Source organism: Enterobacter sp. PL_is379 (genome assembly GCF_055817355.1).
Map to the genome: position 1 here is coordinate 112,954 of NZ_JBVPGT010000027.1, position 56,312 is coordinate 169,265.

The window sequence follows — 56,312 nt, forward strand, 5'->3', positions numbered from 1 at the left end:
ATGTCTTCAGCCGCTTCCCGCGTCTGGTGCGCGACCTTGCCAGCAAGCTGAATAAACAGATTGAACTGACCCTGATGGGCAGCTCAACCGAACTGGATAAGAGCCTGATCGAGCGCATCATCGATCCGTTAACGCACCTGGTGCGTAACAGTCTCGACCACGGTATCGAACTGCCGGAAAACCGCATTGCCGCCGGAAAATCCCCGGTCGGCAACCTGATCCTCTCTGCGGAACATCAGGGCGGGAACATCTGCATCGAAGTGACCGATGACGGCGCCGGTCTGAATCGCGAGCGCATCCTGGCAAAAGCAATTTCGCAGGGGATGGCGGTCAATGAAAACATGACCGACGAAGAAGTGGGCATGCTGATCTTCGCACCGGGCTTCTCTACCGCAGAGCAGGTGACCGACGTCTCCGGGCGCGGCGTAGGCATGGACGTGGTGAAACGTAACATCCAGGAAATGGGCGGCCACGTTGAGATCCAGTCTAAACAGGGTTCCGGCACTACCATTCGCATTCTTCTGCCGCTGACGCTGGCGATCCTCGACGGCATGTCAGTCAAAGTGGCGGACGAAGTCTTTATCCTGCCGCTGAACGCCGTGATGGAATCCCTGCAGCCGCGCGAAGAAGATCTGCATCCGCTGGCGGGTGGCGAGCGCGTTCTTGAAGTGCGTGGTGAGTACCTGCCGCTGGTGGAACTGTGGAAAGTGTTCGAGGTAGACGGGGCGAAGACAGAGGCCACGCAGGGTATCGTTGTGATCCTGCAGAGCGCGGGCCGCCGCTACGCGCTGCTGGTTGATCAGCTGATTGGCCAGCACCAGGTGGTGGTGAAGAACCTCGAAAGTAACTACCGCAAAGTGCCGGGTATTTCTGCCGCCACCATTCTGGGTGATGGTAGCGTGGCGCTGATCGTCGATGTGTCGGCGCTTCAGGGATTAAATCGTGAACAACGTGTGGCGTACACAGCCGCCTGATTAAGTAGAAGGTAATAACATGACCGGTATGAGTAATGTAACGAAACTGGCGGGCGAGCCATCAGGGCAGGAATTCCTGGTCTTCACTTTAGGCGATGAGGAGTACGGCATCGATATCCTGAAAGTGCAGGAAATCCGTGGTTACGACCAGGTTACCCGCATCGCTAACACGCCTGCTTTTATTAAAGGTGTCACCAACCTGCGTGGCGTTATTGTGCCAATCGTGGACCTGCGCGTGAAGTTCAGCCAGGGCGACGTTGACTACGACGACAACACCGTGGTGATCGTTCTGAACCTGGGGCAGCGCGTGGTCGGTATCGTGGTCGATGGCGTATCTGATGTGCTCTCCCTGACCTCAGACCAAATTCGCCCAGCGCCGGAGTTTGCGGTCACGCTGTCGACCGAATACCTGACTGGTCTGGGCGCGCTCGGCGAGCGTATGCTGATTCTGGTGAACATCGAGAAGCTGCTGAACAGCGATGAGATGGCGCTGCTGGATATCGCGGCGAGTCACGTAGCGTAGGTAAATGCAAAACGGCAACCCAGGTTGCCGTTTTTTGTGTTTGCTCCCTCTCCCTGTGGGAGAGGGTTGGGGTGAGGGCATCAGGCCTCACCCTTTTTTCATGCCATTACGCTTCCTGCTTTACCAGCTCAGCTTCCGCTTCAGCTTCACGCGCACCTTCATTCTGCGACAGCATCGCGGTCGCAATACCATTCCCCAGAACGTTAATTGCGGAACGGCCCATATCCAGGAAGTGGTCGATCCCCATCAGCAGCAGAATACCCGCCACCGGAATGTTAAAGCTTGGGATCGTCGCGGCCAGCACCACCAGGGATGAACGCGGTACGCCCGCAATCCCTTTGGAGGCCAGCATCAGCGTCAGCATCAGAACCGTCACTTCCGAGAAGCTCAGGTGAATGTTGTACGCCTGAGCGATAAACATCGAAGCGAAAGAGCAGTACACCATCGAACCCACCAGGTTGAAGGAGTAGCCAATCGGCAGAACGAAAGAGGCGATGTTGCGCGAGCAGCCAAAACGCTCCAGCTGCTCCAGCGTTTTAGGGTAGGCGGCTTCAGAGCTGCTGGTGGTAAACGCCACCAGGACCGGATCTTTCAGCATGCTGACCAGGCGGAACACCTCTTTTTTCAGCACCATGTAACCCACGGCCAGCAGCACCATGCAGGTGAGAAGAATGGCAACATAGTAGCCACCAATAAAGGAGGCGTAGTTCAGCAGAATGCCCAGACCCTGCGTGGCAATCACGGAGGAGATCGCCGCAAAAATGGCCAGCGGAGCAACGTACATCACGTAACCCGTGACCTTCAGCATGATATGGGAAACCACATCCAGCGCGGCCACCAGCGGCGCGTTGAATTTCTGCCCCAGCGACGCGCCGCCGATGCCGAAGAACATCGAGAACACCACAATCTGCAGGATCTCATTGTTCGACATCGCCCCTGCGATACTGGTTGGAATGGTGTGCGACAGGAACGCTTTCAGCGTCATGCCGCCAACGGCCAGACCGGTATCCACCGCTTCGGTTGGGATCGTCAGGTTCAGACCGCTTCCCGGATGCTCCAGCGTGACGATAAACAGGCCAACCAGAATAGAGAGTACGGATGAGCTGATAAACCACACCATCGCTTTACCGCCAACGCGGCCAATAGTGGAGGTTTCGCCCAGTTTCATAATGCCGACGGTAAGCGTGCTGAAGACCAATGGTGCAATGACCATTTTGATCAGACGGAGGAAAATATCGGTCAGAAGGGTAATGTTATCCGACCAGGCTGTGATGGCATCCGCAGATGCATATTCATGAATTGCTGCCCCTGAAAGAATACCCGCCAGCATGAATATCACGATGAAGAGTGTGAGTTTGTTTGCACTTGCCACGAAAAAAGACCCTCTATGCGCTTCAGATGTAGCCCGCATCGATACATATAAATTTTTTATTACGATGCAGGAAATTATTCGGCACATAAATTGACGCAAAGTGTAGGGGGATACAACACCTTTTTAAGTTTTATTAATTTTGTTGTTATTGCCCTGACGATATATTGTGATCTGCGTCACACTTTAATGGATATATTCTCTCCGGAAAAAATAAAATCGCGGATTAAATAAATTTAACTCTCTGTTATTAATAAGGAAATTAAGTCAATAAGACATATGGCTTATGCGTTGAGGGGCGGGTGGTCGAAGCGATATCCGTAAACTAAATTCTCAATAACCCCCTCAAAGGAACCTTAAGCGGGGCTAACATCTTGAACGACAAAAATAAAATGTGGCAAGGGAACGGAGACGTCTTCTGGAGGGTGGTAAATGAAAAGAAAACTCCTTTTGATCTGCGCAGGAACCTTACTGACTGCGACTACGGCCCATCAGGCGCTGGCCGTCACCAGCAGTGGCACCATCGGCGCGACGCTGACGCTGACAAACGGCTGTCTGATAAACGGATCGCCCGCGCAAAGCGGCATTAATTTCGGTACGCTCGATTTCGGTACCCATCCGGCAACCTTTTCCACTCTTACGACGCAGCTGAGCGGCGCCAGCGGCGGAAACACCTTCACCATTCAATGTACGACCGCCAGCTATACGGTGGCGATCACCGGTAATACCCATTCTACGGCACCCGGAACCGTTGTCGGTTCGCCGGGGACGCCTGAACGCTATCTGGTTAATACGGCCAACGCGGCCCAGGGCGTGGCTTACAGCCTGTACAGCGACAGCGGGTTTAACACAGTGATTGCCAACAACGCCGCGTTGCCGATCGCCTCAACGGCCGGAGGGGTAGACAGTTACACCCTCTACGGACGTATTACCGGCGGTGGTAACAGCGTGACGGTCGTCCCGGGAACCTACACCGACACGATTAACGTCAGCGTAACCTATTAGTCCCGAATAGCCATGAAGGCAACTCTCACAGGTCTGCGCAAATGCGCAGAGGGACGCGTGCAGCCTTTTTTCGCGCTGCTCGTCGGATTGCTCATGATGCCCGCGGCGAATGCGGTGACATCACAGTCGTTTAAGGTCAGCGCGACGATTGTACCGGGATGCGCGGTAGCCACCGGTAGCGGAGGGCTTCTCGGGACGCTGGATTTTGGCACCCATAACGGCGTCGAGAGCGCGCCGGTCAGCACCAGCTTTGTGCCAAACGGGGCGTTGTCTATCGCCTGTACGCCGGGCGTGGCGCTGAGCATGAGCATTAACGGCGGGCAGAATTACGCCTCCGTCCGCCGGATGAAGCGGTCAGGCGGAACAGAACTGGTGCCGTACCGGCTTTACAGCAGCAGCTCGCTGGCCGCGAACAGCGAAATTGGCGTCAACCAGGCGATAGCGGTGACCTATACCAACAGCAATAACATCGCGCTGCCGCTTTTTGGCGTGGCGCTACTGACCGGTTTTAGCCCGGCGGGAACCTATTCCGATCAGCTCACCGTGACCTTGTCATGGTAATAAAGGGAGAGTGTTGATGAAGCCATTTTTCAGACCCGTTTGTCTGGCGGGCGCGTTGGGCATGGCTGCGGCAATCGGCCAGGTACAGGCGGCGGCCACTATCCTGCTCTGGCCGATCGATCCGTGGCTTGCTGCGGACGCCAATGCCACGGAACTGTGGATCCAGAACCAGGGAAACAGCGCCACGACGATGCAGGTCCGCATCGTGCGCTGGAAGCAGGAGGACGGACACGAGCGTTATACCGCGCAGCAGGACGTGGTCGCCAGCCCGCCGATCGTCACGATTGGCACGGGCAGCAAGCAGCTTATTCGCCTTATCAAACAGACTTCAGTCCCCGCAGGCGTCGAACAGGCCTACCGCATTATTGTCGATGAAATCCCCCAGCCTGATGCCAAAGCCGAACCCTCCATTGGCCTCAAATTGCAGATGCGATACTCCATTCCTCTGTTTGTGTATGGACAGGGGATACCGACGATAAAAGAGGGCGCGCACCACGCGCTGGTGGAGACCCGAAACCTGAGCTGGCGGGTGACGCAGGCGGGTGGACAGCCTGCGCTGGAGGTCCGAAATCGCGGGGATGTCCATGTCAGGCTAAGCCAGGTGGCGCTGGAGCAGGGAGGGCAGAAACGCACGGTTGCGGAGGGATTACTGGGGTACGTCCTTCCGGGCAGCACCCGCAGCTGGCCGGTACCCGCTGGCGTTCGTCAGCCAGAGCGGATGAGCGCGCAGATTAATGCCAGGGACGCACAATGGCAGTCGACGCCCGTCAACTGAAGCCGGCGATGATGATACTGCTCTGCGTCAGTTCCGCAACCTGGGCCGAGCCCGGTGACGACAGTTTACCGCCGCCGCCCCAGGCACAGGCGATACATGATGAAGCGGTTTTCCAGCTTGCCCTCGTGGTCAACCACTACGACACCGGTCTGGTCGTGCCCGTGACGCAGCGTAAAGGCGCTTTCTTTATCTCCAGCGCCGATTTGCTGCGCGCGGGGCTGCCCCCGGCGCATGTTCCCACCGGAGAGGTGAATCTCTCCTCGCTTGCCCTGGTTCGGGTGGAGTACGACAGCGCCGCGCAGCGCCTGCTGCTGACCGTTCCCCGCGACTGGGTGACGGCCCGGGTGACGCCGTTCAGCGCGCAAGCGACGCAGGCCAAACCGCACTACGGGCGCGGGGCGCTGCTGAATTACGATCTCTACACCAACCACACGGAACATATCGGCGGTCAGGCGTCGCTCTGGCATGAGTTCCGCTATTTCAACGAGAACGGCTCCTTTTCCTCCACCGGCTACGCGCGCGAAAATTTCAGCGGTAACGACGGCCAGCAGGAAGGGTATGTCCGCTATGACACGACCCTGCTGTTCACTAACGAAGATGACGCGATGAGCTGGAGCGTCGGGGACGTGATCAGCGATGCCCTGAGCTGGAGCTCCAGCGTGCGGATGGGGGGGATAAGCGTCGGACGGGATTTCTCCCTGCGCCCTGACCTGGTGACATGGCCGCTGCCCGAGTTCGCGGGGGAGGCCGCGGTACCCACCTCGGTCGATCTCTTTATCAATGGCTATCGTTCCGGCTCAACCCAGCTTCAGCCGGGTCCCTTCACCCTGACCAATCTGCCCTATATCAACGGCGCCGGGGATGCGGTGCTGGTCACGACGGATGCGCTGGGGCGCCAGGTGAGCACCACGCTACCGTTTTACGTCACCAGCGACCTGCTTAAACAAGGGCTCAGCGACGGTGCCGTGACCCTGGGCAGCCTGCGGCGTAACTACGGCATCAAGAATTTTGACTACGGTTCCGCGGCGGGCAGCGGCTCGTATCGCTACGGTCTAACAGACTGGCTAACGCTGGAAGGCCACGCGGAAGGGGCGCAGGAGCTGGCGCTGGGCGGGGCGGGGACCGTGATAAAACTCGGCCAGTTTGGCGTGGTGAATACCTCTTACTCGCAAAGCCGTATGCGCGATGATGCGGGCGGGCAAATCAACTGGGGTTACCAGTACAGCACCAGCGCGTTTAGCGTCGCCACCCAGCACACGCGTCGCGGTCGCGGCTTTGGCAATCTGGCCCTTTACGACCAGCCGACGGTGTATGATGAAAACGATAAACCCATCGCCAGCTTCAGCCGTAATACGGACCAGTATTCTCTGACCTTCAATCTGGGACAGTACGGCAACATCGGTGCGGCCTGGATCGGCGTGGAGAGTTTCGACAGCCAAAAAACCGAGCTGCTCAATCTCTCCTGGAGCCGCAATCTGTGGGGGGCGAGCAGTATTTACCTCGCCGGCAGCCGGGATCAGCAGCGGGGAGACTGGACGGTCGCGCTGTCGCTGCAGGTGCCGCTGGGGGCACGCGACAGCGCCGCGTTCACCGTTGAAAATACCCCGGATGCAGGCAGTACCCAGCGCATCAACTATAACCATTCCATGCCTTCTGACGGTGGGTTTAGCTGGAACATGGCCTGGGCCAACCAATCAAGATCCAGTGATTATCAACAGGGGACGCTGGGCTGGCGCAATAACAACATAGAGCTGCAGGGCGGCGGTTATGGCGAAAGGGATACCATGACCTGGTGGGGCGAGGCGATGGGCGCAATTGTCCTGATGGACGGCGAACTGTTTGCAGCGAATAAAATCAACGATGCGTTTGTGGTCATCAGTACCGACGGTCATCCGGATGTGCCCGTCAGCTACGAGAACCAGCCCGTCGGTAAAACCAATAACAACGGCTACCTGCTGGTCAGCGGGGTGTCGGCGTATTACCCCGCAAGCTACCGGATTGATACCCTGAATCTGCCGGCGGATACCCGTCTGAAAGAGACCGAGCGACGGATCGCGATCCGCCGTCACAGCGGCTATCTGGTTGATTTCCCGATGGAGCAGGAGCGGGTGGCAAGCGTTATTCTGCATGATGCGCACGGGCAGGCGCTGCCGGTGGGAAGCCAGGTCCGACGGGTCTCGCGCAGCAATGCGGTGGTGGGGTATGACGGCATCGCCTGGCTGGAAAATCTTAGTGATGTGAACCCGCTGGAGGTGATAGCGCCTGACGGAAAACGCTGCAGGGCGACCCTGACCGTGGAAGCCAATCCGGAACACAAGCTGAAAACCTACGGGCCGCTGATTTGTCGGGAGGCGCCATGACGCGCCTGCTGCTGTTGATTCTGCTGCTGTTCTCCGGCGGCGGCTGGGCGGCGTGTACCGTCAGTACGGTCAATGCCTCATTTGGCAGCGTTACCTCCTTCGCGCTCAGCGGAACAGGCGAGGTGGAAACCACCGGCACGCTGGTGGTGTCCTGTGATGCCATACTGAATCTGCTGACCAACGACTCGGTAACGCTGACCTACACCGCGGCATCGGTTTCGGGCAGCAGCCGGGCCACCATGAAACGGACAGATGATGCGACTATCACGGACGTGATCCCCACCCGGCTGTGCGGACTCTCGGGCTGCGCGAGCAGCAGCGAGGTACAGATAAGTAAATCGTATACCTGGAGTGGAAATACCTTGCTGGGGCTGCTGGGGTCAAAGCAGTACAACATTCCGCTCTATTTTCGCACCGTCGCCGGACAAAACGTCACTGCCGGGCCATATCAGGTGCAGTTAACCTTCAGCGTTAACTACAGCGTGTGCTCCGTGGGCGCGCTCGGCATTTGCACAATCAATCAGGCGGGCACCGCGACGACCACCATTCTACTGAACATGACTGTTACCAACGATTGCAGCGCCATGACCACGCCGGACGTGAACTTCAACAGCGCACCGCTGGTACAAAGTTTCCCTACCGTTTCGCAGGCGATTGCCGTCACCTGTACCAAAGGCAGTACGTATACCATCGGCATTAACAACGGGGCTAACGCGCTGAACAACGTGCGGCGCATGGTGAGCGGCAGCAACGCCATGAGCTATGACATCTATAAAGAAGCCACCAGTAACCGCTGGGGCGGCAGCGGCAGCGAGCGCTGGTCCAGCGCGGTATCGTCACAGGTCAGCACCGACGGCTTGCTGCGCACCTACAATTACACCGCGAAAGTCCTGACCAATCAGACCACGCCACCCGCCGGAACCTACACCGATACGCTGATTGTTGACGTGGCGTTTTAGCCCCGCGCTTTTCCCTTTCTCAAATGTAAAGTTCCTGTGGGTAGTGCCGATAACACCGTTAATAAATCTATGAGAAGGTGTTGTATGTTGAACCGTATCCGCGTTGTCACAATGCTTATGATGGTGCTGGTCATTTTCGCACTTCTTCAGCTTATCTCCGGCGGGCTTTTTTTCTCGTCATTAAAACAGAACCAGGACAGCTTCGCGGCCTCGAACGATCTCCGTCTGCAGCAAAGTGAACTCACGTCAACGTGGGATCTGATGCTGCAAACGCGTATCAACCTGAGCCGCTCGTCCGCGCGCATGATGATGGATCCCAACAATCAGCAGAGCAGCGCGAAAACCGATCTGTTGAAAAATGCCCGTGCCACCCTTGCTGACGCCGCTAAACACTACGACGCCTTCAAAAAGATCACCCCGCAGCCTGCGATGGAGCAGGTGAGCCAGAATATCGATGAAAAATACAGCGCCTACCATGCCGGTCTGACGGAACTGATTCAGTTCCTGGAGAGCGGCAATATGGACGCCTATTTCGCACAGCCTACGCAGGGGATGCAAAACGCCCTCGGCGCGGCGCTGGGGGAGTACGCGAAGGTCAGTGGCGATCTCTATCACACAGCCTTTACCGCAAGCCAGAATGACTATCGTTTTGCGAAATGGCAGATGGCCGTGATGGCGCTGGCGCTGGTCATTGTGCTGGTCGCAGTATGGTACGGCATTCGCCATATCCTGCTGAACCCTCTTGGCCGCGTCATTGCCCACATTCGTGAAATTGCCGGCGGCGATCTGACCAAAACGCTCACCGTTTCCGGGCGTAATGAGATCACCGAGCTGGCAAACAGCGTTGACCACATGCAGCGTTCGTTAATCGACACCGTCGCCAACGTGCGCAACGGGTCAGAAGCTATTTATACCGGCACCAGCGAAATTGCGATGGGGAACAACGATCTCTCATCTCGTACCGAGCAGCAGGCTTCCGCCCTGGAAGAGACGGCCGCCAGCATGGAGCAGCTTACCGCGACCGTGAAGCAGAACGCCGATAACGCCCGTCAGGCGTCTCAGCTGGCAGAAAGCGCCTCCGAGACGGCGCAGCGCGGCGGTCGCGTGGTGGATGGCGTGGTGAAAACTATGCACGAAATCGCCGACAGCTCGAAGAAAATCGCCGACATCATCAGCGTCATTGACGGTATTGCCTTCCAGACCAACATTCTGGCGCTTAACGCCGCCGTGGAAGCGGCGCGTGCGGGCGAACAGGGACGCGGGTTTGCCGTGGTGGCCGGGGAAGTGCGCAATCTGGCCAGCCGCAGCGCCAATGCGGCAAAAGAGATCAAGTCGCTGATCGAAGATTCCGTCTCCCGCGTGGATACCGGCTCCGTGCTGGTGGAAAGCGCCGGGGAGACCATGAATGACATCGTGAATGCCGTCACCCGCGTGACGGACATCATGGGTGAAATCGCCTCTGCGTCTGATGAGCAGAGTCGTGGTATCGACCAGGTTGCCCTGGCGGTATCGGAAATGGATCGCGTGACACAACAAAACGCCGCGCTGGTGCAGGAGTCCGCTGCGGCGGCCGCTGCGCTGGAAGACCAGGCGAGCCGTCTGAAGATGGCCGTCTCGGCGTTTCGTCTCGCTTCACTCGCTGGAAACACGGTCACCCCGCAGGCGACGTATCGCGCGCCAGTCGCTGAATCGGCTGCAAGCCGTACGCGCACCGCGACGACCGGACAAGATGAAAACTGGGAAACATTTTGACTGACAATTAAACCGCGGCTGCTTGCCGCTTGATGGGAGCGTGGATGTTAAATCGTATTCGTATCTCGACCACACTGTTTTTGATTCTGATCCTTTGCGGTGTGTTGCAGGTTGGCAGTAACGGGTTGTCTTTCTGGGCGTTTCGCGATGGCTATCAGAATTTGCAGGAAGTTGAGACGAGTAATCAGCAGCGCTCCGCACTGGCACAAACGCGTGCCGTGCTGTTGCAGGCAAGCACTGCGCTGAACAAGGCGGGAACCTTAACCGCGCTGAGTTATCCGCCGGATGACATTAAAGCGCTGATGGCGACCGCGCGCGACAGCCTGAAACAGGCTGACGCACAGTTTAAAGCTTTTACGGCGCAGGCCGCCGACAGCGAGAAAGAGAAAGCGCTGAAGGCCGCCATGAAGACGAACTTTGAACAGTGGTACAGCGATCTGGACCATCAGGCGACGTGGCTTGAGAACAACCAGCTGTCGGACTTTATGACCGCGCCGGTTCAGGCCTCGCAGGCGGCGTTTGATGGCAGCTTTAACGCGTGGCAGCAGGATATTAACCAGTCTGTTCAGCGTGCCGGTGAACAGAGCCGTCAAAGCTATCATATGTCGGGCGTCATCTTTGCCGTGGTGGTGATTCTGGCAGGGCTGCTGACAGGCGCCGCACTGCTCTGGTCGCGCAGAATGATTGTCCAGCCGCTGGCGATTATCAGCAGCCACTTCGACAGTATTGCGAAAGGCGATCTGGCGCGTCCGGTAGCGGTGTTCGGCAGGAACGAAATTTCGGCGATCTTTGCCAGCCTGAAGGCGATGCAGGGATCGCTGCGGGAAACGGTGAGCGACGTGCGGCAGGGCAGTTATGCCATGCACACCGGGATCTCAGAGATTGCGGCGGGCAATAACGATCTCTCGTCCCGCACCGAGCAGCAGGCGGCTTCGCTGGCGCAGACGGCGGCCAGCATGGAGCAGCTGACCGCGACGGTAAGCCAGAACGCCGATAACGCGCGTCAGGCGTCTGACCTGTCAAAACAGGCGGCGATGACGGCGAAGAAAGGTGGAGACCAGGCGTCCCATGTCGCCAGCACCATGCAGGAGATTGCCACCAGTTCGCAGAAAATTGGTGACATCATCAGCGTGATTGACGGTATCGCGTTCCAGACCAACATTCTGGCGCTGAATGCCGCCGTTGAAGCCGCGCGCGCCGGGGAGCAGGGGCGAGGATTTGCGGTGGTGGCAGGGGAAGTGCGTAACCTGGCGAGCCGCAGCGCCAACGCGGCGAAAGAGATTAAGGTGCTGATCGAAGAGTCGGTCTCGCGCGTTCAGCAGGGCTCAACGCTTGTGGATACGGCGGCGAAAACCATGCACGAGATCGTCACCTCCGTCACGCGGGTGAACGACATTATGGGCGAAATTGCCTCGGCGTCGGACGAACAGCGTCGCGGCATTGAACAGGTTGCACAGGCCGTCAGCCAGATGGATCAGGTGACGCAACAGAACGCCTCGTTAGTTGAGGAAGCGGCAGCGGCAACCGATCAGCTGGCCAGCCAGGCAGATCGTCTGACCGGACTGGTCGCAGTGTTTAATGTGAAAGAGCACGTTGAAGCAGTAACAGAAGTCGGGCGGTCGCAGGCCGTGCCAGTTGTATCCTGAATGTAATTAAGAAGGCGCTATGACATCACCAATGCCCCCTGGGCAAACGTCATTATTGTTGCAGATGACACAGCGCCTCGCGCTGTCCGACGCGCATTTTCGTCGGATATGTCAGTTAATCTACCAGCGTGCGGGGATCGTGCTTGCGGATCATAAGCGCGACATGGTCTACAACCGTCTGGTGCGGCGCTTGCGCACGCTGGGGCTGGATGATTTTGGCCGCTATCTGAGCATGCTTGAGGCGAACCAGAACAGCGCGGAGTGGCAGGCTTTTATTAACTCGTTAACCACCAACCTGACGGCGTTTTTCCGTGAAGCCCACCACTTCCCGGTCCTGGCCGAGCACGCACGCCGTCGCACCGGGGAGTATCGCGTATGGAGTGCGGCCGCCTCGACGGGTGAAGAGCCGTATTCGCTGGCGATCACCCTGGCTGATACCCTGGGCATGACGCCCGGACGCTGGAAAGTCTACGCCAGCGATATCGATACCGAGGTGCTGGAGAAGGCGCGTAACGGCGTTTATCGCCAGGATGAACTGAAAACGCTGTCACCGCAGCAGCTGCAGCGTTATTTCATGCGCGGGACGGGCCCGCATGAAGGCCTGGTACGCGTACGCCAGGAGCTGGCGAACTGCGTTGAATTCGCGCCCGTAAACCTGCTGGATAAGCAGTACAACGTGCCGGGGCCGTTCGACGCTATCTTTTGCCGTAACGTCATGATCTATTTTGATAAAACGACGCAACAGGACATTCTGCGTCGGTTTGTTCCGTTGCTCAAGCCTGACGGTTTACTGTTTGCAGGGCACTCGGAAAACTTCAGCAACCTCGCGCGTGAGTTTAGCCTGCGTGGGCAAACGGTATATGCGCTGAGTAAGGAAAAAGCATGAGTAAAATCAGGGTGTTGTCTGTCGATGATTCAGCGCTGATGCGTCAGATCATGACTGAAATTATCAATAGCCACAGCGACATGGAGATGGTGGCAACCGCGCCCGATCCGCTGGTTGCGCGGGATTTAATTAAAAAATATAACCCCGACGTGCTAACGCTGGATGTCGAGATGCCGCGCATGGATGGCATAGATTTCCTCGAAAAATTAATGCGGCTTCGGCCCATGCCGGTGGTGATGGTCTCTTCCCTGACCGGAAAAGGCTCGGAAATCACCCTGCGTGCCCTAGAACTGGGGGCGGTGGATTTTGTCACCAAACCGCAGCTCGGCATTCGCGAAGGGATGCTGGCCTACAGCGAAATGATCGCCGAGAAGATCCGCACCGCGTCTAGGGCCAAGCTTGCCGCCCACACGCCGATGGCCGCGCCTGCGACCCTGAAGGCCGGTCCCTTACTCAGCTCGGAAAAGCTGCTGGTGATTGGCGCGTCAACCGGAGGAACAGAGGCAATTCGTCATGTACTCCAGCCATTGCCGCTTTCAAGTCCGGGTATTCTGATCACTCAGCATATGCCGCCAGGCTTTACCCGTTCGTTCGCCGAGCGCCTGAACAAGCTGTGTCAGATCAGTGTGAAAGAGGCGGAAGACGGCGAGCGCGTGCTCCCGGGACATGCCTATATCGCCCCGGGCGACAAGCATATGGAGCTGGCGCGCAGCGGCGCTAACTATCAAATCAAAATTCATGACGGACCGCCGGTCAACCGGCACCGTCCGTCGGTGGATGTGCTGTTTCATTCGGTGGCGAAACATGCGGGGCGCAACGCCGTAGGGGTGATCCTGACGGGGATGGGCAACGATGGTGCCGCCGGAATGCTTGCAATGCACCAGGCTGGCGCCTGGACGATTGCGCAGAATGAAGCAAGTTGTGTGGTGTTCGGCATGCCGCGCGAGGCCATCAATATGGGTGGCGTGAGCGAAGTGGTCGATCTTAGCCAGGTAAGCCAGCAGATGCTGGCGAAAATCAGTGCCGGACAGGCAATACGTATTTGACTCAGGAGTATTATTTTATGGCGGATAAAGAGCTTAAGTTTTTGGTTGTGGATGACTTTTCCACCATGCGTCGCATCGTGCGCAACCTGCTGAAAGAGCTGGGCTTCAACAACGTTGAAGAAGCAGAAGACGGCGTTGATGCGCTGAACAAGCTACAGGCTGGCGGGTTTGGTTTTGTTATCTCCGACTGGAACATGCCTAACATGGACGGTCTGGAACTGCTGAAAACCATTCGTGCCGATGCGGGAATGGCGTCTATGCCGGTTCTGATGGTCACTGCAGAAGCGAAAAAAGAGAACATCATTGCCGCTGCACAGGCGGGCGCAAGCGGCTATGTGGTGAAGCCATTCACCGCGGCAACCCTGGAAGAGAAGCTCGGTAAGATCTTCGAGAAACTCGGCATGTGAGGTGATGGAAATGTTGCAACCTGCTATGAAACCCGTTGAAGAACACTCGCCGAGCGATATCATCGTCCGCATCGGGAGCCTGACGCGCATGCTGCGTGACAGCCTGCGCGAGCTGGGTCTGGATCAGGCGATTGCCGAAGCGGCGGAAGCCATTCCTGATGCCCGCGATCGTCTGGACTACGTTGTGCAGATGACCGCTCAGGCCGCGGAACGTGCGCTGAACAGCGTTGAAGCGTCACAGCCGCACCAGGATGCGATGGAAAAGGGGGCGAAAGCGCTGAGCAAACGCTGGGACGAGTGGTTTGAGAACCCTATCGAGCTGGCGGATGCCCGCGAGCTGGTGACGGATACCCGTCAGTACCTGGGTGATGTGCCGGGTCACACCAGCTTCACCAACGCCCAGCTGCTGGACATCATGATGGCGCAGGATTTCCAGGACCTGACCGGTCAGGTGATCAAGCGCATGATGGATGTTATCCAGGAGATTGAACGTCAGCTGCTGATGGTTCTGCTGGAGAACATTCCGGAGCCGGCAGCCCGTCCAAAACGCGAGAATGAAAGCCTGCTCAATGGTCCTCAGCTCGACGCCAGCAAAGCGGGCGTGGTGGCAAGCCAGGATCAGGTCGACGACCTGCTGGACAGCCTCGGCTTCTGATGGTCCGTTCCGCCTCAGGAGGTGAACGCCACCTGAGGCGGTTTGCGACAAAATCACCGAAAAGAGCCCGAATAAACGGGCTTTTCCCGCCATTGGATTTCCGCTGCGCTGGCATGATACCCGTGACGTAATGGGCTGAGCATGCACTGTGGCAGAAGAGAACGACGACAAAACGGAAGCCCCCACACCCCACCGACTAGAAAAGGCGCGTGAGGAAGGGCAGATCCCCCGATCCCGAGAATTGACCTCCCTGCTGATCCTTATCGTAGGGGTGTGCATTATCTGGTGGGGCGGGGAGTCGCTCGCCCGCAAACTGGCGGGAATGTTGTCCACCGGCTTACGCTTTGACCACAGCATGGTCAACGATCCGAATCTGATCCTCAGCCAGATTATTCAGCTTATTAAAGGGGCCATGGTTGCGCTGCTGCCCCTGATTACCGGGGTTGTGCTGGTCGCACTGGTCTCGCCGGTGATGCTCGGCGGTCTGGTTTTTAGCGCCAAATCGCTGCAGCCGAAATTTTCCAAACTGAACCCGCTGCCGGGCATTGCGAAAATGTTCTCTGCCCAGACCGGGGCTGAGCTGCTCAAAGCCGTTCTCAAATCGGTGCTGATGGGCAGTTCCGCAGGGTTTTACCTCTGGTACCACTGGCCGGAAATGATGCGTCTTATCAGCGAATCACCGCTCACCGCGATGAGCAACGCGCTGAATCTGGTCGGGCTCTGCGCGCTGCTAGTGGTGCTCAGCATTATCCCGATGGTGGGTTTTGACGTGATCTTCCAGCTTTATACCCACTTCAAAAAACTGCGCATGTCACGGCAGGATATTCGTGACGAATATAAGCAGATGGAAGGTGACCCGCACGTGAAAGGGCGCATCCGCCAGATGCAGCGTGCCGCCGCCCGTCGCCGCATGATGGAAGATGTGCCGAAGGCCGACGTCATTGTTACTAACCCGACGCACTATTCCGTTGCGCTGCGCTATGACGAAAACAAAATGAGCGCGCCGAAAGTGGTGGCGAAAGGGGCGGGGCTGATTGCTCTGCGTATCCGGGAAATTGGCACCGAACACCGCGTGCCGATCCTGGAAGCTCCTCCGCTGGCGCGTGCCCTGTACCGCCATGCGGATATTGGACAACAGATCCCGGGACAGCTCTACGCCGCCGTGGCGGAAGTGCTGGCCTGGGTATGGCAGTTGAAGCGCTGGCGTCTGGCCGGCGGTCAACGGCCTGTGAAACCTGAGAACCTTCCGGTGCCTGCCGCGCTGGATTTTATGAACGAGAAGGACACTGATGGCTAATCTGGTGGCAATGTTGCGCCTGCCCGGCAACCTGAAATCGACCCAATGGCAGATCCTGGCCGGGCCGATTCTGATCCTGCTAATTCTGTCGATGATGGTACTGCCGCTCCCGGCGTTCATCCTCGACCTGCTTTTCACTTTCAATATTGCGCTGTCCATTATGGTGCTGCTGGTGGCGATGTTCACCCAGCGTACCCTGGAATTCGCCGCGTTCCCGACCATTCTGCTGTTTACCACCCTGCTGCGACTGGCGCTGAACGTAGCGTCCACGCGTATCATCCTGATGGAAGGTCACACCGGGGCGGCAGCGGCGGGTAAAGTGGTGGAAGCGTTCGGCCACTTCCTGGTGGGCGGCAATTTCGCTATCGGTATCGTGGTGTTCGTTATCCTCGTTATCATCAACTTTATGGTCATCACCAAAGGTGCAGGGCGTATTGCGGAAGTGGGCGCGCGCTTTGTGCTCGACGGGATGCCGGGCAAGCAGATGGCGATCGACGCCGACCTGAACGCCGGTCTTATCGCCGAAGATGAAGCCAAAAAACGCCGTTCGGAAGTAACGCAGGAAGCGGACTTCTACGGCTCCATGGACGGTGCGAGTAAGTTTGTGCGCGGTGACGCCATCGCAGGCATTCTGATCATGGTGATTAACGTGGTCGGCGGCCTGCTGGTGGGGGTACTGCAGCACGGAATGGACATGGGCCACGCGGCGGAAAGCTATACGCTGCTGACCATTGGTGACGGTCTGGTTGCGCAGATCCCGGCGCTGGTTATCTCCACGGCGGCGGGTGTTATCGTGACCCGCGTGAGCACCGATCAGGACGTTGGCGAGCAGATGGTGGGCCAGCTGTTCAGCAACCCGCGCGTCATGCTGCTTGCCGCGGCGGTTCTCGGGTTGCTCGGTCTGGTGCCGGGGATGCCAAACCTCGTCTTCCTGCTGTTTACGGCAGGTCTGCTGGGGCTAGCCTGGTGGATGCGTGGCCGTGAAACCAAACCGGCTGCGGAACCTGTTCCGGTAAAAATGCCGGAGAATACCCAGGCCGTCGAAGCGACCTGGAACGACGTTCAGCTGGAAGATTCCCTGGGAATGGAAGTGGGCTATCGCCTGATCCCGATGGTCGATTTCCAGCAGGACGGCGAGCTGCTTGGCCGTATCCGCAGCATCCGTAAAAAATTCGCGCAGGATATGGGCTTCCTGCCGCCGGTTGTTCACATCCGCGACAATATGGACCTGCCGCCCGCGCGCTATCGCATCCTGATGAAAGGCGTTGAAATTGGCAGCGGTGATGCCTATCCGGGCCGCTGGCTGGCGATTAACCCCGGTACCGCCGCAGGCACGCTGCCGGGCGAGCAAACCATCGACCCGGCCTTTGGTCTGGCCGCGATCTGGATTGAAAGTGCCCTGAAAGAGCAGGCGCAGATCCAAGGGTATACGGTTGTTGAAGCCAGTACCGTGGTGGCGACCCACCTTAATCACCTGATTGGGCAATTCTCGGCAGAGCTGTTTGGCCGTCAGGAAGCGCAGCAGCTGCTGGACCGCGTCACGCAGGAGATGCCGAAGCTGACGGAAGATCTGGTCCCGGGCGTGGTGACGCTGACGACGCTGCACAAGGTGCTGCAAAACCTGCTCGAAGAAAAGGTACCGATCCGCGATATGCGCACCATTCTGGAAACGCTGGCAGAGCATGCGCCAATCCAGAGCGATCCGCACGAGCTGACGGCGGTGGTGCGCGTGGCGCTGGGGCGTGCGATCACCCAGCAGTGGTTCCCGGGAACTGGAGAAGTGCAGGTTATTGGCCTCGATACGCCGCTTGAACGCCTGCTGCTTCAGGCCCTGCAGGGCGGGGGCGGGCTGGAGCCGGGCCTGGCGGACCGTCTGCTGGCGCAAACCCAGGAGGCGCTGGCGCGTCAGGAGATGCTGGGCGCGCCGCCGGTGCTGCTGGTGAACCATGCGCTGCGTCCGCTGCTGTCTCGCTTCCTGCGTCGCAGCCTGAATCAGCTGGTCGTACTCTCGAATCTGGAGCTGTCGGACAACCGTCATATCCGCATGACCGCGACGATTGGAGGAAAATAATGCGTAAATGGCTTTGGATTTTGCTCTTCCCGCTGATGGCACAGGCTGGCGGGGAGGGAACCTGGCAGGCAAGCAGCATGGGGGTGACCCTCAGCAACCGGGGCGTCGCCATGTCCTCTAATCCGCTTTCGCCTTCTGAAGGCGTTTCCGGTCAGATGGGCCTTGTGGTCTGGAACTACCGGCTGATTGGCCCTACGCCAGCCGGACTGCGGGTGCGTCTTTGTTCTCAGACGCGCTGCACGGAAATCGACGGCGAAAATGGTACGACGCAGGCGTTCAACGGCGTACCGGCCATTGAGCCTTTGCGTTTCATCTGGGAAGTGCCGGGCGGGGGACGTTTGATCCCGGCGCTGAAGGTGCAGAGTAATTCTGTCATCGTGAACTACCGTTGACGGTTGCGTGAGCAGGACTGCAAAAAATAAAACCCGGCGCTTGCCGGGTTTTTTGTATTACATACGTTCTACGGTTTCGATACCCAGGGTATCCAGACCCAGCTTCAGGGTCTTCGCCGTGAGCTGCGCCAGCTTCAGGCGGCTGTTGCGGACCGATTCGTTTTCCGCAGACAGAATAGGGCAGTGCTCGTAGAAGCCGGAGAACAGACCCGCCAGATCGTACAGGTAAGCACACATCACGTGCGGCGTGCCGTCACGCGCGACAACCGTCAGCGTCTCTTCGAACTGCAGCAGACGTGCCGCCAGCTGCGCTTCACGATCTTCCGTGATGGTCACGGCAGCATTTGCCAGCACGCTTTCGTCGATATTAGCTTTACGGAATACCGACAGCACGCGGGTGTAAGCGTACTGCATGTATGGCGCCGTGTTGCCTTCAAACGCCAGCATGTTATCCCAGTCGAAGATATAGTCGGTGGTACGGTTCTTGGAAAGATCCGCGTATTTCACCGCACCGATACCCACGGCGTTGGCCAGTTTTTCCAGTTCGTCAGCAGGCATGTCCGGATTCTTCTCGGCCACCAGACGGCGGGCGCGTTCCAGCGCTTCGTCCAGCAGGTCAGAAAGCTTCACGGTACCGCCCGCACGGGTTTTGAACGGCTTGCCGTCTTTACCCAGCATCATACCGAACATGTGGTGTTCCAGCGGAACGCAATCCGGCACGTAACCGGCTTTACGCACGATGGTCCACGCCTGCATCAGGTGCTGGTGCTGACGGGAGTCGATGTAGTACAGCACGCGGTCGGCATGCAGCGTTTCGTAACGGTATTTTGCGCAGGCGATGTCGGTTGTGGTGTAGAGATAGCCGCCATCCTTTTTCTGGATGATCACGCCCATCGGTTCACCTTCCTTGTTTTTATACTCATCAAGGAACACAACCGTTGCGCCTTCGCTTTCAACCGCCAGATTTTTCGCTTTCAGGTCCGCCACAATGCCGGGCAGCATTGGGTTATACAGACTTTCACCCATCACGTCGTCACGGGTCAGGGTGACGTTCAGGCGGTTATAGGTAAGCTGGTTCTGAGACATGGTGATGTCAACCAGCTTGCGCCACATCTCGAGGAAGTATTGATCGCCGCCCTGCAGTTTTACCACGTAGCTGCGCGCGCGCTCGGCAAAGGCTTCGTCTTCGTCGTAGTGTTTTTTGGCTTCGCGATAGAACCCTTCCAGGTCCGCCAGCGCCATTTCACCCGCGTTTTCCTGCTGCTGTTTTTCCAGGTAAGCAATCAGCATGCCGAACTGGGTACCCCAGTCGCCCACGTGGTTCGCGCGGATCACCTTGTGACCGAGGAACTCGAGCGTGCGCACTGCGGCATCACCGATGATGGTGGAGCGCAGGTGGCCAACGTGCATCTCTTTCGCCACGTTCGGCGCAGAATAGTCGATCACGACGGTCTGCGCTTCCGGCTGGGACACACCCAGACGATCGGATTTCAGCGCCGCATCAACGTGGCGGGCCAGGAACGCAGGTTCCAGGAAGATATTGATAAAGCCCGGGCCGGCAATTTCGGTTTTGCTGGCAATGCCGGAAAGATCCAGATGCGTCAGTACCTGCTCAGCGAGCTGTCGCGGCGGCATGCCCAGTTTTTTAGCCACTGCCATCACGCCATTAGCCTGATAGTCGCCAAACTGTACTTTTGCTGACTGACGAACCTGCGGTTCGCAATCCGCAGGTGCACCTGCGGCAATCAGTGCCTGACTGACTTTTTCGGAGAGAAGAGCCTGAATATTCACCTGGATACCTTACGTTTTTGATGCGGGCTTACAACCGCCCGCGCCAGTTAAAGAATTTAGGGCGGGAGTATACTGCAAATGCCTTCTGCCGTCAGCATCGCGGGGCCTGAAGATTGCTCAGAATCCAGGCAGTGAAGGTGTGCATAAACATGCAGTCATAAAAAGCCGGATTATGCGGTTGGTCAAAACAGGGCAACAGAGTAAATTAGCGGCTTTGCGACACGAAAAGAGAGTGAATTATGGCGAACTGGCAATCCATTGACGAACTGCATGATATTTCCGCAGATTTACCGCGCTTCACCCAGGCGTTCACAGAACTTGCCACCCGTCTGGGTCTGGATATCGCACCGCTTGAGGCCGATCACATCTCTTTGCGCTGTCATCAGAATGCCACCGCAGAGCGCTGGCGTCGCGGTTTCGAACAGTGCGGCGTGTTGCTCTCTGAGAACATCATCAATGGTCGCCCCATTTGCCTGTTTAAACTGCATGAACCGGTGAACGTGGCGCACTGGCAATTCACCGTGATTGAACTGCCGTGGCCGGGTGAGAAGCGTTATCCGCACGAAGGCTGGGAGCATATCGAAATTGTCCTGCCGGGTGAGCCGGAGACGTTGAACGCGCGCGCGCTGGCCCTGCTTTCTGACGACGGCTTAAGCAAGCCGGGGATTTTTGTGAAGACCAGTTCTCCCAAAGGCGAGCGCGAGCGGTTACCTAACCCGACGCTGGCCGTCACGGACGGACAGGTCACGGTGAAGTTTCATCCGTGGACCATTGAGCAGATCGTTGCCAGCGAAGCGTAAGAGATGTGAGTTCACGCCGCGACTGAAAATGGACGGCGTGGCATGATGATTCGTTTAGTGGGATTTCAGGAGGATTAAATGGCGCTGCTGGAGATTTGTTGTTACAGCGTGGAGTGTGCTGTGACCGCACAAAAACACGGGGCTGACCGTATTGAACTGTGCGCGGCACCCAAAGAGGGCGGGCTGACGCCGTCCTTCGGCGTGTTAAAGTCTGCCCGTCAGGCCGTCACCATTCCCGTTCACCCGATTATTCGCCCACGCGGCGGTGATTTTTGTTACACGGCGGGCGAGTTCAGTGCCATGCTTGAAGACATCGCCCTCGTGCGCGACCTGGGGTTCCCCGGGCTGGTCACCGGTCTGCTGGATGAAGACGGCAATATCGATCTCCCGCGCATGCGTCAGGTGATGAGCGCCGCACAGGGGCTGGCCGTCACTTTTCATCGTGCATTTGATATGTGTAAAGATCCGCTTCAGGCCTTTGAAACGCTTGGAGAACTTGGCGTGGCGCGCATTCTGACATCGGGTCAACAGGCGTCAGCTGAAAAAGGACTGCAATTAATTACGGAACTAAAAGCACATTCCGGTGTTCCAATAATAATGGCGGGTGCGGGAGTCCGCGCCAGCAATCTGGAACGGTTTTTAAACGCTGGGGTAGAAGAGCTGCACAGCTCCGCGGGTAAATGGATACCTTCGCCCATGCGTTATCGCAATACAGGGTTGTCAATGTCGACGGATGCTGAAGCAGATGAGTATTCACGCTACGGCGTAGAGGGAGAGTCGGTTGCGGAAATGAAGTCGCTGATTGAGCGCCATCACGTGTAGCAACGTACCGATTTTTACCGCGCATCATGTCGCCCAATATGATGCTTGCTTGTACCAGGCCCCTGCAATTTCAACAGGGGCCTTTTTTTATCTCCTCACCCTAACCCTCTCCCCATAGGGGAGAGGGGACGGCTCGGTGCGGTTTTTCTCCCTCGCCCCTATGGGGAGAGGGCCGGGGTGAGGGGAAAACTACGGCTTGGTCGCAATCAACACCGCACGCATCGGCGCCGGATAGCCTTCAATGGTTTTGCTGTGGTCGGCCGGGTCGAGGAACTGCTCCAGCGATTCAGTGATCATCCAGTCGGTGCGGCGCTGCTCTTCGAGAGAGGTCACGCTGACATCGGCAATCCGCACATCCACAAACCCGCACTTCTCCAGCCAGTTCTTCAGCGCCAGCGCGGAAGGGATGAAGTAAACGTTGCGCATCTGCGCGTAGCGATCGCCCGGCACCAGAACAGCATGTTCATCCCCTTCGATCACCAGCGTTTCCAGCACCAGCTCGCCGCCGCTGACCAACTGATCCTTCAGTTGCCACAGGTGCTCCAGCGGAGAACGACGGTGATACAGCACGCCCATGGAGAACACGGTATCAAACGCTTTCAGGGCAGGGAGCTGTTCAATGCCCAGCGGCAGCAGGTGCGCGCGCTGGTCGTTACCCAGCAGCTTACGTACCGCTTCAAACTGGCACAGGAACAGCTGCATCGGGTCAATACCGACCGCCAGGTGCGCGCCCGCGCCAATCATGCGCCACATGTGGTAACCGCTGCCGCAGCCCACGTCCAGAATGGTACGTCCGGTCAGGTCGGAAAGGTGCGGCAGAACGCGATCCCATTTCCAGTCCGAGCGCCATTCGGTATTGATGTTCACCCCGTACAGCGAGAACGGGCCTTTGCGCCACGGCATCAGATTGCGCATCAGCGTTTCGATGCGGTTGATCTGCCCGGCCGGAAGCGGCTCTTTGCTTTCGGCGGTTACGCTGTGCAGAAGATCCAGACGATGCGGGGTCAGCTCGGGCAGAAACTCCACCGCGTTTGACCACTGCTTTAACAGGCCGTGCTGCTGATCGCGCTGCCAGGCGGCAATCTGCGCGGGCAAGGTTTCCAGCCAGTGGGAGAGCTGGTTTTTGGCAATCAGCTGATAGAAGTTACTGAATTCGATCATGCCGGTTTCCCCGCTTTCAGCGCCACCAGAGAGCCAAAGTTAAAGCACTGGAACCACAGTTCGCTGTGCTCAAACCCGGCTTTGCTCAGACGCGCTTTGTGGGTTTCTACGGAATCCGTCAGCATCACGTTTTCGAGCATGCTGCGCTTCTGGCTGATCTCCAGCTCGCTGTAGCCGTTCGCCCGTTTGAAATCGTGGTGCATGTTGAACAGCAGCTCGCCAACCTCGGCATCTTCGAAGCTGAATTTCTCCGAGAGCACCAGCGCGCCGCCAGGATTCAGCCCCTGATAAATTTTGTCCAGCAGCAGCTGGCGGTCTTCCGGCACCAGGAACTGAAGGGTGAAATTCAGCACCACCATCGAGGCGTTATTGATTTCAATCTCGCGGATATCACCTTCCACCACGTCCACCGGAACAGGGGCTTTGTACGCGTCAATATGGCGACGGCAGCGCTCAACCATGGCCGGGGAGTTATCGACGGCAATGATTCGGCAGCCTTCCTGGTGAATATTACGACGAACCGACAGCGTTGCCGCGCCGAGCGAGCAGCCCAGGTCATAGACCTGCGTGCCGGGTTGAACGAAGCGCTCAGCCAGCATGCCGATCATAGAGATAATATTGGAATAACCGGGAACAGAGCGCTGGATCATATCCGGGAAGACTTCAGCTACCCGTTCATCGAAGGTCCAGTCGCCCAGGCTGGCGATAGGCGCGGAAAAAAGCGTGTCGCGATCTGACATAACGTAAAAATCCGGGAAAAATAAAGTGGCGTATTGTGCGCTAATGGAGGGAGAAAACCAACTCCCACGGCATATACCACAGGTTAGCCAGCACCATCAGCAAAAGCGAACACCAGGTCGCACTCATGCCGGAACGACGCCAGCGGATTAAGCGGTGGTGAAAGCCGTAATAATGCATCAGGCGGCCAGCAATAAGAAGCAGGCCACAGATATGAACCATCCAGGTTTCTGCGCCATTCATCTCCATAAAAAGCAGCAGGATTAAGGCTGCGGGGATGTATTCGACCGCGTTGCCATGAATGCGGATAGCGCTTTGTAGCTCTGAAAATCCGCCGTCACCGTAGGAGACACGGTACAGCGTTCTGAGGCGCACAACATCAAATGAAAACTTAATCAGCAGTAATGCACCTAACACCGCATACAGCGCGCTGACCATACAAACTCCCTGTTTTTTGGCAGATGGTACTTCACTATGATAGGGGGTGATATCAGAAAAGAGAAGATTGTTGTGGGATGCCAGGGGCGCTGCCCACGGACGGCACCGCAGCCTGCAAGGCCTGCCACAGAGCATCGACCAGTTCGGGGGCCTGGGCAATATCCGGCGTGTGCAAAAAGAGATACGGCGTGGTGGTGTGTTCCCACGAGGCCAGTTTTTCCAGCCAGACGGCGAACATCGCCTGGTTTTGCTGCATGTTATCGCTGCCGATAAACCTGACCATCGGGTTCTGCGCAGTCATGATGGCGTGGACCGGCACTTTCGGTTTTTTACGCTGCGCCTCAATGATGGCCTCATTGTGCGGTATCGCGCTGTGCACCGGACGGCTGTCGAGGATCACCCGGTTGACGGAACGCTCAAGAAGGCCGCGGTTGAGCGCTTTTTCGGCTTCGCCCTTCGCAAAGAAGTCCTGGTGTCGGACCTCCACCCCGTAGGTAAACTCCCGGGGCAGGGCGTCCAGAAACGTCCACAGTGCGGGCAGGTCGCGAGGGCCAAAGACTGCGGGAAGCTGCAGCCAGTACTGGCCGATGCGGTTTGCCAGAGGCGCCATCCGGGCAAAGAATTCGTCGGTCAACTCACCGCAGTTTCGCAGCGCGGCCTGGTGAGAAATGGTCGCCGGAAACTTGAAGCAGAAACGGAAATCGTCGGTTGTTTGCTCCCGCCAGCGTGCGACAATCTCAGCTTTGGGGAGCGCATACAGGGTGGTGTTGCCCTCGACGCAGTTGAAGTGTCGGGCATACTCTTCAAGGCTGGTGATGCCAAGGCGCACCCATTTCGGGTGCGACCACTGGGGCAGGCCCACATACATCATAGTGCGCGAAGGATCTCATCCGTGCTGCGCACGCGGCCGATGCGCGGGAAGATATGGGTCATGCTGCCCTGATGCTGTTCCGCGGAGGCCGCGCTGCAGGCATCTTCGGCGATCACCAGATTAAAGCCCAGTTCCCAGGCGTTGCGGGCGGTTGACTCCACGCCAATATTGGTGGAAATGCCGCACAGGATGAGAGTGTCAATGCCGCGACGGCGGAGCTGCAGCTCGAGATCGGTACCGTAGAAGGCACCCCACTGGCGTTTGGTCACTTCAATATCGCTGTCGCGTTTGCCGAGTGAGACCGGGTACGTCCACCAGTTTTCCGGCAGGGCTCGCGCGGGTGCCCGCGCATCAACGGGCTGTTTTAACGCTTCGGCGTAATCCGCGGACCAGCCGACGCGCACCATGACCACCGGCGCACCGCTGGCACGGCATTTCTCCGCCAGGCGAGCGGCGCGGTCGACCACATCGTCTGCGGTATGCGGGCCACCGGCAAAGGGCAAAATGCCTTCCTGTAAATCAATCACTACAAGCGCGGTTTTTCTGGCATCAAGGGTTAACATCGTTACTCCCGTTAAATTAATCACTTCTGGACACCATACGACGTGATGGCCTGTTATTGGTCGCATAATTTTGTTAATTTTTGTGAGAATGCGCAATAAGAGTGCAGCAAACGACCGCCTGGCCGTGGTTCGCTCTTATCGTCCGGCGGAATTTCCAGTATAATAGCCGCCTTTTTTCATCCAGTTGTGACATACAGAAAGCTGCGACATAGTAGCCTGCATACCAGGCGACATTTAGCCTGCGGCTAATTAAGGGATATCTCATGCGTACAGAATATTGCGGGCAGCTGCGTCAGTCCCACGTCGGACAGCAGGTCACCCTGTGTGGTTGGGTCAATCGTCGTCGTGATCTTGGTAGCCTTATCTTCATCGATATGCGCGACCGCGAAGGTATCGTTCAGGTGTTCTTCGACCCGGATCGCGCAGATGCGTTGAAGCTGGCCTCTGAGCTGCGTAATGAGTTCTGCATTCAGGTTACTGGCACCGTGCGTGCGCGTGACGAGAAAAACGTCAACGCCGACATGGCGACGGGTGCCATTGAAGTGCTGGCGTCCGATCTGACGATCATCAACCGTGCTGAAGCGCTGCCGCTGGACTCCAACCACGTCAACACTGAAGAAGCGCGTCTGAAATACCGCTACCTGGATCTGCGTCGCCCGGAAATGGCTCAGCGCCTGAAAACCCGTGCGAAAATCACCAGCCTGGTGCGTCGCTTTATGGATGATCACGGTTTCCTCGATATCGAAACCCCGATGCTGACCAAAGCCACGCCGGAAGGCGCGCGCGACTACCTGGTCCCATCCCGCGTTCATAAAGGTAAATTCTACGCGCTGCCGCAGTCTCCGCAGCTGTTCAAACAGCTGCTGATGATGTCCGGCTTCGATCGCTACTATCAGATCGTTAAATGCTTCCGCGACGAAGACCTGCGCGCTGACCGCCAGCCAGAATTTACCCAGATCGACGTGGAAACCTCCTTCATGACCGCCGAGCAGGTGCGTGAAGTGATGGAAGCCCTGGTGCGTAGCCTGTGGAACGACGTAAAAGGTGTTGAGCTGGGCGATTTCCCAATTATGACCTTCGCTGAAGCCGAGCGTCGCTACGGATCCGACAAACCTGACCTGCGTAACCCGATGGAGCTGGTGGACGTTGCAGACCTGGTGAAAGGCGTTGAGTTTGCCGTCTTCGCTGGCCCGGCTAACGATCCTAAAGGCCGCGTGGCGGCCCTGCGCGTGCCGGGCGGTGCAGCACTGAGCCGCAAGCAGATCGACGACTACGGCAACTTCATCAAGATCTACGGCGCGAAAGGTCTGGCCTATATTAAGGTGACCGAGCGTGCGAAAGGTCTGGAAGGTATCACCAGCCCGGTAGCGAAGTTCCTGAACGCGGACATCGTGGAAGCGATCCTTGAGCGCACCGGCGCGCAGGACGGCGACATGATCTTCTTCGGCGCAGACAATAAGAAAGTCGTGGCGGATGCGATGGGCGCGCTGCGTCTGAAGCTCGGCAAAGACCTGAGCCTGACCGACGAAAACAAATGGGCGCCGCTGTGGGTTATCGACTTCCCAATGTTTGAAGACGACGGTGAAGGCGGCCTGACGGCGATGCACCACCCGTTCACCTCGCCAAAAGACATGACGGCAGCAGAGCTGAAAGCGGCGCCGGAAGACGCGGTCGCGAACGCTTATGACATGGTTATCAACGGCTACGAAGTGGGCGGTGGTTCCGTGCGTATTCACAGCGGTGAAATGCAGCAGACCGTGTTCGGCATCCTGGGCATCAACGAGCAGGAGCAGCGCGAGAAGTTTGGCTTCCTGCTGGACGCGCTGAAATACGGTACGCCTCCGCACGCGGGTCTGGCCTTCGGTCTTGACCGACTGACCATGCTGCTGACCGGCACCGATAACATTCGTGATGTTATTGCCTTCCCGAAAACCACTGCCGCAGCGTGTCTGATGACCGAAGCGCCAAGCTTTGCTAACCCAGCCTCTCTGGCTGAGCTGGGCATTGAAGTGGTGAAGAAGGAAGAGAAAAACTGATATGGAATATAAGCTTCCCGTTTCGGTTCTGGTGGTCATTTATGCAGAAGACACGAAGCGGGTGCTGATGTTGCAGCGGCGCGATGACCCTGATTTCTGGCAGTCGGTAACCGGCAGTCTGGAAGAGGGAGAAACCGCGCCGCAGGCCGCCGCGCGTGAAGTAAAGGAAGAGGTCGCCATTGACGTTGCCCGCGAGCAACTGACCCTGAAGGACTGTCAGCGCACGGTGGAGTTTGAAATTTTTAGCCATTTACGTCATCGCTACGCGCCGGGTACCAGGCGCAACACGGAGTCGTGGTTCTGTCTCGCGCTCCCCCATGAACGGGAGATCGTGTTTACCGAACACCTGACCTACCGCTGGGTGAATGCGGCGGAGGCCGCCGCACTGACCAAGTCGTGGAGCAACCGGCAGGCGATTGAAGAATTTGTAATTAACGCTGCCTGAAAAGGCGCGCTCTTTGAGGATATTTTTATGGCAGGTCATAGTAAGTGGGCCAACACCAAACACCGCAAAGCGGCACAGGATGCCAAGCGCGGTAAGATCTTTACCAAAATCATTCGCGAGCTGGTGACGGCAGCGCGTCTGGGCGGCGGTGACCCGGCTTCTAACCCGCGTCTGCGCGCGGCGGTTGATAAAGCGCTGTCCAACAACATGACGCGTGACACCCTGAACCGTGCTATCGCACGTGGTGTGGGCGGCGATGAAGACGCGAACATGGAAACCATCATCTATGAAGGTTACGGCCCTGGCGGTACGGCGGTGATGGTTGAGTGCCTGTCCGACAACCGTAACCGTACCGTTGCGGAAGTGCGCCACGCGTTCACCAAAACCGGTGGCAACCTGGGCACTGACGGTTCCGTTGCTTACCTGTTCAGCAAAAAAGGCGTCATCTCCTTCGAGAAAGGCGATGAAGATGCGATCATGGAAGCGGCGCTGGAAGCCGGTGCGGAAGACGTGGTGACCTTCGATGACGGTGCTATCGACGTTTACACCGCATGGGAAGAGATGGGTGCCGTGCGCGACGCGCTGGAAGCGGCTGGCCTGAAAGCGGACAACGCTGAAGTCTCCATGATCCCGTCCACCAAAGCGGACATGGATGCGGAAACCGCGCCTAAACTGCTGCGTCTGATCGACATGCTCGAAGACTGCGACGACGTGCAGGAAGTGTACCACAACGGTGAAATCTCTGATGAGGTTGCAGCGACTCTCTAATGAGAGCGTGTAAATCCGTTACAGGAGACGCGTGATGTCGATTATTCTCGGGATTGACCCAGGCTCACGCGTCACCGGTTATGGCGTTATCCGTCAGGTTGGACGCCAGTTAACCTACCTCGGCAGCGGCTGTATTCGCACCAAAGTGGACGATCTGCCGTCGCGCCTGAAGCTCATTTATGCGGGCGTGTCGGAGATCATCACCCAGTTTCAGCCGGACTATTTCGCTATCGAGCAGGTCTTTATGGCGAAAAACGCCGATTCGGCGCTAAAGCTCGGTCAGGCGCGCGGGGTGGCCATCGTCGCTGCGGTCAACCAGGATTTGCCGGTATTTGAATACGCGGCACGTCAGGTCAAGCAGACGGTGGTGGGCATTGGTAGCGCGGAGAAAAGTCAGGTGCAGCACATGGTGCGTACCCTGCTGAGGCTGCCAGCGAACCCACAGGCCGACGCCGCGGATGCGCTGGCGATTGCGATTACCCACTGTCACGTCAGCCAGAACGCGATGCAGATGAGCGAGTCGCGGCTTAATCTGGCGCGAGGCAGGTTACGATAATGACAAATCAGGCTGGATGTTTATCCAGCCTTTTTTTATTATGTCGGCAGTTAATTTCTTCCAGAACGCAGGAGCGTCACGTGATAGGCAGACTCAGAGGCATCATCATTGAAAAACAACCCCCGTTAGTGCTGCTGGAAGTGGGTGGCGTGGGCTATGAAGTCCATATGCCGATGACCTGCTTCTATGAGCTGCCGGACGCGGGCAAAGAGGCGATTGTCTTTACTCAGTTTGTGGTGCGTGAAGATGCCCAGCTGCTGTACGGCTTCAATAACAAGCAGGAACGGACCCTGTTCCGCGAGCTGATTAAAACTAACGGCGTTGGCCCGAAGCTGGCGCTGGCGATTTTATCCGGCATGTCAGCGCCACAGTTTGTGAATGCCGTTGAGCGCGAAGATCCTGCTGCGCTGATTAAGCTTCCGGGCATCGGCAAGAAAACGGCAGAGCGCCTGATTGTCGAGATGAAAGACCGCTTTAAAGGCCTGCATGGCGATCTGTTCACGCCGGCTGCCGATTTGGTACTGACCTCGCCAGGCGGCCCTGCCACGGATGATGATGCCGAGCAGGAAGCGGTTGCTGCGCTGGTGGCGCTGGGCTATAAACCTCAGGAGGCCAGCCGTATGGTGAGCAAAATTGCCAAACCGGACGCCAGCAGTGAAACCCTGATTCGCGAAGCGCTGCGCGCTGCATTGTGAGGTAAAGGATGATTGAAGCAGACCGCCTGGTATCGGCAGGCACTATTCAGGCAGATGACGTGGTGGATCGCGCGATCCGCCCAAAACTGCTTGATGAGTATATCGGCCAGCCGCAGGTTCGTTCCCAGATGGAGATTTTCATCCAGGCGGCAAAGCTGCGCGGCGATGCGCTCGATCACCTGCTGATTTTTGGCCCTCCAGGTCTGGGGAAAACCACGCTGGCGAATATCGTCGCCAATGAAATGGGCGTCAACCTGCGCACCACCTCCGGCCCGGTGCTGGAGAAGGCGGGCGATCTCGCTGCGATGCTGACCAACCTCGAACCGCATGACGTGCTGTTTATCGATGAGATCCACCGCCTGTCGCCGGTGGTGGAGGAAGTGCTCTATCCGGCGATGGAAGATTACCAGCTGGATATCATGATTGGCGAAGGCCCGGCCGCGCGCTCCATCAAAATCGATCTGCCGCCGTTTACCCTGATTGGTGCAACGACGCGGGCCGGGTCGTTGACCTCTCCGCTGCGCGACCGTTTCGGTATCGTGCAGCGTCTTGAGTTTTACCAGGTGGCGGACCTCCAGCATATCGTTGGCCGTAGCGCCCGCTATATGGGGCTGGAAATGAGCGAAGAGGGCGCGTTTGAAGTGGCGAAGCGTTCCCGCGGTACGCCGCGTATCGCTAACCGCCTGCTGCGCCGCGTACGTGACTTTGCCGAAGTGAAGCACGATGGCTCGATTTCCGCCGAGATCGCCGCGCAGGCGCTGGATATGCTGAACGTCGATGCCGAAGGCTTTGACTATATGGACCGTAAACTGCTGCTGGCGGTGCTGGATAAGTTCTTTGGCGGCCCGGTCGGGCTGGATAACCTGGCGGCGGCAATCGGGGAAGAGCGCGAAACCATCGAGGACGTGCTTGAACCGTATCTGATCCAGCAGGGCTTCCTGCAGCGCACCCCGCGTGGACGTATGGCAACGGTGCGGGCGTGGAATCATTTTGGCATTACGCCACCGGCAATGCCGTAATGCATTGTTCCCTCTCCCTGTGGGAGAGGGCCAGGGTGAGGGCATCAGCGCCCTCGATGTTAATTTGCGGTCTTCTTCATCATACTGAAAATAAACAACACCGCAGCACTTAACACCACAGACGGCCCCGCAGGCGTGTCATAGAACGCCGAGAAGGCGAGTCCACCCGTTACCGCAATCATTCCGACAATCACGGCCACACCGGCCATCTGCTCCGGCGTACGGGCAAAGCGACGTGCCGTAGCCGCAGGGATGATCAGCAGCGAGGTAATAATCAGCGCGCCGACAAACTTCATCGCCACGCCAATGGTTAACGCCGTTACCAGCATCAGCAGCAGCTTAACGCGCTGCAGCTTCACGCCGTCGACAAAGGCCAGGTCCGGGCTGACGGTCATGGCCAGCAGGTTACGCCACTGCCAGAGCAGAATAGCGAGCACCACCACCACGCCAATGGCGATAGCGATGAGATCTTCAGGCGTCACGGCCAGCAGGTCACCGAAGAGGTAGGCCATCAGATCCACGCGGATGTTCGACATCAGGCTGACCACCACCAGGCCCAGTGACAGGGCACTGTGCGCCATAATGCCAAGCAGCGTATCAATTGCGAGGTGAGGGCGCTTCTCCAGCCAGACCAGACCGGCGGCCAGCAACAGCGTGACGACGATCACCGCGTAAAACGGGTTCACATTAAGCAACAGACCAAAGGCAACACCCAGCAGGGACGCGTGCGCAAGGGTATCGCCGAAATAGGACATTCTGCGCCAGACGACAAACGAGCCGAGCGGACCCGCGGCGCAGGCAAGCATAATCCCGGCCAGCCAGCCGGGCAGTAACAGTTCAATCATGAGTGTCCATTTCCCCGACGCAGTACGATTCGTCCCTGTAAATCATGGCGATGATTATGATGATGGCGATAGATGCCCAGCTGTTCAGCGCCGCGAGGGCCGAACATAGAGATAAACTCCGGGTGCATGGAGACCACTTCTGGCGTGCCGGAGCAGCAGATATGGTGGTTGAGACACAGCACTTCGTCGGTTTTTGCCATCACCAGATGGAGATCGTGAGACACCATCAGCACTGCGCAATCAAGCTCTCGACGTAGCTGGTCGATCAAATCATAAAGCGCAACCTGACCATTCACATCCACACCCTGAGTCGGCTCATCCAGCACCAGCAGCTGCGGGCTGCTCAGCAGCGCACGGGCAAGTAAGACTCGCTGAGTTTCACCGCCGGACAGTTTTTGCAGCGGCGCATCGACAAGATGGCCCGCCTGCACGCGTTTCAGTGCCGGGAGAATATCGGCTTTACGCGTGCCGGGGCGCAGACGCAGGAAGCGGCTGACCGTCAGCGGCAGCGTGGCGTCGAGATGAAGTTTTTGCGGCACATAGCCGATACGCAATTTTTCCTCGCGCTTGATCACGCCTTCATCGGGTGCGACCAGACCCAGCACCACGCGCACCAGGGTGGATTTGCCTGCGCCATTGGGGCCGAGCAGCGTCAGAATTTTGCCGGGCTTCAGATCGAGCGACACGTCAGAGAGGACGCGGCGCTGGCCAAATGAGACCGAAATATTTTCAAGGGAAACCAATGTCGTCATGTCATTTTAAGCTTGAAGAAGTCAACGAATGTTATAATATCACATTCCACGCATTCACTACGATGATTAGTCGCATTATGTTACATAAAAATACGCTTCTTTTCGCAGCATTATCCGCTGCCCTTTGGGGTACAACCGCACAAGATGTTAACGCTGCGGTTGTCGCTTCGCTTAAACCACTCGGATTCATCGCGTCGGCCATTGCAGACGGGGTCACGGAAACCCAGGTTCTGCTCCCTGATGGTGCATCCGAGCATGACTATTCCCTGCGCCCGTCAGATGTAAAACGCTTACAAAACGCGGACTTAGTCGTCTGGATTGGCCCGGAAATGGAAGCGTTCATGCAGAAGTCAGCAAAACAGGTTGCCGGCGAAAAGCAGGTCGCGATTGCAGACCTCCCCGGCGTGAAACCGCTGCTCATGAAAGGGGCGGATGACGACGGTGACGAACATGACCATCACGCTGCAGAGGGTGAAAAAGGTGATGGAGATCACCATCACGGCGAGTACAACATGCATCTTTGGTTATCCCCAGAGATAGCGCGGCTTTCAGCGGTTGCAATCCATGACAAATTAGTGGAACTTATGCCGCAAAGTCGAGCCAAACTAGACGCCAACCTGAAGGATTTTGAGGCACAATTAGCCGCAACCGATAAGCAGGTAGGTAATGAGCTCGCACCGTTGAAAGGTAAAGGGTATTTCGTTTTTCATGACGCCTATGGCTATTACGAAAAACACTACGGTTTGACCCCGCTGGGTCATTTTACCGTCAATCCTGAAATTCAGCCTGGTGCGCAGCGTTTACATGAAATCAGAACACAGCTGGTTGAGCAAAAAGCGACATGCGTTTTTGCTGAGCCACAGTTCAGGCCAGCGGTCGTAGAAGCCGTGGCCAGGGGAACATCCGTGCGCATGGGAACCCTTGACCCGCTAGGTACGAATATCCAGTTGAGCAAAGCGAGCTATTCGCAGTTCCTCAGCCAACTGGCGAACCAGTATGCGAGCTGCCTGAAAGGAGATTAACGAGGAAGTGAATACGTGCAACAGATAGCCCGCTCTGTCGCCCTGGCATTTAACAATCTGCCTCGACCCCACCGCGTTATGCTGGGGTCGCTTACAGTACTCACCTTAGCGGTCGCCGTCTGGCGGCCCTATGTTTACCACCCGAGTTCTGCCCCTATCATCAAAACCATTGAGCTTGAAAAGAGCGAAATCCGTTCTTTGCTGCCTGAAGCCAGTGAGCCTATCGACCAGGCGGCTCAGGAAGATGAAGCCATCCCGCAGGATGAGCTGGACGATAAAACCGAGAACGAAGCCGGTATTCACGAATATGTTGTGTCTACCGGGGACACGCTGAGCAGCGTGCTGAACCAGTACGGCATCGACATGGGCAATATCAGCCAGCTGGCGGCTGCGGATAAAGATCTTCGTAACCTGAAAATTGGACAACAGCTCTCCTGGACACTAACGGCGGATGGCGATCTCCAGCGTCTGACCTGGGAAATGTCCCGCCGCGAAACCCGCACCTACGATCGCACTGCAAACGGTTTCAAGATGACCAGCGAAATGCAGAAGGGCGACTGGGTTAACAGCGTTCTGAAAGGCACCGTGGGCGCGAGCTTTGTCTCCAGCGCGCGAGATGCGGGCTTGACCAGCGCTGAAATCAGCTCGGTGATCAAAGCCATGCAGTGGCAGATGGATTTCCGTAAGCTGAAGAAGGGCGATGAGTTCTCCGTTCTGATGTCCCGCGAAATGCTGGACGGCAAACGCGAGCAAAGCCAGCTGCTGGGCGTACGTCTGCGCTCTGAGGGCAAAGATTACTACGCGATTCGTGCCGAAGACGGTAAGTTCTATGACCGCAGCGGTACGGGCCTTGCGAAAGGCTTCCTGCGTTTCCCGACGGCAAAACAGTTCCGCGTCTCCTCGAACTTTAACCCGCGTCGTCTGAACCCGGTAACCGGGCGCGTCGCGCCGCACCGTGGTGTTGACTTTGCTATGCCGCAGGGCACGCCGGTACTGGCGGTAGGGGATGGCGAAGTGGTGGTGGCCAAGCGTAGCGGTGCCGCCGGATATTACGTCGCGGTACGTCATGGCCGTACGTATACGACCCGCTATATGCACCTGCGTAAGCTGCTGGTCAAACCGGGCCAGAAGGTGAAGCGTGGTGACCGTATTGCGATCTCCGGCAATACCGGACGTTCTACCGGCCCGCACCTGCACTATGAAGTGTGGATCAACCAACAAGCAGTGAACCCGCTGACCGCGAAACTGCCGCGCACTGAAGGCCTGACAGGTAAAGATCGTACTGATTATCTGGCGCAGGTGAAAGAGGTGATGCCGCAGCTGAGCTTAAACTAAGTTCTCTGTTTTTGTTAAAAAAGCCGGCGCACACTTACGCCGGCTTTTTCTTTTGTGCGTGGACGACTGCCTCGCTACACTATCTGAATAAAATTTTGCGTCATCAGACCCTGGATCCAGCATGGAAACCCAAAAAAACAATATTGAATACATTCCTGAGTTTGAAAAATCCTTCCGCCATCCGCGCAACTGGGGCGCCTGGCTTGGTGTTTACGCCTTTGCGGGGATGGCGATGCTGCCTGCCTCTGTTCGCGATCCCGTTCTGGGTAAAATTGGTCGTCTGGCGGGGCGTTTAGGCAAGAGCGCCCGCCGTCGTGCGCAGATCAACCTCTATTACTGTTTTCCTGAGAAAAGCGACGCCGAGCGCGAGGCAATCATTGATGAGATGTATACTACCGCGCCGCAGGCCATGGCGATGATGGCGGAGCTGGCGCTGAAAGGGCCGGATAAAATCGTCGATCGCGTTGACTGGAAAGGGCTGGAGATCATCGAGGAGATGCGCCGCAATGACGAGAAAGTCATTTTCCTCGTCCCCCACGGCTGGGGCGTTGATATTCCGGCGATGCTGATGGCCTCTCAGGGCCAGAAGATGGCGGCAATGTTCCACAATCAGGGCAATAAGATTTTCGATTTTGTCTGGAACACGGTGCGTCGTCGTTTTGGCGGACGCCTGCATGCCCGTAACGATGGCATTAAGCCCTTCATTCAGTCGGTACGTCAGGGGTACTGGGGCTACTATCTGCCGGATCAGGATCACGGCCCCGAGCACAGCGAGTTTGTTGATTTCTTTGCGACCTATAAAGCGACGCTCCCCGCGATTGGTCGCCTGATGAAAGTCTGTCGTGCCCGCGTGATCCCGCTATTCCCGGTCTATGACGGCAAAACGCATCGACTGAGCATTGAGGTCCGTCCTCCGATGGACGATCTGCTGACCGCAGACGACCACACCATCGCGCGTCGAATGAACGAAGAGGTAGAGATACTGGTGGGGCCGCATGCCGAACAGTACACGTGGATTCTGAAGCTGCTTAAAACGCGCAAACCGGGCGAAACAGAGCCGTATAAACGCAAAGAGCTGTATCCAACGAAATAAAAAAAGCCCTTTCCATCTGGAGAGGGCTTTTTAACAGAGACGTTATTACTCGACGGTCATAACGCGGGTGGTGTTGGTTGAGCCGATGGTGCTCATTACATCGCCCTGGGTCACAATGACGATATCACCGGACACCAGATAGCCTTTGTCGCGCAGCAGGTTTACGGCATCGTGCGCGGCGGCCACGCCATCATTGGTGCTGTCGAAGTGGACCGGCGTCACACCGCGGTACAGCGCCGTCAGGTTCAGAGTACGTTCGTGACGGGACATGGCGAAGATCGGCAGACCCGAGCTGATACGCGAGGTCATCAGCGCGGTGCGGCCAGATTCGGTCATGGTGATGATCGCGGTAACGCCCTTCAGATGGTTTGCCGCATACATTGCCGACATCGCAATCGCTTCTTCCACATTGTCGAACTGCACGTCCAGACGGTGTTTAGAGACGTTGATGCTTGGGATCTTTTCAGCGCCCAGGCAGACGCGCGCCATGGCGGCCACGGTTTCTGCCGGATACTGGCCCGCTGCGGTTTCTGCGGAGAGCATCACCGCATCGGTTCCGTCCAGCACGGCGTTTGCCACGTCCATGACTTCTGCACGGGTTGGCATCGGGTTAGTGATCATCGATTCCATCATCTGAGTCGCGGTGATCACCGCGCGGTTCAGCTGACGTGCGCGACGAATCAGGGCCTTCTGAATACCGACCAGCTCAGGGTCGCCGATTTCCACACCCAGGTCGCCGCGCGCAACCATCACCACGTCAGACGCGAGGATCACGTCGTCCATGGCGTCCTGATCGCAAACGGCTTCCGCACGCTCAACTTTGGCGACGATTTTGGCATCGCAACCTGCATCGCGTGCCAGGCGACGCGCATAGTTCAGATCTTCGCCGCAGCGCGGGAAGGAGACAGCCAGGTAATCAACGCCGATCAGCGCAGCCGTCACGATGTCCGCTTTGTCTTTATCGGTGAGCGCCTCTGCAGAGAGGCCGCCGCCCAGTTTGTTGATGCCTTTATTGTTGGAGAGCGGGCCGCCGACGGTAACTTCGGTGAACACTTTCATGCCCTGAACTTCCAGCACTTTCAGCTGTACGCGGCCATCATCAAGCAGCAGGATATCGCCAGGTACGACGTCAGCCGGGAGGCCTTTGTAGTCGATACCGACTTTTTCTTTATCGCCTTCGCCTTTGCCCAGGTTGGCATCCAGCAGAAATTTGTCGCCGATATTGAGGAAAACTTTCCCCTCTTTAAAGGTGGAGACACGAATTTTTGGACCCTGCAAATCGCCGAGGATAGCAACGTGGCGGCCCAGTTTAGCTGCGATTTCACGCACTTTATCGGCACGTAATTTATGGTCTTCTGGCGTACCGTGAGAGAAGTTCATACGCACCACGTTGGCACCGGCGGCGATAATTTTTTCGAGATTATTATCGCGATCGGTGGCCGGGCCTAAGGTGGTTACGATCTTGGTTCTGCGAAGCCTTCTGGACATGTAATACTCCGTTGACTGAAACAACTTTGGTGTTGCGTGAACATTGAATCGGCCTTCATCTGCTGCAAGGCAGCGGCGAGGGGACCGAATGCCGTAAATCGTTACATCGTCATTATTCGTGACGTATTCGTTATCAACTATCAGGGAACATCGCTCTTTATAAGCAATTCTTTATCAAAACGCGATTCCTTCAGCGCTTCCTTGACCCGCTTCAAGTTATCCCGGAATTTTGCCCCCCGACGTAAGGTAAAACCGGTCGCGAGCACGTCAATCACGGTAAGCTGGGCCAGGCGGGAGACCATCGGCATATAAATGTCGGTGTCTTCCGGCACGTCGAGGGTGATCGCCAGCGTTGCCTCACGCGCCAGCGGCGTGCCTGCCGTTGTGAGGGCAATCACCATGGCATCGTTTTCACGGGCCAGCTGCGCCAGCTCAACCTGACTCTTGGTGCGGCCGGTATGCGAAATCAGTACCACGACGTCATCTTCACTGCAATTCATACAGCTCATGCGTTGCAGGACAATGTCATCGGAATAAATCACCGGGACGTTAAAGCGGAAAAATTTGTTCATGGCGTCATGCGCGACGGCTGCCGACGACCCGAGCCCAAAGAACGCAATTCGCTTGGCCTGGGTGAGTAAATCCACCGCGCGATTCACGGAGCTCATGTCCAGTGACTGACGGACGTGGTCGAGCGAAGCCATGGCCGACTCAAAAATTTTCGCGGTATAGGCATCAACGCTGTCGTCTTCATCCACATTACGATTAACATAAGGGGTGCCGTTAGCCAGACTTTGCGCCAGATGCAGTTTAAAATCAGGAAAGCCGCGCGTTTCCAGGCTGCGGCAAAAGCGATTGACCGTGGGTTCGCTAACACCCGCTTCCTGTGCCAGAGCGGCGATGCTTGAATGAATCGCCTGAGCGGGAGAGGCGAGAATGACCTCGGCCACTTTTCGCTCGGATTTGCTAAGGTGTTCCAGTTGAAACTGGATTTTTTCCAGCATGTTCATGTTAACAGGATGCTCATGGGTGTAAACGATTTCATAAATTGATGAAATCGTGATTCGATTTAGCCGATATTACCCTTGTGGCTTCCATTAAGGGTAACAATCGACAAGATAATGTTGTTGTTTTTTTTCATTACTTGATCGGTGTCGGGTTTTGCTGTGACCCTGTTGCGCAAAGAAACGACGGTTGTTGCGTCATTAAGCCGTCGAAATCATCCGAAGGGTGAAAAATCGTGGTATCGCACGCGACGATAAGCGCTAATGGTTTCGGGAATGACGTAAAAGCAGTACAGTGCATTGTAATAAAATTACAACGATACCTGGCAGAAGTACCAGGTGATCTAACTGAGGAGAATGACATGGCGGTAACGCAAACAGCCCAGGCATGTGACCTGGTCATTTTCGGCGCGAAAGGCGATCTTGCACGCCGAAAATTGCTGCCTTCCCTGTATCAACTGGAGAAAGCGGGCCAAATTCATCCGGATACCCGTATCCTGGGTGTAGGGCGCGCCGACTGGGACAAGGACGCTTATACCAAAGTCGTCCGCGAGGCGCTCGAAACTTTCATGAAGGAAAAAATTGATGAAAGTTTGTGGGATACCCTGAGTGGACGTCTCGATTTCTGTAACCTGGACGTTAATGACGTCAGCGCGTTTACCCGCTTAGGCGCGATGCTGGATCAGAAAAACCGTGTCACGATTAACTATTTCGCCATGCCGCCTAGCACCTTCGGCGCCATCTGCAAAGGCCTGGGCGAAGCCAAACTGAACGCCAAACCGGCGCGCGTCGTGATGGAGAAGCCGCTGGGGACGTCGCTGGCAACCTCGCGTGAAATCAACGACCAGGTGGGCGAGTTCTTTGAAGAGTGCCAGGTCTACCGTATCGACCACTATCTCGGCAAAGAGACGGTACTGAACCTGCTTGCACTGCGTTTTGCTAACTCCCTGTTTGTAAATAACTGGGACAACCGCACTATCGACCACGTGGAAATCACCGTGGCGGAAGAGGTGGGGATTGAAGGTCGCTGGGGGTACTTTGACCAGGCCGGTCAGATGCGCGACATGATCCAGAACCACCTGCTGCAGATCCTGTGCATGATTGCCATGTCTCCACCGTCTGACCTGACGGCGGACAGCATCCGTGACGCGAAAGTGAAAGTGCTGAAGTCACTGCGCCGCATCGACCGCTCCAACGTGCGTGAGAAGACCGTTCGCGGTCAGTACACCGCCGGGTTTGCGCAAGGCAAAAAAGTGCCGGGCTACCTGGAAGAAGAGGGTGCGAACAAGTCCAGCAACACCGAGACGTTTGTGGCGATCCGCGTGGATATCGACGACTGGCGCTGGGCGGGGGTTCCGTTCTACCTGCGCACCGGTAAACGTCTGCCGGCTAAATGTTCCGAAGTGGTTGTCTACTTTAAGAACCCGGAACTGAACCTGTTCAAAGAGTCCTGGCAGGAGCTGCCGCAGAACAAACTGACCATTCGTCTGCAGCCGGACGAGGGCGTGGATATCCAGATCCTGAACAAAGTGCCGGGCCTGGATCATAAACACAACCTGCAGACCACCAAGCTGGATCTGAGCTACTCCGAAACCTTTAACCAGACGCACCTGGCCGATGCTTACGAGCGTCTGCTGCTGGAAACCATGCGCGGTATCCAGGCGCTGTTCGTGCGCCGCGATGAAGTGGAAGAGGCGTGGAAATGGGTCGACTCCATCACCGAAGCCTGGGCTGCCGATCAGGATGCGCCAAAACCGTATCAGGCGGGCACCTGGGGACCGGTCGCGTCGGTGGCGATGATCACCCGCGATGGCCGCTCCTGGAACGAGTTTGAGTAAGATAATCCGCTAGCCCGAAAGTGTTATTTTACCGGTAACATGATCTAACTCAGCTAGTGGCACAATTTTCAACTTTTAAGCTCCGCGTGGATTCACCCGCGGAGCTTTTTTTATTACACTGCCGGAAGTGATTTTGCCCCTGAGCTCCGGACAGCAAGCGTTTCAGCGTTGTTAACAACTGCCAGCGACTTTGTAAACTCCCGAGCCCGGACAGATAAATTAGAGGAGCTTTTATGAATCCGACATTGTTACGCGTAACACAACGCATTATTGAGCGCTCGAAAGAGACCCGCTCGGCCTACCTCTCCCGGATTGAACAGGCAAAGAGCAACACCGTCCACCGATCTCAACTGGCCTGCGGTAACCTGGCGCACGGTTTCGCCGCCTGCCAGCCTGATGATAAAGCGTCGCTGAAAAGCATGTTGCGTAACAATATCGCCATCATTACCTCCTATAACGATATGCTCTCCGCGCACCAGCCCTATGAGGTTTACCCGGATATCATCCGTAAAGCGCTGCACAGCGTGAATGCGGTCGGCCAGGTGGCGGGTGGGGTACCCGCCATGTGCGACGGCGTGACGCAGGGCCAGGACGGTATGGAGCTCTCCCTGCTGAGCCGCGAAGTGATTGCTATGTCCGCGGCGGTGGGCCTGTCGCACAACATGTTTGATGGCGCGCTGTATCTCGGCGTGTGCGACAAGATTGTTCCGGGCCTGGTAATGGCGGCGCTGTCGTTTGGGCATCTGCCTGCGATCTTCGTGCCGTCGGGCCCAATGGCGAGCGGTCTGCCGAACAAAGAAAAAGTGCGTATCCGCCAGCTGTACGCGGAAGGGAAAGCAGACCGTCAGGCGCTGCTGGAGGCGGAAGCCGCGTCCTACCATGCGCCGGGCACCTGTACGTTTTACGGTACCGCGAACACGAACCAGATGGTGGTGGAGTTTATGGGGATGCAGCTTCCGGGCTCATCCTTTATCCAGCCGGACGCGCCGCTGCGCAAGGCGCTGACCGAGGCTGCGGCCCGTCAGGTCACGCGTCTTACCGGCAACGGCAACGAATGGATGCCGATGGGCAAAATGGTCGACGAAAAGGTCATCGTCAACGGGATTGTCGCGCTGCTGGCAACCGGGGGGTCAACCAACCACACCATGCACCTGGTGGCCATGGCGCGTGCGGCGGGCATTCTCATTAACTGGGATGACTTCTCCGAGATCTCTTCCGTGGTGCCGCTGATGGCACGCCTGTACCCGAACGGTCCGGCGGATATTAACCACTTCCAGGCCGCGGGCGGCGTACCGCTGCTGATGCGCGAGCTGCTGAAAGGCGGACTGCTGCATGAAGACGTAAATACCGTGGCAGGCTTTGGCCTTCAGCGCTATACCCAGGAGCCGTGGTTGAACAACGGCGAGCTGGACTGGCGCGAAGGGGTGAGCGCGTCTCTTGATGCGCAGGTGATCGCCACCATCGACAAACCGTTCTCTCCTCACGGCGGCACCAAAGTGCTGAGCGGCAACCTCGGTCGTGCGGTAATGAAGACCTCTGCCGTACCGGAAGAGAACCAGATTATCGAAGCGCCGGCGGTGGTGTTTGAAAGCCAGCACGACGTATTACCCGCCTTTGACGCCGGTCTGCTCGACAAAGACTGCGTGGTGGTGGTGCGTCATCAGGGGCCTAAAGCTAACGGGATGCCAGAATTACATAAACTTATGCCACCACTTGGTGTATTATTGGACCGCCGTTTCAAAATTGCGTTAGTAACCGATGGACGCCTCTCCGGGGCATCCGGCAAAGTGCCTTCAGCCATCCACGTGACGCCTGAAGCCTACGACGGCGGGTTGCTGGCGAAAGTGCGTGACGGTGACATGATCCGCGTTAACGGTCAGACAGGCGAGTTAACCCTGCTGGTGGATGACGCCGAGCTGGCGGCACGTCAACCCCATATTCCTGACCTGAGCGCATCGCGCGTGGGGACCGGACGCGAAATGTTCAGCGCGCTGCGTGAGAAGCTCTCCGGTGCGGAGCAGGGCGCAACCTGTATTACGTTTTAAGACGACTTGATTTTAACGATCTGGCGAGAGAAAACTCTGATGAAAAACTGGAAAACAAGTGCAGAAGCAATCCTGACCACTGGCCCTGTCGTGCCGGTTATCGTGGTAAACAAGCTGGAGCACGCTGTACCGATGGCGAAAGCGCTGGTTGCGGGTGGCGTTCGCGTTCTGGAAGTGACCCTGCGTACCGCCTGCGCGATGGATGCCATTCGCGCGATTGCTAAAGAAGTGCCGGACGCCATCATCGGTGCGGGTACCGTGACGAACGTAAAACAGCTGGCTGAAGTGACCGAAGCGGGCGCGCAGTTTGCCATCAGCCCGGGCCTGACCGAGTCGCTGCTGAAAGCCGCGACCGAAGGCACTATTCCGCTGATCCCGGGCATCAGCACCGTCTCTGAACTGATGCTGGGCATGGACTACGGTCTGAAAGAGTTCAAATTCTTCCCGGCTGAAGCGAACGGCGGCACTAAAGCGCTGCAGGCGATTGCGGGTCCCTTCTCTCAGGTACGCTTCTGCCCGACGGGGGGTATCTCTCCTGCCAACTACCGTGACTACCTGGCGCTGAAAAGCGTGCTGTGCATCGGTGGCTCATGGCTGGTTCCGGCGGATGCGCTGGAAGCGGGCGACTGGGATCGCATCACAAAACTGGCTCGCGAAGCGGTGGAAGGCGCGAAGCAGTAAGCCATTCGCCGCATGAAAAACGGGCCTTTCGGCCCGTTTTTTTATCCCGTTACCTTAACGCTTGCTGCGGCTGCTTTCGCTCTCGCCACGGCGTCGTCAACGTTATCCCCGGTGGCTAATGCCACGCCAAGACGACGGGTACCGTCGATCTCCGGCTTGCCGAACAAACGTACCTGCAACCCGGCACCCACTGCCGCGTCGACGTTTTCAAACGTAACGTTCTGGCTGGTTAACTGCGGCAGGATGACCGCCGAGGCGGCCGGGCCGTACTGACGGATACCGCCGACGGGCAGGCCGAGGAAGGCGCGCACGTGCAGGGCGAACTCGGAAAGATCCTGCGAAATGAGCGTGACCATGCCGGTGTCATGCGGGCGAGGGGAGACTTCGCTGAAAATCACCTCGTCGCCGCACACAAACAGCTCCACGCCAAACAGGCCATAGCCGCCCAGCGCGAGGACGGTTTTACGGGCGATCGCCTGCGCACGCTCCAGCGCCAGGGCGCTCATCTGCTGCGGCTGCCAGGATTCGCGGTAATCGCCATCTTCCTGACGGTGGCCAATCGGATCGCAGAAATGGACGCCGTCAACGGCGCTGACGGTCAGCAGGGTGATCTCGAAATCAAACTTCACGACGCCTTCAACGATGACGCGACCGGCGCCGGCGCGGCCACCCTGTTGGGCGTAATCCCACGCCTTATCGAGCGTGCTGCTGTCGCGAATGAAGCTCTGCCCTTTACCGGAGGAGCTCATCACCGGCTTAACGATACACGGGTAGCCAATCTCCTCTACGGCCTGCAGGAACGCGGCCTTATCGCCCGCAAAACGGTAGCTCGAGGTGGGCAATCCCAGCTCTTCTGCCGCCAGGCGACGAATGCCTTCGCGGTTCATGGTCAGCTTTGCGGCTTTCGCACAGGGCACCACGCGCTGGCCTTCCTGCTCCAGGGCGATCAGCGTATCGGTGGCAATCGCTTCAATTTCCGGTACAACGAAATCGGGCTTCTCGCGCGTAATCAGTTCGCGAAGGGCATCGCCATCCAGCATGTTAATCACATAAGAACGATGGGCGACGTGCATGGCGGGTGCGTCGGCGTAACGGTCTACGGCGATGACTTCCACACCTAAACGTTGGCACTCAATGGCGACCTCTTTTCCCAGCTCGCCCGATCCCAACAGCATCACTCGCGTCGCCGCAGGTCGCAGCGCAGTTCCTAAACGAATCATAACAATCCCCCTAAAAAAGTTGCGCGCAGTATAAACGAAAACGTTTGCGTCTGTCTTGCGCAGGGATAAACGCGAGGGCAGAAATTTGCGCTTCTTTAGCCCGACCAGACATTTCCTGACGCCCGCTCGCTTACGCTGTGGAACATGTTCACCGTTAAGTGAGGGAAACCATGTCTGGCTGGCTAAATCAATTGCAATCCCTGTTAGGGCAGAAAACATCGTCTGGCGAGCGGGACCTGAGCAAACTGCTGGTACCCGGGGCGCTCGGCGGGCTGGCAGGCCTGCTGGTCGCGAATAAATCCTCGCGCAAGCTGCTGGCAAAATATGGCACAGGCGCGCTGCTAGCCGGCGGCGGCGCCATCGCGGGTACCGTGCTGTGGAATAAATATAAGGACCGGGTCCGGACCGCGCACAGCGATGAACCGCATTATGGCGAGCACACCTCGCCGCTGGATCTACGTACCGAACGGCTCATTCTTGCGCTGGTTTTTGCCGCGAAAAGTGACGGGCATATCGACGACAAAGAACGATCGGCGATCGAGCAGCAGCTGCGTGAAGCCGGCGTTGAAGAGAAGGGAAGAGCGCTGGTGGCGCAGGCCATCGAACAGCCGCTTGAGCCGCAGCGTCTTGCGCAAAGCGTGAAAAATGAGGAAGAGGCGCTGGAGCTATATTTCCTCAGCTGTGCCGCCATCGATATCGACCATTTTATGGAGCGGAGCTACCTTAACGCCCTGGGCGATGCGTTAAAGATCCCTCAGGACGTGCGCGAGGGCATTGAGCGGGATATCCGCGAACAAAAACAGGCGTTACAGGGATAGCCTCCGCCGTCGCGACGCTGTTTCGCTTGCATCATGCGTGGGTTTTGCCAACCTTATAGGGTGTAAAACTTAAAAGAATGATGACATGCCACCGAAAGCCCGACGTACTCCTTATGCGATCACCACGCATGGCGATACGCGCATAGACAACTATTACTGGCTGCGGGACGATTCGCGCTCCCGGCCAGAGGTACTCGACTACCTGCACGAGGAAAACGACTATGGCCGCAAGGTCATGTCCAGCCAGCAGACGCTTCAGGACCAGCTGCTGAATGAGATGGTGCAGCGTATTCCTCAGCGTGATATCTCCGCGCCCTGGACCAAAAACGGCTATCGCTATCGCCATATTTACGAGCCCGGCAATGAGTATCCCATCTACCAGCGTCAGTCGGTATTAAGCGCCGAATGGGATGAGTGGGATATTTTGCTGGATGCCAACCAGCGTGCCGCCCACAGCGAATTTTATACCCTGGGCGGCATGTCCATTTCGCCGGATAACGCGGTGATGGCGCTGGCGGAGGATTATCTCTCCCGTCGCCAGTACGGCCTGCGTTTTCGCAATCTGGACACCGGCAACTGGTATCCGGAAATGCTGGAAAACGTCTCCCCGGATTTTGTCTGGGCGAATGATTCCGAGACGGTTTACTACGTCAAAAAGCACGCCTCGACGCTGCTGCCTTATCAGGTGTGGCGACACACCGTGGGAACGGACTCCGCTGACGACGAGCTGGTCTATGAAGAGAAAGACGAAACGTTCTATGTCAGCCTGCATAAAACCTCCTCGCGCCACTATGTGATTATCTTCCTGGCCAGCGCGACGACCTCGGAAGTTCTGCTGCTGGATGCCGAACTGCCCGACGCCCAGCCGCTCTGTTTCCTGCCGCGCCGCAAGGATCACGAGTACAGCCTGGATCACTTTCAGCACAGCTTTTATTTGCGCTCTAATCGCGAGGGTAAAAACTTTGGTCTCTATAAAACCAAAGTGCGCGATGAGCGCAAATGGGAGGTGCTTATCCCCGCGCGGGATCAGGTAATGCTTGAAGGGTTCACCCTGTTTACCGACTGGCTGGTGGTGGAAGAGCGTCAGCGAGGGCTGACCAGTATCCGGCAAATCAACCGTAAAACGCGGGAAGTGGTGGGGATCGCGTTCGACGACCCGGCCTATGTGACGTGGATTGGTTTCAACCCTGAACCTGAATCCTCGCGGCTGCGCTACGGCTACTCATCGATGACCACGCCGGACACCCTGTTTGAGCTGGATATGGATACCGGGCAGCGTCAGGTGATTAAACAGACCGAGGTCAAAGGGTTTGAGTCTGAAAACTACCGCAGCGAGCACCTGTGGGTCACCGCCCGGGATGGCGTCGAGGTCCCCGTCTCGCTCGTCTATCACAAAGCCCACTTCCAGAAAGGCAAAAACCCGATCCTGGTGTACGGTTACGGCTCGTATGGCTCAAGCATGGACGCCGATTTCAGCAGCAGCCGGTTAAGCCTGCTCGATCGCGGCTTTGTTTTTGCCATCGCCCATATTCGCGGTGGCGGTGAGCTGGGGCAGCACTGGTATGAAGACGGGAAATTCCTGAAAAAGAAAAATACCTTCAATGACTACCTCGACGTCTGCGATGCGCTGATTGAGCAGGGCTACGGGGATCCGCAGCTTTGCTTTGGGATGGGCGGCAGCGCGGGCGGCATGCTGATGGGGGCGGCGATCAACCAGCGTCCCGACCGCTTTAAGGGGATTGTCGCGCAGGTTCCGTTTGTCGATGTGGTGACGACCATGCTCGATGAATCCATCCCGCTTACGACAGGGGAGTTTGAAGAGTGGGGTAATCCGCAGGATGAGATGTACTACCGCTATATGAAAACGTACAGCCCGTACGATAACGTGGAGGCGAAAGCCTACCCGCATATGCTGGTTACCACCGGTTTGCATGATTCTCAGGTGCAGTACTGGGAGCCGGCAAAATGGGTGGCAAAACTGCGGGAGCTGAAAACCGATGACAACCTGCTGCTGCTGTGTACCGATATGGACTCCGGTCACGGCGGGAAATCGGGACGATTTAAATCCTACGAAGGAGTTGCCCTGGAATATGCCTTTTTAATAGGCCTGGCGCAGGACACGCTGCCAGGCCGTGCGGAGCGTTAAGCGTCGCCCAGATAATGTTTCAGCGTTAAGCGCAGTTCCGGGCTCATTCTGTCGAGGTTGTTATACAGCCAGCGCAAATAGCCCGGGTCTTTATCCGCCACCTCGGACACCGGCTTCCCGCGATATTTCCCAAAGGTAAATGTGGTCAGAAGTGCAGGACGGCCGGTGATGGTCGCCATATCATCCGGCGTCCAGCCAGAGATATTCATAATATCTATCAGTAACGCGGCGGTGATATAGCAGTCATACAGGGCGCGGTGATGGTGAAGCCCCTCAGGCGTGCGGACGCTGAGCTTGCGGGACTTGTACAGCGCCATATTGCTGTATTTAATTCCCGTCCAGAGGCGACGCGCCAGCTTCATGGTACAAATCCATTCCCCCGGCATTTCAGGTAACACCCGGCGGTCAAAACTGGCGTTATGCGCGACGTACCACGGGCTACCGTAGTAGTGCGGAATGATCTCTTCGATCCACGGCTTATCCGCTACCATCGATTCGGTAATGCGATGGATAGCCATCGCCTGAGGGCTGATGGGGCGGTCGGGACGCACCAGATGGCTCATTGGATTGACGATTTTACCATCAACCACGTCGACAGAAGCCACTTCCACTATTCCGCCCTGAAGATCGCAAGTTTCGGTATCGATGACGCGCAGCATTGAACACTCCTGAGCTTAAAACGCCTAGCCTAAAGGAATGATATCGCCTTGCCAACCCTCTCCGCCGAGCGTGCCGGTCAACAGCAGCTCGCCTCGATCTGCGCGGACGATCAGCTGGCCTTTTTCATCCCACAGCGCACTGCCGCCGCAGGCGTTCGCCATCAGCACCGCAATGGCATATTTATGCGCGAAGCGCTGCAGGGTACTGATGGACTGCCGCCAGCGGTGATCCTCTACGGACTGACTGCTGGTAAACAGCGACGCTCTGGGATCGAGATTGGGGGAATCGGCATGCGCATCAATAATGCTGAGCTGTTTCTCCCCCGGCACCAGGCTGGCACCGCTACCTTGCGGGTAGCGCAGGATGCGGTGACGGGCGGGCGTGAAGAGCGCGAGGCCTTTCTGGCGCTGACCGTTCCGTTCCAGGGGGAGCCCGGCAATCACGGTAATCCGGTAAAAATGTGCCGCGTCAAGCAGCGGTTCCAGCTGCGCGTCATCGGGTGGGGGAGGTAACGTCGGTGCGCCTGAGCCCGTTAATGAGAGTTCAGGGAAGACCAGCAAATCACAGCGCTGCCGTGCTGCTTCGGCGATGAAGCGCAGGTGGTGCGTAACATGGTCATCCACACTCTGGTGCTGACCGCCATACTGAGCTGCCGCTATATTCCAATGTGACATCGTGACTTCCTTATACACTGAGTCGCAGAGATTTAAGAATACACCTAAATTTATCAGGGTTTTCTTATCCTGCCAGATTCCGCGTAAGGAAGTGTAACGGCTCGTTAAGCTTATTTAACTTTAGGTTCGTACGGTAAACGGGAGAGGTTAACCGAGGCGAGACGGTGGGCGATGAGTCTTTCGCGAAACCAGTCGCGCAGATGGGCGGGCTGTTCCCGTTCAACGACTTCAGCCACAACAGGCATGTTGTAACGCTCTTTAAACGCGACGCCAGCGGCAGCGAGATCGACATTTACTTTATCCATCTCGTCCTGTGGAAGGGCGGCCAGATTGATCTTCATTACCTTCTCCTTTTTATGCGGCGGCAACGTTACCGCGATTGCACGACGATGACAAGCGGAGGCAGGATGTTCCTCGACTCGTTTATTATACAGCGTTATTCTTTAGCATACAGACATAACAAAAAGGAATGATTGCGATGGGTTTCTCCGCTTCCCGCGCGGTATGCGCACTGGTTTTTCTGACCTCTACAATGATGACCTCCTCCGCGCTGGCGCATGCGCATCTTAAGCAGCCGATCCCGGCAGCGGACAGCGTGGTGAGCGCTCCGCAGGCACTTACGCTGCATTTTTCAGAAGGCATCGAACCGGGATTTAGCGGTGTGGTGGTGACGGACGCGCAAAAGCAGGTCATCAAAACGGGTACCGCTACGCGAGACGAAAAGAACAAGGCGCTACTCACCGTTCCGCTGGAACAAACGCTGACGTCAGGGACGTACCAGGTAGACTGGCATGTCGTCTCTGTAGACGGTCATAAAACCAAAGGCAGCTATCACTTTAGCGTGAAATAGCATGCTGGCGCTGTGTTATATCGGGTTGCGCTTTATCCATTTCGGGGCGCTGATGCTGGTTTTTGGCAACGCGCTTTACAGCGTCTGGTTTGCGCCTTCTTCCCTCCAGCGGCTGATGTCCCGGCGTTTCCAGCTGCAGCAGAAAGTGGCGGCCTTGGTGAGCCTGGCGGCTGCACTCCTGATGTTTATGCTTCAGGGCGGACTGATGGGTAACGGCTGGGGAGATGTGTTTGCTCCGCAGGTCTGGTACGGCGTGATGAGGACACAGTTTGGTGGCGTCTGGCTGTGGCAAATGATTCTTGCTGTGATGACGGTCGGTGCGGCATGGCTCGCGCCGCTGAAGGGGTCGCGGCTGCTGCTGCTCGCCATGGGCCAGCTTATCCTGCTGGCTGGGGTAGGTCACGCGGCGATGAACGACGGTCCGATGGGGGCGTTGCAGCGGCTTAACTATGCTTTTCACCTGATCTGCGCTGCAGCCTGGCTTGGCGGATTACTGCCCCTGCTGTTCTGCATGCGTCTGGCGAAAGGGCGCTGGCAGAATGCCGCCATCTATACCATGATGCGCTTCTCGCGCGTGGGCCATTATGCCGTCGCGGGCGTGCTGCTCAGCGGAGCGATCAATACGCTCATGATACTGGGCGTCCATATACCCTGGCAGGCTGGCTACGTGCAGTTTTTGTTGTTCAAATGTGCGCTGGTGGCGTTGATGGTGGTAATTGCGCTGGCAAATCGGTATTTTCTGGTGCCACGGTTTCGTCCGGAGACCGGGCGAGCACAACAGATTTTTATCAGGATGACACAGGCAGAAGTGGTGCTGGGCGCGCTGGTACTGGCAACGGTCAGTCTGTTCGCTACCTGGGAACCCTTCTGACAAGGTTAAATATCATATGAAAAAGACAGTACTTTCTCTCATATTGCTGGCCTGCACGGGGAGCGCGCTTGCCGCACCGCAGGTTATCACCGTCAGCCGTTTTGAAGTCGGTAAGGACAAATGGGCGTTCAATCGCGAAGAGGTGATGCTGACCTGCCGTCCGGGCCATGCGCTGTATGCCATTAACCCGAGCACGCTGGTGCAATACCCGTTAAATGATACCGCAGAGCAGCAGGTAGCCAGCGGCAAGAGTAGCGGCCAGCCGATCAGCATTATTCAGATCGATGACCCGGCGCATCCGGGACAAAAGATGAGTCTGGCGCCGTTTATCGAGCGTGCCGACAAGCTCTGCTAACGTTCAGGTTTCCAATAAAAAACCGCAGATGCTTGCGAAAGCACTGCGGTTTTTCACATTTTATGATGCTCTGGCGCTTTTTTTCCGACCGCTTTAGCTGTGGACTGGAAAACCTGGCGTCGTCATCTATTCTTAAAAGGCAAGGCGACTTAGCCTGCATTAATGCCAACTTTTAGCGCACGGCTCTCTCCCAAGAGCCATTTCCCTGGACCGAATACAGGAATCGTATTCGGTCTCTTTTTATCTGTCTTATATTTCAGTCACTTACGGCGCTCTGTCCGAAAATGTCCCAAAATTGTCCGAACTTCAATATCCGGCAATTCCCGTTATACCACACCGTTTTTTAAATTAACAACCAAACTCATGCAATGCTGGGAATGCTCTGCACAGACGATCTCAGAGTTTTGCAACCATGCGATCTCTCGTTTCAAGGCAAGACTGCTTATAAGGTGCGTTTACCTTAACTCGGCGATTCATGATCCTCACACTTCCAGTTGGGAGAATTGAGAACAGACGTCCTTTCGCAAATGCTACAACCCCCATGGTCTGAAAGTCGTTAATGTTAACTTCTCCATCATCAATTGTTTCGAAATCAAAAATTTCAGGGTTTGTGGCAAGTAATTGAAGAACATCATTATCTATAGAGTTAAGTACCGAGGCATACGCAGATGCTGTCCCCATGTATGCGTGAGTCTGTTTTTTGCAATCATATGAACTCGAGGAAGGGCTCTGTTTACACTGTTGAGCTTGTTAGCAAATGCATAAGAGGCGTAAATATCAGGATGGTAATTTAAGACCGTAAATGAGAGAAAATGCATTTCGCCAGCCGCCCAGATGATCTGATTATTCCGTCATCGCGCCATATCTCGACCGAAATCGGCCGCACGAAAGCGAAGCTGGCTAATTTTCAGCGTCTGCAGGGGCTGGGGAATGACTGATCTACCGAAATGCCCCAATTGTGGCATGTCCTCTTCACTGAAGGTCCGAAGTCGTGGGTTGAACTGGGGGGGCGCAGAAATTAGGTGCTCTAACGGTTGTTCAAAATGGCGAGTTGGATTCTCTTTTCCGCCAGGAGGGGAGAGGGGGGCTCGAAGAGAGCTTGCAGATAACTGGCATAAGGTTGTGGAGAAAACTTAACCCACTAATTGTATTATTTGCTTTTATGTATGAAAAAAATTCAACAACACCGACAAAATGGATCGGCTAGCAGATCTGCAATATAATTATTCTATTATTCAATCCACTGACTAAACTCAGAGGGACAAGTTCCAAACACAGGGTAGGTGATATGTCTATGAAGCAAATTAAATCAAGGGATATGACAAATATAGCGGCAAAAAGGATGTATTATATTTTTCTTGTCGGAGTTATACCTTTGCTTCTGATTTTTTTATTATATGCTAACAACCAAGGGAGCGATTTTCTAAATTATTTATATACTTTATCTGGTAAAGTTCCTGAGCTGATTTCAGCCAGTAACCCATTATTAAGTGGTGTTATGAGTTTTTATGTTAAAATCGCTCCTTTGTTAGGTGTTTTGTTTTTTTTGATTGCGCGGAGAGAGTTAAATTTAAAAACTACTTTTTCTTTCACGAAAGGTATTTTGGCTTTTATGCTATTCACCGTGTTTTATATTGCAATTGTTTATTATTTATTGGTGTGTGACGTGGAGTTAACTGAATCAGGACGATTTATGAGGCTTTTATCAAGGAACGATTATCTTCTTACCGTTTTTTTTGTAAGCGTATTTTATGTGTGTTATATACTCACCTGCTATTACATCAGCTATGCTTATGCAGTTTTCATGACTTTAAAGTTAAAAATAAAGCACCGTTGAAAGCTAAGGGGCAGATAACATCTCTGCCCCTTTTAGATTAATGAGCTGGTCTGATTATTTCATTGTTGATTTTATCAACGATTTTATCGTCAATGAATGAAGCCAGATAACTGATACCGATAATTCCTGCAATTGTTAATGCAGTAATAGGAAGCCCGACGGCTGTCGCAACAAAAGATGACAGGGCGCCAAAGATTCCCATAGCCACACCGACAGCAATGCCACTAATAACCCAGGACTCTACCTCTAGCATCAATGGACCCCAGTTTCCTGTTTCATACCCTTCAATACTTTTCTCTCGGATTTTTTCGACTTTGATCACCAGATCTGCAGTCTTAAATGCTTTGCTTAGATTGCCGAGTTTGTTTGCCATGTCACTTGCATTCAGACTTTTCCATGCGTTAACGATCGCAGTTTTATCACCTTGATTAATTTTCATCCCTGGATTGGCAATAATCTTATTCAGAGAGGTCATTGCATCATTGTAGTTACGAATTGTTTTACCTTGGAAGTTTTTAACGTTACTTGCGATGTCCCTTGACACATCTTTATATTTTTGTCCCAAGTGACTACCAACTTTTTCCCCCATGTCAGCAATAATTTCGCTGGCTTTTTGTAATGCTTCAATTTGATTATCTTCATCGAGCATCTTCTGGACATTTTCGCGCAAATTACCCCGGGCTGCTTTTGGTATATTTCCATCCCGCACTGCTTGTTCATATAAGTTCTTAAGCGCTTTTCGGGAAACTTTATCATTGGAGCCATAATACTTTGCCGTCCTATCCCAGGTAGATGGAGCACTCGTAGTGCTATTTCCATTTTGATTCTGGGAGTTATTACTACCAGACTGTGAACCTGAGTTACCACCATTACCACCGGAGCCTTTACCTGAATGACTGTCTACTCCGGAACTGATAGCAATTGCACCACCGGCAGAAAATACTCCAGCCGCATCACCTCTGTTAGCAGCATTCACCTGTGCACTGTTGTTTGGATCCACAGAAAATCCATTAATATTCTGTGTACGGCCACCATTCCCTCCATTTCCTGATGTACCGGAATGGCTGCCAGAACCAGAGTTACCGATGCCAGGATTTTTGCCACCACTGAACGCATTGTTGTGTGCGTTGTCGCCACCATTACCACTCATAGTTAATTCCTCTTTGACGGTTAAAAGTTAGATAATGCTGTATATAAACACATTGTTATATATACAGTAGTTCGAATCCTACGCCGCTGTTTCTAACGTGTCAATGACAGATTTTGGGGTATGACTGAGAGCGGAAAATCCTGATAAGCTACTGATGGGAATATTGTTTACTGGAAAGGAGATCTTCATGAATAAATCTAACGGATTATTCGTGTGTGCGTTGTTAACATCATCTTTGATGAGCAGCGCATGCACCCCTCAAACAAGTGCAGAACGCCATGCACGCCAGTATGTATATGCTGCAGATGACGGCTTTGACCCGAATGTACGCGTTATAAAAGCCGACAGTATTAAGATGGCGGTGCCATTCTTTAAAACTTTTCATGATCTGGGAGCAAAAGACCGCTTATCAGGCATGTCTTTAGAGGACGCGAACAAGCGTGCAGATAAGTTTCGTAGCGAGGCATTTCTGAACTCCATCCAGAGTGAAACTATTTTTGCGGGCACTCGTTACGTCGACAATAAATCATGGTCTGCTAAACAGCGTAAAGCCATGAGCGATGCTATCTCTGAAGCTTACATTGATGGCTATGAAGGAAGGATGTGAGTAGTAATAACAGTAGATTTCGGTACCCGTTTCTGCATTACATTCAGGAACACACCTGGTTGTGGTTCATTAACATCAAAGTTTTAGTTAGAGATGATTCTGTATGGTTTCTCTTGAGTCAGAGAATGGTGTTTAGTGCTTTTTTATTAATCGCTTACCCGCTTGTGCGGTTTTTTGACCCAAATTCTTGACCCTCAGTTTTTAGTTGAGCTCTATAAACATACAGTTAGGTGTTAGGGGGTTATCATGGGTTTTCAATCACCTGCATTAGACCTCGCTGAGGAGATACTCACTATTACCAACCTTTGCGGTCATGAGGACAACTGCCGAACTATCGAAACATCAGCTGAGTACGCAATAATTAATATTGCCAGAAATCCGGAAATAGGTGACACCATCCTGATTGCGCTCTGCGGTAGGCTGGACTTCGCAAAAGTTCAGGGGAAGGCATTAATAACTCAGGATGGCGAGGCTATAGCGGGTGATTCAGAACATTTAAATTAATGGTGTGAAAGGTAAGTTGATTTTTGCGTATAATAAGCAATCTACTCACATTGGCTGAGGCAGAAGAATGGAAAAGTTGCAATTGAAGATTGGGTTAACTGATTTGGTTTATTCAATTACTGTTCATAGCTTTCATATTTTTTTTGGATCGGCATTGGGCTTCTGTTGATAGGTGACATTGGGTTGGTGTTCAGTGGTGCATAGTCCAACATACTGACCGTATTAGGTGGGTATATGATTTTTGTAGCTTTGATAATGGAAGGTGTAAAAGCGCTTTTCAATAAGCTGGTCTGGAAGCAGTTTCTCTAAACCCATAGCCTTTAATCTATAAGATTTCTTCAGGAACAGCATAAAATAGATCTATGAAATTAGCATTCCTACATACACATTTGTTGTAGTTCTTTTAGAGTAAAGTGATGACTGGAGTTTGTGTAATGGAAGCATTTACTGAATCTGTTTATTTGGCTATTTTTAGAGAGCATGCAGCTAAGGCGGTTCAGGGTATGGAGAGACATGGCTGTTACTGGTTTACGGGTATCAGGCCATCATATGGGATTGTTGTTGAGTTGCTGGAAGATGCTGGGTATTCAGTGATAACTTTCAACCCGCCGCCTGTATACGAGTTCGCAATATATCTCTCTGATAGTTATCCATCTCAAGTTGAGCTGGAGAGAATCGCAATGTATCGACAGTCACTACGAGACAAGGGCGTATCAGAGGATAAATTACCCGTTTCATTAGCATAGCCCCCTACGGGCGGTTTTTATTGTAATACCGCTAACAAGAAAACGAGATGACAGTAAACACAGCTACGCTATGAAATATCCAGGTGTTATCTCACTATGCCTTCAGGCACTCAATGAGTTAAATCATACGGTTGAAAATTTACAATCAGGAAGCCGCAACCCGTAGTATGCAGGAACGGGGGCGGCTGGTAAATTTGATATGAATCGATTCGAAATACGTCCGAATTTGTCCGGAATTTTAAGTAACTATATGATTTTTAGTGCCTGAAAACGCATCACCAGATGTATGCTTTTTAATCTGGTTGATGCGTATGTGTTTGATATACCGCAGAAATATAAATTGCAGGTATAAACAGGAATCGCATTCGGTCTCTTTTTATCTGTATGAAA

Annotated in this window: 57 protein-coding genes (1 of these 57 running past the window's edge); 40 read left to right on the forward strand and 17 right to left on the reverse strand. The window is 55.7% G+C overall.

The genetic code is table 11. From position 1 onward, the window contains the following. On the forward strand, window positions 1-974 hold the 3' end of the coding sequence (gene cheA, locus AC0TOY_RS09975; RefSeq protein ID WP_148769755.1) for a chemotaxis protein CheA. It extends 1,063 nt beyond the left edge of the window; only the last 974 of its 2,037 coding nucleotides appear in the window; its start codon lies off the left edge, out of view; its stop codon occupies window positions 972-974. Between the two features lie 19 nt (window positions 975-993). Then, on the forward strand, window positions 994-1,497 hold the full coding sequence (gene cheW, locus AC0TOY_RS09980) for a chemotaxis protein CheW (RefSeq protein ID WP_023312262.1): 504 nt from the start codon (window positions 994-996) through the stop codon (window positions 1,495-1,497). A 106-nt stretch (window positions 1,498-1,603) separates the two neighbouring features. Here cheW and AC0TOY_RS09985 read toward each other — a convergent pair whose 3' ends face one another. Then, window positions 1,604-2,869, reverse strand: a complete 1,266-nt coding sequence (locus tag AC0TOY_RS09985) for a dicarboxylate/amino acid:cation symporter (RefSeq protein ID WP_024909671.1) — start codon at window positions 2,867-2,869, stop codon at window positions 1,604-1,606. A 429-nt stretch (window positions 2,870-3,298) separates the two neighbouring features. Here AC0TOY_RS09985 and AC0TOY_RS09990 point away from each other — a divergent pair, with 429 nt between their 5' ends. From AC0TOY_RS09990 to flhE, 14 genes are all read left to right on the forward strand, one after another. Continuing rightward, the gene (locus AC0TOY_RS09990; RefSeq protein ID WP_032647817.1) at window positions 3,299-3,871 is read left to right on the forward strand and encodes a Csu type fimbrial protein; all 573 of its coding nucleotides are present in this window, start codon (window positions 3,299-3,301) and stop codon (window positions 3,869-3,871) included. Window positions 3,872-3,883: 12 nt separating this feature from the next. Next, complete coding sequence (locus AC0TOY_RS09995; protein ID WP_157189382.1) at window positions 3,884-4,432, forward strand: Csu type fimbrial protein; 549 nt, start codon at window positions 3,884-3,886, stop codon at window positions 4,430-4,432. Window positions 4,433-4,448: 16 nt separating this feature from the next. Further along, complete coding sequence (locus AC0TOY_RS10000; protein WP_024909674.1) at window positions 4,449-5,207, forward strand: fimbrial biogenesis chaperone; 759 nt, start codon at window positions 4,449-4,451, stop codon at window positions 5,205-5,207. After that, window positions 5,183-7,567 carry a fimbria/pilus outer membrane usher protein gene (locus tag AC0TOY_RS10005; RefSeq protein ID WP_473721782.1) on the forward strand — a complete coding sequence of 795 codons (2,385 nt, stop codon included), beginning with the start codon at window positions 5,183-5,185 and terminating at the stop codon, window positions 7,565-7,567. The genes AC0TOY_RS10000 and AC0TOY_RS10005 overlap by 25 nt, the downstream gene beginning before the upstream one ends. Further along, window positions 7,564-8,526 (forward strand): Csu type fimbrial protein, encoded by a 963-nt coding sequence (locus tag AC0TOY_RS10010; protein WP_032647810.1) that lies wholly within the window; start codon window positions 7,564-7,566, stop codon window positions 8,524-8,526. Before AC0TOY_RS10005 ends, AC0TOY_RS10010 begins: the two co-directional genes overlap by 4 nt. An 84-nt stretch (window positions 8,527-8,610) precedes the next feature. Further along, window positions 8,611-10,278 (forward strand): methyl-accepting chemotaxis protein II, encoded by a 1,668-nt coding sequence (gene tar / locus AC0TOY_RS10015; RefSeq protein WP_061714863.1) that lies wholly within the window; start codon window positions 8,611-8,613, stop codon window positions 10,276-10,278. Window positions 10,279-10,322: 44 nt separating this feature from the next. Further along, complete coding sequence (gene tap / locus AC0TOY_RS10020) at window positions 10,323-11,924, forward strand: methyl-accepting chemotaxis protein IV (RefSeq protein WP_024909678.1); 1,602 nt, start codon at window positions 10,323-10,325, stop codon at window positions 11,922-11,924. Window positions 11,925-11,943: 19 nt separating this feature from the next. After that, window positions 11,944-12,810 carry a protein-glutamate O-methyltransferase CheR gene (cheR, locus tag AC0TOY_RS10025; protein ID WP_023312253.1) on the forward strand — a complete coding sequence of 289 codons (867 nt, stop codon included), beginning with the start codon at window positions 11,944-11,946 and terminating at the stop codon, window positions 12,808-12,810. Beyond that, window positions 12,807-13,856 (forward strand): protein-glutamate methylesterase/protein-glutamine glutaminase, encoded by a 1,050-nt coding sequence (locus tag AC0TOY_RS10030; RefSeq protein ID WP_008500430.1) that lies wholly within the window; start codon window positions 12,807-12,809, stop codon window positions 13,854-13,856. Before cheR ends, AC0TOY_RS10030 begins: the two co-directional genes overlap by 4 nt. 17 nt (window positions 13,857-13,873) lie before the next feature. Beyond that, the gene (gene cheY / locus AC0TOY_RS10035; RefSeq protein ID WP_008500431.1) at window positions 13,874-14,263 is read left to right on the forward strand and encodes a chemotaxis response regulator CheY; all 390 of its coding nucleotides are present in this window, start codon (window positions 13,874-13,876) and stop codon (window positions 14,261-14,263) included. A gap of 10 nt (window positions 14,264-14,273) precedes the next feature. Next, entirely contained in the window at window positions 14,274-14,918 is a 645-nt protein-coding gene (cheZ, locus tag AC0TOY_RS10040; RefSeq protein WP_023312251.1) for a protein phosphatase CheZ, read from the forward strand. Window positions 14,919-15,066: 148 nt separating this feature from the next. Beyond that, entirely contained in the window at window positions 15,067-16,215 is a 1,149-nt protein-coding gene (gene flhB / locus AC0TOY_RS10045; RefSeq protein WP_024909679.1) for a flagellar biosynthesis protein FlhB, read from the forward strand. Then, entirely contained in the window at window positions 16,208-18,286 is a 2,079-nt protein-coding gene (gene flhA, locus AC0TOY_RS10050; protein WP_024909680.1) for a flagellar biosynthesis protein FlhA, read from the forward strand. Before flhB ends, flhA begins: the two co-directional genes overlap by 8 nt. Next, window positions 18,286-18,678: a flagellar protein FlhE gene (gene flhE / locus AC0TOY_RS10055; protein ID WP_032647804.1), complete on the forward strand. Its 393-nt coding sequence runs from the start codon at window positions 18,286-18,288 to the stop codon at window positions 18,676-18,678. The genes flhA and flhE overlap by 1 nt, the downstream gene beginning before the upstream one ends. Before the next feature lie 57 nt (window positions 18,679-18,735). Here the strand turns inward: flhE and argS are convergent, their stop codons facing one another. Further along, a complete protein-coding gene (argS, locus tag AC0TOY_RS10060) occupies window positions 18,736-20,469 on the reverse strand; it encodes an arginine--tRNA ligase (protein ID WP_024909682.1) in 1,734 nt (577 codons plus the stop codon). Between the two features lie 239 nt (window positions 20,470-20,708). Between argS and AC0TOY_RS10065 the strand changes: the two genes are divergently transcribed. After that, the gene (locus tag AC0TOY_RS10065; RefSeq protein ID WP_148770083.1) at window positions 20,709-21,269 is read left to right on the forward strand and encodes a VOC family protein; all 561 of its coding nucleotides are present in this window, start codon (window positions 20,709-20,711) and stop codon (window positions 21,267-21,269) included. A 78-nt stretch (window positions 21,270-21,347) separates the two neighbouring features. Then, window positions 21,348-22,091, forward strand: a complete 744-nt coding sequence (gene cutC / locus AC0TOY_RS10070) for a copper homeostasis protein CutC (RefSeq protein ID WP_032647799.1) — start codon at window positions 21,348-21,350, stop codon at window positions 22,089-22,091. A gap of 189 nt (window positions 22,092-22,280) precedes the next feature. Here cutC and cmoB read toward each other — a convergent pair whose 3' ends face one another. From cmoB to AC0TOY_RS10095, 5 genes are read right to left on the reverse strand one after another with little or no spacing between them, the layout of a single operon-like run. Then, window positions 22,281-23,252 (reverse strand): tRNA 5-methoxyuridine(34)/uridine 5-oxyacetic acid(34) synthase CmoB, encoded by a 972-nt coding sequence (gene cmoB, locus AC0TOY_RS10075; RefSeq protein ID WP_061714866.1) that lies wholly within the window; start codon window positions 23,250-23,252, stop codon window positions 22,281-22,283. After that, window positions 23,249-23,992: a carboxy-S-adenosyl-L-methionine synthase CmoA gene (gene cmoA, locus AC0TOY_RS10080; protein WP_048992239.1), complete on the reverse strand. Its 744-nt coding sequence runs from the start codon at window positions 23,990-23,992 to the stop codon at window positions 23,249-23,251. The genes cmoB and cmoA overlap by 4 nt, the downstream gene beginning before the upstream one ends. Window positions 23,993-24,032: 40 nt before the next feature. Beyond that, entirely contained in the window at window positions 24,033-24,428 is a 396-nt protein-coding gene (locus AC0TOY_RS10085; RefSeq protein WP_021240443.1) for an MAPEG family protein, read from the reverse strand. Window positions 24,429-24,480: 52 nt separating this feature from the next. Next, entirely contained in the window at window positions 24,481-25,299 is an 819-nt protein-coding gene (locus AC0TOY_RS10090) for a DUF72 domain-containing protein (RefSeq protein ID WP_473721783.1), read from the reverse strand. Continuing rightward, on the reverse strand, window positions 25,296-25,862 hold the full coding sequence (locus tag AC0TOY_RS10095; protein ID WP_473721784.1) for a hydrolase: 567 nt from the start codon (window positions 25,860-25,862) through the stop codon (window positions 25,296-25,298). The genes AC0TOY_RS10090 and AC0TOY_RS10095 overlap by 4 nt, the downstream gene beginning before the upstream one ends. A gap of 263 nt (window positions 25,863-26,125) precedes the next feature. Here AC0TOY_RS10095 and aspS point away from each other — a divergent pair, with 263 nt between their 5' ends. From aspS to ruvB, 6 genes are all read left to right on the forward strand, one after another. Next, window positions 26,126-27,898 carry an aspartate--tRNA ligase gene (gene aspS / locus AC0TOY_RS10100; protein WP_048992234.1) on the forward strand — a complete coding sequence of 591 codons (1,773 nt, stop codon included), beginning with the start codon at window positions 26,126-26,128 and terminating at the stop codon, window positions 27,896-27,898. A gap of 1 nt (window position 27,899) precedes the next feature. Next, window positions 27,900-28,343, forward strand: coding sequence for a dihydroneopterin triphosphate diphosphatase (gene nudB, locus AC0TOY_RS10105; protein ID WP_048992232.1), 444 nt, complete (start codon window positions 27,900-27,902; stop codon window positions 28,341-28,343). A gap of 27 nt (window positions 28,344-28,370) precedes the next feature. After that, window positions 28,371-29,111 (forward strand): YebC/PmpR family DNA-binding transcriptional regulator, encoded by a 741-nt coding sequence (locus AC0TOY_RS10110; protein ID WP_008500447.1) that lies wholly within the window; start codon window positions 28,371-28,373, stop codon window positions 29,109-29,111. Window positions 29,112-29,145: 34 nt separating this feature from the next. Continuing rightward, window positions 29,146-29,667, forward strand: a complete 522-nt coding sequence (gene ruvC / locus AC0TOY_RS10115) for a crossover junction endodeoxyribonuclease RuvC (RefSeq protein WP_473721785.1) — start codon at window positions 29,146-29,148, stop codon at window positions 29,665-29,667. Between the two features lie 80 nt (window positions 29,668-29,747). Further along, window positions 29,748-30,362, forward strand: coding sequence for a Holliday junction branch migration protein RuvA (gene ruvA / locus AC0TOY_RS10120; protein WP_023312236.1), 615 nt, complete (start codon window positions 29,748-29,750; stop codon window positions 30,360-30,362). A gap of 8 nt (window positions 30,363-30,370) precedes the next feature. Continuing rightward, window positions 30,371-31,381, forward strand: coding sequence for a Holliday junction branch migration DNA helicase RuvB (ruvB, locus tag AC0TOY_RS10125; RefSeq protein ID WP_023312235.1), 1,011 nt, complete (start codon window positions 30,371-30,373; stop codon window positions 31,379-31,381). A 59-nt stretch (window positions 31,382-31,440) separates the two neighbouring features. On the opposite strand, the gene znuB is transcribed toward ruvB, so the two are convergent. Both znuB and znuC read right to left on the reverse strand, forming a co-directional pair. Further along, window positions 31,441-32,226 carry a zinc ABC transporter permease subunit ZnuB gene (znuB, locus tag AC0TOY_RS10130; protein ID WP_473721786.1) on the reverse strand — a complete coding sequence of 262 codons (786 nt, stop codon included), beginning with the start codon at window positions 32,224-32,226 and terminating at the stop codon, window positions 31,441-31,443. Further along, a complete protein-coding gene (gene znuC, locus AC0TOY_RS10135) occupies window positions 32,223-32,978 on the reverse strand; it encodes a zinc ABC transporter ATP-binding protein ZnuC (protein ID WP_023312233.1) in 756 nt (251 codons plus the stop codon). The genes znuB and znuC overlap by 4 nt, the downstream gene beginning before the upstream one ends. Before the next feature lie 77 nt (window positions 32,979-33,055). Between znuC and znuA the strand changes: the two genes are divergently transcribed. From znuA to lpxM, 3 genes are all read left to right on the forward strand, one after another. Continuing rightward, entirely contained in the window at window positions 33,056-34,000 is a 945-nt protein-coding gene (znuA, locus tag AC0TOY_RS10140; protein WP_032642638.1) for a zinc ABC transporter substrate-binding protein ZnuA, read from the forward strand. 15 nt (window positions 34,001-34,015) lie between these two features. Further along, a complete protein-coding gene (gene mepM, locus AC0TOY_RS10145) occupies window positions 34,016-35,335 on the forward strand; it encodes a murein DD-endopeptidase MepM (protein WP_024909694.1) in 1,320 nt (439 codons plus the stop codon). A gap of 121 nt (window positions 35,336-35,456) precedes the next feature. Beyond that, window positions 35,457-36,428, forward strand: a complete 972-nt coding sequence (gene lpxM, locus AC0TOY_RS10150; protein ID WP_061714872.1) for a lauroyl-Kdo(2)-lipid IV(A) myristoyltransferase — start codon at window positions 35,457-35,459, stop codon at window positions 36,426-36,428. A 45-nt stretch (window positions 36,429-36,473) separates the two neighbouring features. Here the strand turns inward: lpxM and pyk are convergent, their stop codons facing one another. Together pyk and AC0TOY_RS10160 are read right to left on the reverse strand one after the other, a co-directional pair. After that, the gene (pyk, locus tag AC0TOY_RS10155; protein ID WP_008500455.1) at window positions 36,474-37,916 is read right to left on the reverse strand and encodes a pyruvate kinase; all 1,443 of its coding nucleotides are present in this window, start codon (window positions 37,914-37,916) and stop codon (window positions 36,474-36,476) included. A gap of 140 nt (window positions 37,917-38,056) precedes the next feature. Beyond that, window positions 38,057-38,926 (reverse strand): MurR/RpiR family transcriptional regulator, encoded by an 870-nt coding sequence (locus AC0TOY_RS10160; RefSeq protein WP_023312229.1) that lies wholly within the window; start codon window positions 38,924-38,926, stop codon window positions 38,057-38,059. Window positions 38,927-39,282: 356 nt separating this feature from the next. Here AC0TOY_RS10160 and zwf point away from each other — a divergent pair, with 356 nt between their 5' ends. The 3 genes from zwf (at window position 39,283) to kdgA (ending at window position 43,484) form a co-directional block, all read left to right on the forward strand. After that, the gene (gene zwf, locus AC0TOY_RS10165; protein WP_023312228.1) at window positions 39,283-40,758 is read left to right on the forward strand and encodes a glucose-6-phosphate dehydrogenase; all 1,476 of its coding nucleotides are present in this window, start codon (window positions 39,283-39,285) and stop codon (window positions 40,756-40,758) included. 233 nt (window positions 40,759-40,991) lie between these two features. After that, window positions 40,992-42,803: a phosphogluconate dehydratase gene (edd, locus tag AC0TOY_RS10170; protein WP_090419763.1), complete on the forward strand. Its 1,812-nt coding sequence runs from the start codon at window positions 40,992-40,994 to the stop codon at window positions 42,801-42,803. 39 nt (window positions 42,804-42,842) lie between these two features. After that, the gene (gene kdgA, locus AC0TOY_RS10175; protein WP_024909698.1) at window positions 42,843-43,484 is read left to right on the forward strand and encodes a bifunctional 4-hydroxy-2-oxoglutarate aldolase/2-dehydro-3-deoxy-phosphogluconate aldolase; all 642 of its coding nucleotides are present in this window, start codon (window positions 42,843-42,845) and stop codon (window positions 43,482-43,484) included. A 41-nt stretch (window positions 43,485-43,525) separates the two neighbouring features. Here kdgA and purT read toward each other — a convergent pair whose 3' ends face one another. After that, window positions 43,526-44,704 (reverse strand): formate-dependent phosphoribosylglycinamide formyltransferase, encoded by a 1,179-nt coding sequence (gene purT / locus AC0TOY_RS10180; protein WP_048992226.1) that lies wholly within the window; start codon window positions 44,702-44,704, stop codon window positions 43,526-43,528. Between the two features lie 170 nt (window positions 44,705-44,874). Here purT and AC0TOY_RS10185 point away from each other — a divergent pair, with 170 nt between their 5' ends. Both AC0TOY_RS10185 and ptrB read left to right on the forward strand, forming a co-directional pair. Next, a complete protein-coding gene (locus tag AC0TOY_RS10185; RefSeq protein ID WP_024909700.1) occupies window positions 44,875-45,522 on the forward strand; it encodes a tellurite resistance TerB family protein in 648 nt (215 codons plus the stop codon). An 85-nt stretch (window positions 45,523-45,607) separates the two neighbouring features. Further along, entirely contained in the window at window positions 45,608-47,668 is a 2,061-nt protein-coding gene (ptrB, locus tag AC0TOY_RS10190) for an oligopeptidase B (protein ID WP_032647775.1), read from the forward strand. Here the strand turns inward: ptrB and exoX are convergent. The 3 genes from exoX to AC0TOY_RS10205 all read right to left on the reverse strand — a co-directional run bounded on the left by exoX (window position 47,665) and on the right by AC0TOY_RS10205 (window position 49,343). After that, a complete protein-coding gene (gene exoX, locus AC0TOY_RS10195; RefSeq protein ID WP_473721787.1) occupies window positions 47,665-48,327 on the reverse strand; it encodes an exodeoxyribonuclease X in 663 nt (220 codons plus the stop codon). The two genes, ptrB and exoX, sit on opposite strands and share 4 nt — an antisense overlap. 24 nt (window positions 48,328-48,351) lie before the next feature. Then, window positions 48,352-49,002 (reverse strand): carbon-nitrogen hydrolase family protein, encoded by a 651-nt coding sequence (locus AC0TOY_RS10200; protein ID WP_024909702.1) that lies wholly within the window; start codon window positions 49,000-49,002, stop codon window positions 48,352-48,354. Window positions 49,003-49,112: 110 nt separating this feature from the next. Beyond that, on the reverse strand, window positions 49,113-49,343 hold the full coding sequence (locus AC0TOY_RS10205) for a DNA polymerase III subunit theta (protein ID WP_008500465.1): 231 nt from the start codon (window positions 49,341-49,343) through the stop codon (window positions 49,113-49,115). A 137-nt stretch (window positions 49,344-49,480) separates the two neighbouring features. Between AC0TOY_RS10205 and yobA the strand changes: the two genes are divergently transcribed. Genes yobA through AC0TOY_RS10220 form a run of 3 tightly spaced genes read left to right on the forward strand, consistent with a single transcriptional unit; the run spans window position 49,481 to window position 51,078 of the window. After that, window positions 49,481-49,852 (forward strand): CopC domain-containing protein YobA, encoded by a 372-nt coding sequence (yobA, locus tag AC0TOY_RS10210; protein ID WP_407858727.1) that lies wholly within the window; start codon window positions 49,481-49,483, stop codon window positions 49,850-49,852. A 1-nt stretch (window position 49,853) separates the two neighbouring features. Further along, window positions 49,854-50,723, forward strand: a complete 870-nt coding sequence (gene copD / locus AC0TOY_RS10215) for a copper homeostasis membrane protein CopD (protein ID WP_473721788.1) — start codon at window positions 49,854-49,856, stop codon at window positions 50,721-50,723. Between the two features lie 16 nt (window positions 50,724-50,739). After that, complete coding sequence (locus tag AC0TOY_RS10220) at window positions 50,740-51,078, forward strand: YebY family protein (RefSeq protein ID WP_024909705.1); 339 nt, start codon at window positions 50,740-50,742, stop codon at window positions 51,076-51,078. A 396-nt stretch (window positions 51,079-51,474) separates the two neighbouring features. Here the strand turns inward: AC0TOY_RS10220 and AC0TOY_RS10225 are convergent, their stop codons facing one another. Next, entirely contained in the window at window positions 51,475-51,759 is a 285-nt protein-coding gene (locus AC0TOY_RS10225) for a hypothetical protein (RefSeq protein ID WP_473721789.1), read from the reverse strand. Window positions 51,760-51,890: 131 nt separating this feature from the next. On the opposite strand from AC0TOY_RS10225, the gene AC0TOY_RS10230 reads away from it, so the two are divergent. Both AC0TOY_RS10230 and cui read left to right on the forward strand, forming a co-directional pair. Beyond that, window positions 51,891-52,016 (forward strand): hypothetical protein, encoded by a 126-nt coding sequence (locus AC0TOY_RS10230; RefSeq protein ID WP_265589657.1) that lies wholly within the window; start codon window positions 51,891-51,893, stop codon window positions 52,014-52,016. Between the two features lie 350 nt (window positions 52,017-52,366). Further along, complete coding sequence (cui, locus tag AC0TOY_RS10235; RefSeq protein ID WP_267217026.1) at window positions 52,367-52,915, forward strand: colicin immunity protein Cui; 549 nt, start codon at window positions 52,367-52,369, stop codon at window positions 52,913-52,915. 37 nt (window positions 52,916-52,952) lie between these two features. Here the strand turns inward: cui and AC0TOY_RS10240 are convergent, their stop codons facing one another. Then, window positions 52,953-54,065, reverse strand: coding sequence for a colicin-like pore-forming protein (locus AC0TOY_RS10240; protein WP_473721790.1), 1,113 nt, complete (start codon window positions 54,063-54,065; stop codon window positions 52,953-52,955). A gap of 187 nt (window positions 54,066-54,252) precedes the next feature. On the opposite strand from AC0TOY_RS10240, the gene AC0TOY_RS10245 reads away from it, so the two are divergent. The 3 genes from AC0TOY_RS10245 (at window position 54,253) to AC0TOY_RS10255 (ending at window position 55,922) form a co-directional block, all read left to right on the forward strand. Further along, window positions 54,253-54,672: an Exc2 family lipoprotein gene (locus AC0TOY_RS10245; RefSeq protein ID WP_090419781.1), complete on the forward strand. Its 420-nt coding sequence runs from the start codon at window positions 54,253-54,255 to the stop codon at window positions 54,670-54,672. Window positions 54,673-54,918: 246 nt separating this feature from the next. Then, a complete protein-coding gene (locus tag AC0TOY_RS10250) occupies window positions 54,919-55,176 on the forward strand; it encodes a hypothetical protein (protein WP_267217027.1) in 258 nt (85 codons plus the stop codon). A 434-nt stretch (window positions 55,177-55,610) separates the two neighbouring features. Beyond that, on the forward strand, window positions 55,611-55,922 hold the full coding sequence (locus AC0TOY_RS10255) for a hypothetical protein (protein WP_024909712.1): 312 nt from the start codon (window positions 55,611-55,613) through the stop codon (window positions 55,920-55,922). Window positions 55,923-56,312 lie beyond the last annotated feature (390 nt).

Excerpts from the sequence above, each read along its gene's own strand:
- cheW (WP_023312262.1), top strand. The coding sequence starts at position 994 with ATGACCGGTATGAGTAATGTAACGAAACTGGCGGGCGAGCCATCAGGG.
- AC0TOY_RS09990 (WP_032647817.1), top strand. The coding sequence starts at position 3,299 with ATGAAAAGAAAACTCCTTTTGATCTGCGCAGGAACCTTACTGACTGCG.
- AC0TOY_RS09995 (WP_157189382.1), top strand. The coding sequence starts at position 3,884 with ATGAAGGCAACTCTCACAGGTCTGCGCAAATGCGCAGAGGGACGCGTG.
- AC0TOY_RS10000 (WP_024909674.1), top strand. The coding sequence starts at position 4,449 with ATGAAGCCATTTTTCAGACCCGTTTGTCTGGCGGGCGCGTTGGGCATG.
- AC0TOY_RS10005 (WP_473721782.1), top strand. The coding sequence starts at position 5,183 with ATGGCAGTCGACGCCCGTCAACTGAAGCCGGCGATGATGATACTGCTC.
- AC0TOY_RS10010 (WP_032647810.1), top strand. The coding sequence starts at position 7,564 with ATGACGCGCCTGCTGCTGTTGATTCTGCTGCTGTTCTCCGGCGGCGGC.
- tar (WP_061714863.1), top strand. The coding sequence starts at position 8,611 with ATGTTGAACCGTATCCGCGTTGTCACAATGCTTATGATGGTGCTGGTC.
- tap (WP_024909678.1), top strand. The coding sequence starts at position 10,323 with ATGTTAAATCGTATTCGTATCTCGACCACACTGTTTTTGATTCTGATC.
- cheR (WP_023312253.1), top strand. The coding sequence starts at position 11,944 with ATGACATCACCAATGCCCCCTGGGCAAACGTCATTATTGTTGCAGATG.
- AC0TOY_RS10030 (WP_008500430.1), top strand. The coding sequence starts at position 12,807 with ATGAGTAAAATCAGGGTGTTGTCTGTCGATGATTCAGCGCTGATGCGT.
- cheY (WP_008500431.1), top strand. The coding sequence starts at position 13,874 with ATGGCGGATAAAGAGCTTAAGTTTTTGGTTGTGGATGACTTTTCCACC.
- cheZ (WP_023312251.1), top strand. The coding sequence starts at position 14,274 with ATGTTGCAACCTGCTATGAAACCCGTTGAAGAACACTCGCCGAGCGAT.
- flhA (WP_024909680.1), top strand. The coding sequence starts at position 16,208 with ATGGCTAATCTGGTGGCAATGTTGCGCCTGCCCGGCAACCTGAAATCG.
- flhE (WP_032647804.1), top strand. The coding sequence starts at position 18,286 with ATGCGTAAATGGCTTTGGATTTTGCTCTTCCCGCTGATGGCACAGGCT.
- AC0TOY_RS10065 (WP_148770083.1), top strand. The coding sequence starts at position 20,709 with ATGGCGAACTGGCAATCCATTGACGAACTGCATGATATTTCCGCAGAT.
- cutC (WP_032647799.1), top strand. The coding sequence starts at position 21,348 with ATGGCGCTGCTGGAGATTTGTTGTTACAGCGTGGAGTGTGCTGTGACC.
- cmoB (WP_061714866.1), bottom strand. The coding sequence starts at position 23,252 with ATGATCGAATTCAGTAACTTCTATCAGCTGATTGCCAAAAACCAGCTC.
- cmoA (WP_048992239.1), bottom strand. The coding sequence starts at position 23,992 with ATGTCAGATCGCGACACGCTTTTTTCCGCGCCTATCGCCAGCCTGGGC.
- AC0TOY_RS10085 (WP_021240443.1), bottom strand. The coding sequence starts at position 24,428 with ATGGTCAGCGCGCTGTATGCGGTGTTAGGTGCATTACTGCTGATTAAG.
- AC0TOY_RS10090 (WP_473721783.1), bottom strand. The coding sequence starts at position 25,299 with ATGATGTATGTGGGCCTGCCCCAGTGGTCGCACCCGAAATGGGTGCGC.
- AC0TOY_RS10095 (WP_473721784.1), bottom strand. The coding sequence starts at position 25,862 with ATGTTAACCCTTGATGCCAGAAAAACCGCGCTTGTAGTGATTGATTTA.
- aspS (WP_048992234.1), top strand. The coding sequence starts at position 26,126 with ATGCGTACAGAATATTGCGGGCAGCTGCGTCAGTCCCACGTCGGACAG.
- nudB (WP_048992232.1), top strand. The coding sequence starts at position 27,900 with ATGGAATATAAGCTTCCCGTTTCGGTTCTGGTGGTCATTTATGCAGAA.
- AC0TOY_RS10110 (WP_008500447.1), top strand. The coding sequence starts at position 28,371 with ATGGCAGGTCATAGTAAGTGGGCCAACACCAAACACCGCAAAGCGGCA.
- ruvC (WP_473721785.1), top strand. The coding sequence starts at position 29,146 with ATGTCGATTATTCTCGGGATTGACCCAGGCTCACGCGTCACCGGTTAT.
- ruvB (WP_023312235.1), top strand. The coding sequence starts at position 30,371 with ATGATTGAAGCAGACCGCCTGGTATCGGCAGGCACTATTCAGGCAGAT.
- znuB (WP_473721786.1), bottom strand. The coding sequence starts at position 32,226 with ATGATTGAACTGTTACTGCCCGGCTGGCTGGCCGGGATTATGCTTGCC.
- znuC (WP_023312233.1), bottom strand. The coding sequence starts at position 32,978 with ATGACGACATTGGTTTCCCTTGAAAATATTTCGGTCTCATTTGGCCAG.
- znuA (WP_032642638.1), top strand. The coding sequence starts at position 33,056 with ATGTTACATAAAAATACGCTTCTTTTCGCAGCATTATCCGCTGCCCTT.
- lpxM (WP_061714872.1), top strand. The coding sequence starts at position 35,457 with ATGGAAACCCAAAAAAACAATATTGAATACATTCCTGAGTTTGAAAAA.
- pyk (WP_008500455.1), bottom strand. The coding sequence starts at position 37,916 with ATGTCCAGAAGGCTTCGCAGAACCAAGATCGTAACCACCTTAGGCCCG.
- AC0TOY_RS10160 (WP_023312229.1), bottom strand. The coding sequence starts at position 38,926 with ATGAACATGCTGGAAAAAATCCAGTTTCAACTGGAACACCTTAGCAAA.
- zwf (WP_023312228.1), top strand. The coding sequence starts at position 39,283 with ATGGCGGTAACGCAAACAGCCCAGGCATGTGACCTGGTCATTTTCGGC.
- edd (WP_090419763.1), top strand. The coding sequence starts at position 40,992 with ATGAATCCGACATTGTTACGCGTAACACAACGCATTATTGAGCGCTCG.
- kdgA (WP_024909698.1), top strand. The coding sequence starts at position 42,843 with ATGAAAAACTGGAAAACAAGTGCAGAAGCAATCCTGACCACTGGCCCT.
- purT (WP_048992226.1), bottom strand. The coding sequence starts at position 44,704 with ATGATTCGTTTAGGAACTGCGCTGCGACCTGCGGCGACGCGAGTGATG.
- AC0TOY_RS10185 (WP_024909700.1), top strand. The coding sequence starts at position 44,875 with ATGTCTGGCTGGCTAAATCAATTGCAATCCCTGTTAGGGCAGAAAACA.
- ptrB (WP_032647775.1), top strand. The coding sequence starts at position 45,608 with ATGCCACCGAAAGCCCGACGTACTCCTTATGCGATCACCACGCATGGC.
- exoX (WP_473721787.1), bottom strand. The coding sequence starts at position 48,327 with ATGCTGCGCGTCATCGATACCGAAACTTGCGATCTTCAGGGCGGAATA.
- AC0TOY_RS10200 (WP_024909702.1), bottom strand. The coding sequence starts at position 49,002 with ATGTCACATTGGAATATAGCGGCAGCTCAGTATGGCGGTCAGCACCAG.
- AC0TOY_RS10205 (WP_008500465.1), bottom strand. The coding sequence starts at position 49,343 with ATGAAGATCAATCTGGCCGCCCTTCCACAGGACGAGATGGATAAAGTA.
- yobA (WP_407858727.1), top strand. The coding sequence starts at position 49,481 with ATGGGTTTCTCCGCTTCCCGCGCGGTATGCGCACTGGTTTTTCTGACC.
- copD (WP_473721788.1), top strand. The coding sequence starts at position 49,854 with ATGCTGGCGCTGTGTTATATCGGGTTGCGCTTTATCCATTTCGGGGCG.
- AC0TOY_RS10220 (WP_024909705.1), top strand. The coding sequence starts at position 50,740 with ATGAAAAAGACAGTACTTTCTCTCATATTGCTGGCCTGCACGGGGAGC.
- AC0TOY_RS10225 (WP_473721789.1), bottom strand. The coding sequence starts at position 51,759 with ATGGGGACAGCATCTGCGTATGCCTCGGTACTTAACTCTATAGATAAT.
- AC0TOY_RS10230 (WP_265589657.1), top strand. The coding sequence starts at position 51,891 with ATGCATTTCGCCAGCCGCCCAGATGATCTGATTATTCCGTCATCGCGC.
- cui (WP_267217026.1), top strand. The coding sequence starts at position 52,367 with ATGTCTATGAAGCAAATTAAATCAAGGGATATGACAAATATAGCGGCA.
- AC0TOY_RS10240 (WP_473721790.1), bottom strand. The coding sequence starts at position 54,065 with ATGAGTGGTAATGGTGGCGACAACGCACACAACAATGCGTTCAGTGGT.
- AC0TOY_RS10245 (WP_090419781.1), top strand. The coding sequence starts at position 54,253 with ATGAATAAATCTAACGGATTATTCGTGTGTGCGTTGTTAACATCATCT.
- AC0TOY_RS10250 (WP_267217027.1), top strand. The coding sequence starts at position 54,919 with ATGGGTTTTCAATCACCTGCATTAGACCTCGCTGAGGAGATACTCACT.
- AC0TOY_RS10255 (WP_024909712.1), top strand. The coding sequence starts at position 55,611 with ATGGAAGCATTTACTGAATCTGTTTATTTGGCTATTTTTAGAGAGCAT.